The following is a 56779-nucleotide window of genomic DNA, read 5'->3' on the forward strand; positions in this document are numbered from 1 at the left end:
TGGGCACCTCGAAAAACCCGCCCAGTCATGGCATGATATCGCGATGCCAACGTTGACGACTCAGTCATGATGAAACCCAATCTGTTCGCCGCCCAGGAGCGTGAAGCCAAGCTGTCGAAGTTAGGCGACTCGCTTGAGCTCCTGGAGCGGCATGTCGACTTCGCAGTGCTCGCTGGCGCAGTCGATGACGCGGCCCCGCGCCCGAGTCGCGAGCGCGGCGGACGTCCGCCATTTCCAACCGAAGTGATGGTGCGGATTCTGTTGATCCAGCAACTGTTCAACTTGTCGGATGAGCAGATGGAGTTCCAACTGCTGGACCGCCTGAGCTTTCAGCGCTTCGCAGGCCTGCGGCATTCCAGCCAGATTCCGGATCGCACGACCATCTGGACCTTCAAAGAGCGCTTGATCAAGGCCGGCGCCAGCGAAAGCGTGTTCGACGCCGTCAACCGGCAGTTGGCCAAGCATGGTTATATCGCACGCGGCGGCCAGATGATCGACGCCAGTATCGTGCAAGCGCCCAAGCAATCTTTAAGCAAGGACGAAAAAGCCATTGCGGATGAAGGCGCCATGCCGGCGAACTGGAAACCGGCCCATCGTCGCCAGAAGGACCTGGATGCGCGCTGGACCAAAAAACATGGCAAGTCCTACTTTGGCTACAAGGTCTCGGCCAGCGCCGACAAGCGCTACAAGCTGGTACGCAAGATCAAGGTCAGCACGGCCAGCGAACATGATACGCTGCACTTTGAGGCGGTGCTCGATCCCACCAATACCAGCCGCGACGTCCTTGCCGACAAGGGCTATGTCGACGGCGAACGCGAAGCGCGTCTGAGCCAGCAGGGCTGGCGCATCCATATTCAGCGTAAGGGCAGCAAGGACAAGCCCATCTCGGCCACCCAGGAGCGGCGCAACAAACGCATCGCCAAGACTCGCGCCCGCGTCGAGCATGTGTTCGCCGGGCTGGCGCAGTTGGGCGGAAAAACCCTGCGCAGCATCGGCCTGGCGCGCGCTACGCTGCACTTGCATTGGAAGGTCGCCGCCTACAACCTGCGGCGCCTGGTCTACTTGAAGGAGGCCAGGGTCGAGGCGTTTTGACGCCCGCAGTCCGTCCGGACTGCCGAATTTGGCTGGGACAGCCTCGAAAAGGGTTGGGAATCGACGCGAATCGAGCGATTCGACGCGCGTTCGTCATGCATATGCGCCGCCGCTCGGGAAATCAGCGGTAAATCGAGGTGCCCTNGAAAAGGGTTGGGAATCGACGCGAATCGAGCGATTCGACGCGCGTTCGTCATGCATATGCGCCGCCGCTCGGGAAATCAGCGGTAAATCGAGGTGCCCTATTGAACGATCGACTTGCACGTGGTCTGGGCCAGGAATGCTGCTGAAACTTGCAATCCTTGGCCCGAAGTCGGCAAAAAGCCTGCGCCGGCATCAGCATACGCCACGCCGGCTTTCGCAGCATCGAGCCGGAGCAGTGGCGGCGCGTGATCGATACCAACCTGGGTGGCATCTTCTATGTTGCGAGGGAAACGGTACGGCGCATGCAGCAGGGTGTGATCCTGAAGATGTCTTCGGTGAACGGCCTGGCAGCGTTCCCGCACTATGCTGACTACAACGCTTCCAAGGCAGCCGTGCTGGCCTTGACCCGCACGATGGCAGTGGAACTGGCTCCCGGGATCCGGGTCAATGCACTGTGCCCGGGCGCCGTCATGACGCCGATGCAGCAGGCCGGTACACGCAGGAGATGTTCGCCGAGGTCAACGCCAACATCCCCCTTGGCCGCCATGCCGACCCATCGGAAATTGCTGCCTTCTTCGCCTTCCTGGCCTCGGATGAAGCCAAGTTCATCACCGGCCACCACTACGTGATCGACGGTGGGGAGATCGCCAGGGCCTCGGCGTAAGCACTACCAGGCAAAGGAGGTCAGGAGGTCGCCGTTGGGTAATGCCATGTAACCGGCTTGGCCGCGGCGGCCGGGAAACCATTCATCGCTAATGGCCTCCACCGTTTGGAAGTGGATTTGACCGCCAGCGCCGTCGCCAGCGATGGCGGTAAGCTGGATGGCATCAAACTCCAGTACGCGGCCAGCAACTGCGGAAACCGCCTTGTAAAAACTCTCCTTGGCCGAGAATGCCAGGGTCAGTCCCGCGGAAAACGGCAAGCTGCGCCCGGCGTCGAGCTTAAGCAGCAATGCATGCTCGTGCCGGTTTACCACCAGCGAAAGCATGCTTTCGTGCTGGTCGGCGCCGATCACGCGCTCGATGTCGATGCCGAGGCCACGGAGCCCACCTTCAGTTGTGGCGACAGCGGCAACGGCCAGGCGATCGTTGTGCGAAATGCTGCCGATCATTCCGGTGGGCCACAACGGCGCACCATTGCCTGCGCTGCCGACGGCAGCACGCGGCCTGCCGAGAGCAGACATTGCTTCTCGCGCTGCCAGGCGGCCGTGAAAATATTCCGCCTGGCGCTTACGCACGCTGCGCGCAATACGGGGCGGGCATTCAATCCCCGCACGATCGAACATCCCTGCGTTGAACGCAGCTGGATCGAACCCGAGACAGCAGGCCGTCAGCGTGCTGGCGCCAGGTGGCAAGGCCATGACCTCGAGTCCGGTTTGTACATGCATCGCTGTCAGCCTTCGTGGGGGATGCATATTATACCGGCCCCGCTTCCGGGGCCGTAGCACGCACAGTTACCGGAATCGCGTGCTCGCCAAGTCAACCTTGGTAGAGAACGTAGCCGTTTTTCTCGGTACGGAACTTGATCAGTTCGGGCATCTGGGTAGCCAGTTCACCCGTCAGGTCGTAGTGGTTCAGTACGTTCCTGTAGGCATCAATGGCGATCACCGCATAGCTCACCGGGGTGGTTGGGAACATCCAGGTATGGCCGTCAGGGCTGCGCATGATCGTACCGTTGACCAGCGATACGCCAACCTGCCCGGCGTTGACCGTCTTCTCGGTGTACGAGCCATTCTTGAGTTCCTGGGTCAATTCATGGCTGATGGTGCTGGTCGACGTATTGACGTATTCGATTTCGGTGGAGACCGCCACCTTGGCATAGTATTCGGCTTCTGCACTGGCGCTGTATTTCTGGCTCAGCCTCGTTTCGGTAACCTTTTCATAGCTGTCGGCGGTGCGGTAAAAGGTATCCGAATATTCCTTCAGCAAGGTATTCTGCGGCGTGAATGCGATGACGAATTGCGCGCGCTCCTGCAGGACGGTCGACGGCACATAGTCGTCCACATAAGTGATCTGGATCTGGTCCAGGCGCGCATCGCTGCGGCCGCCGATCGCGATAACGCGGATATTGCTCAAATTGTGCGGATCCCCGCCGTCACCGCCGCCGCCGAGCGTGCGTCCCTTGTTGGTTTGGAACTGCAGCTGGTCGACGCGCGCGCCAGCGCGGATCGAGATGGAGCAAATGTATTCGTCATCAGCGAAAACCAGTGTATTGGACGGGTCGCCGCCATCGCCGCCATGCTGGTGTCCATTGATGATAATGGCATCGACTTCCCGGGCAGAGCGGATTGCCAGTGAACGAACGAACTCGGCATTGAATGGGTCTCCGCCTTCGCCTCCGTAATTGCTGATTACGACTCCATTTTCCATCGTCAACGTCTTCATGTTTCCCTCGCTCGAGTATCGTTCAATAAGCCAAGTCTTCCCGGTTTGTGTGCAGACGTGCACCAGTCCGGCCTAGCGGACTCCGTCAATACGGCATCCGTGGCTTGACTATATGGAGGGCGCTTGAACGGGATAAGTATCAGCAGGTATCACGAGGTGTGGGCATGAAGGGGGAGCGCTGGCCATCGCGCCCCCAATGTCCTGAGGTCTTGAAGGACCCGGACCAGGAATGTGAGTCAGGACAAGTTCAACGTCCAGGTGGTAACGCCTTCCCGTGCGTCGGTGCTCATCGCCACGTCGCGACCCCAGCTGGCGATGTAGCTCCAGTCCGGGTCCTCGATCCAGGCCAGCGTGTCGAAACTGGTAGCGCGCTGGCGGATAAATCGTACGTAAAGATCGACGTTGTCCTTGATCCACATATCATCGCCACGAATACGCAATTGAATCTGCAGGTGACGGCTCATTCCGTTCGAGAATTCGAAGCCGTAACCCGGATAGGGCATGGGTATCTGTCCTACGCCCGGCGGAAGTTCGGGTGTCTTGTCGTTCCGGCGGGGCAATTTGGTAGGCCCCATATAGTCATAGTTCCTGATTGCTCCGGCCTCCAGGTCATCTTCGGTCGGATAGTCGAGATTGAGTAAGCGAAGTTCGTGGCCGTCCCGCAAGATCTTGGCTTGAACAAGGCTGTCAGTTCCTGCATTGGGTGCGTTTTTTGTTTGCGCAATGAGCCTGATTGAACTGATCCACATGGCAGTCTCCTATCAAATTACTGCAATTTGTAAAGCGTTCCCCGCAATCGACCTGGGGTAACGGCCTGTTAATAATCGGTCAGGTGGAGGGGGCAGGAATCGGTACTGGCACCTAGATTCGGCGTGGGCGCATACCCAAATTAGTACTTGCCGCCTGAACATGGCGCTATGTCCGTTTCCGCACTGAGCGGCCCCATGCTGAGTCGTATGCTCTGGCTATGAAGATGACAGCCAATACCTCTGCCGCCCGCCGGGCGCCGCCATTGTCGCTCGCTGCGTGGAAACAATTCATCAGCGTCGCCAAGCCCTATTGGCTGGGGAGCGAAAAGAAGTCAGCCTGGGGCTTGCTGCTGCTGCTGATTGTGCTGATGCTCGCCGAAACCCAGCTGGCAGTGATGCTGAACAACCAATCCGGCGAAATGACTTCGGCACTGGCGGGACGGGATGGCGACCGCTTCTGGAAGTCGGTGCGGGCCTGCCTGCTCATCCTGGCGTTCGCAGTGCCGATCTACGCTTTCTACTACTACATGCGGGACATGTTTGCCAATCGGTGGCGGCGCTGGCTGACGGGCCGTTTCCTCGATGGTTACCTGCACGGGCGCAAATATTACGAGCTGACGTCGGAGGGCGAGATCGACAACCCGGACCAGCGGATAAGTGAAGACATCAACACCTTTACCGGCCGCTCGATTCACTTCCTGCTGATCTTCTTGGGCTCGATCATGCAGTTGGTGGCGTTCAGCGCAGTACTGTGGTCGATTTCGCACCTGCTGGTCGGCGTGCTGGCCGTATATGCGCTGACCGGGACCGTTGTTGCGCTCTACGTCTTCGGCAATCCGCTGATCCGCCTCAATTTCTGGCAGCTACGGCGCGAGGCGGATTTCCGCTTCGGGCTGATGCGCCTGCGGGAAAATGCCGAATCGATCGCCTTCTACCGGGGCGAGGCACAGGAGCGCGCCTACATCGACAGCAGGTTCGATAAGGTGTTCCACAATTTCAGCCGCCTCATCAAAAAGCAGCGCACGCTGAATTTGTTCCAGCGTACGTTCAGCCAGCTTACCCTGGTGCTGCCAGGGGTAATCCTCGCAGACGGCGTGCTGTCCGGCGCGCTGGAAGTGGGGCGGGCGATACAGGCGGCAGGGGCATTTACGGCCGTGCTTGGGGCGGTGGGCGTCATCGTCGATAATTTTGAGAGCCTGAGCCGCTTCGTGGCGGGCACCGAGCGCCTGCAGACCTTGTCGAGGCTGGTACTACCACCAGCCGGCGACGAAACAGTTGCCGACAAGCGGACAACGCGAATCCGGAAGCGGGCTGGCAAACAGATCGCGGTCGAATCGCTGACCGTGTGCCCGCCGCAATCGGAGCGGGTGCTGGTCAAGGATCTATCGTTCATCCTCGAACCGGGCGACGCGCTCTTGATCACTGGCGACAGTGGTTGCGGTAAGAGTTCGCTGCTGCGCGCTATTGCCGGCCTGTGGGATACCGGTAGCGGTGTGATCCGCCATCCGCCGCTGGAAGACCTCTTTTTCCTGCCCCAGCAACCTTACCTGCAGCATGGGACATTGCGCAGCCAGCTTATCTACCCAAGTGTACAGACAGCGCTGAGCGACGAGCGGCTGCAGGAGATCCTGGAACAGGTGCACCTGCCGTTTCTCGCCCAGCGGGTGGGCGGGCTGGATGCCGTGCAGGACTGGGAAAAGCTGTTATCCGTCGGCGAACAGCAGCGGCTTGCCTTTGGCCGGGTGCTGGTGCATGAACCGAGCATCGTGATCCTTGACGAAGCGACCAGCGCGCTCGACAGCGGCAACGAGGCTTCGCTTTACAGATGCCTGCGTGAGAGCGGCGCCACGCTGATCAGCATTGCCCACAGGGCAGCCGTCCGGCGCCACCATACGCATGTACTGCGCTTGAACGGCGATGGTGCCTGGGATATACGGAGAGTGGCGGTACCGCTGGACGTGGAATCGCGCCGCGCCGAAGTTACGCACCTTCAATGTCCCCAGGAACTCGATGAATGCGGATAATCTGGAAGTTGTACTGTTCGGCAGCCAGCGGGCCTCCGCCCAGGCTCAATTGTTGCTGCCTCAGGTAGTCACTCACAAGCATGGCGGCGCCTTGCTCCGTCAACACGCCAGCAGAATTTGCCGTTATCTGATGCTCTGACCGGTCGGCACTCCGGTAAGCAATAACCCAAGTAGACACCTGCTTCACTTTCGTACGCTTGTAAGGGAATCACGTATGTTATCAAAGTTGAGTGTGTTCTTGCGTTCGTTTGAGCCGGGTGGCGTTGTAAATTTCCTAATTGCAAATTTAATTGTCGCAAAATTTAACACCTTTCATGCGTGAAGTTGGGGTAACTCAGCGTAATCAGGTACTTAGATGGTAGGCACAGTTGATGCTTGATCCAGCTTGTAGTTTCCTCAACCTAAATATGGAGCGCGATATGAAAGCTAATACGCTGTTCAAGTCTTGCCTGCTGGCCTGCTCCGTTCTGGCGGGTGCTCAAGCGGTTGCCGGTCCCGGCACCGTAAATAGTATTGAATTCAGTTTCATGAATTACGGTAATACCGCAGGACAGTCGTTCAGCAGTTTGCCCTTGACGAGTTTTGACAGCACTCCAGCGCCGGCGGTCTCGCCGATCTCCATACCGACCCCACAGGAAATCCTGCCAGTTGCCGAGGTTTACGTGCCTTCGGCACCTGTGCAACCCGACATACCTCAAATCATTGCGGCGCCGGACGTGCCGCAGGCGGCAGCGGCCATCCCGGAACCAGGGACCGCCGCCTTGCTGGGTTTGGGTTGTGCCTTGCTTTTCCTGCGCCGTCGGGGGGGACTCCATGCTTAATTCCCGTAGTCTTCCAGCGCTTGCGCTGACCTTGCTGGTGGCGGCATGTGGCGGCGGCGGGTCGGGGGGCTCGCCGGCCGTTGCAACCGCTCCGCCGGCAACCACGCCGGCGCCGGAAGGGAATATCGTCACATCGGTGCCACCGCCAACGTACGCGGCGGGCAGCGGCAGCCTGAGTATCTTCAACGCCATCAACGCCTTGCGCAGCAAGATTGGCTCCGGGCTGCTGGCCCAGAGCTTGTTGCTGGACAAGTCGACGGGGGCGCACTGGAGTTACATCAACCAGAACGGCATCAGCGAACTGCATGGCGAAACGGCCGGCAAGCCTGGATACACAGGCGTCCGTGCCGCCGACCGGATTGCGGCGGCAGGCTATGCAGCCTCGGTGTCGGGGGAAGCGATCTACAGCACGGTGGGTACCGACAAGTACGCGACCTGTGTTGCGGAGTGGGCCAATTCGGTGTACCACGCGGCCCTGCTGTTTGCGAGCACGATCGACATCGGTATTGCGGCAAACAACTTCAACCCGGTCGAGGGCGCTTCAACGCTTTGCGCGGTGGATGTCGCCACCAGTACAACGCAGTCGGCGCAGTTGCCAGGTGCGGGCAGTATCCGTGCATATCCTTACGCAAACCAGGCCGACGTGCCCTTTGTGTTCTTCAATCGCACGGAAACGCCGACACCTGTGCCGGACCTGGTCGAAGCGGGAACGCCCGTCACGGTCAGTTTCGAAACCCGGGGCATGGCGTTGACAGCGCCGATCGCGATCAGCCAGTTCAGCCTCACCCCTGCCGGCGGGGCGGCAGTCGACGCGCGAATCCTGGTGAACAAAGGCGGCAAGCTTGGCCCGGTGATCACCACCAACGGTCCCGCGTTGACGGATGACGCCAATATGCAGGGTTTCACCGCAACGCTGGTTCCGGTGCTGAGGCTGAAACCTGGCACCGCGTATACCGTGGCCTTGATTGCCATGGTGGATGGAAAGGCAGTCAACAAGTCCTGGACTTTCACCACCGCTGCACAGTAATGCCGAAGCATGGGGTCGGCAATCAGGCTGTATACGCTGACCCTTTCGCTTTACTTCGGGCGCGGCGACCGCAAGCCCCGGTCCGGGCGGGCGAGGGTACCCGAGCGCAGCATGCACACCGAGCGGGCGACGGCCCGCGCGACATTGCGGACCTCCTCCTGGAAGGCTTCATCCTTGTCCATGGTGTCATGGCTGGTGGCATACGGTTCGTAATAGCCTAAATAGCGGTCAAGCCGGGCTGGGGGCCCTGCATCGACCAGCTCCATCCAGTCAAGCCAATCCGACAGATTGCGCCGCAGGCTCTCGACGCCGGCGACATCGCCGTGCACCACCAGGCCGTAGGCGCGCCCGGCGAGGTGCTTGGGGTAGGGCCAGCCGGCCAGTTCCAGCGCCTTGGCTTCTTCGGCTTTCTTGCCGTGTGTGCTGCTTGGGTCGGGATTGCCGCCATCGGCGCACACCAGGCGGTCGATCATCAGTTTCAGTACGGATGGCGCCTGGTACCAGTACGCCGGGGTGAAGATGATGATGCCGTGAGCGGATACCCACTGCTCGTAGATCTCGTTCATCCAGTCATTGACCTGGCCAAGGCTGTGATTGGGGTAGCAGCTGCAGGGCCAATGGCAGAGCGGCATGGCGGTGGAGACGCAGCCTTTGCATGGGTGGATGCGCAACTCGAATTCGGAAGTAAGGCGGCTCAGGTCAAGGATGTCGCAGCCGATGCCCTCGCTGGCGAGCGTGGCCTCGGCGAGTTTGAGCATGCGCCAGGTCTTGGACATTTCGCCCGGGCAGGTACCGTCATTGCGCGCGGAACCGCATACCAGCAGGACTCGCGAGGGAGCGGCCGGATCTTTCTGGCGTTTTTCGGCCGCCTGCAGGCGGGCGGCGGCGGCCTTCCATTCGACAGAGAGCTCGTAGCCTGGGTCGGCGTAGCCTGGGCCGGCGGCTTCGGTCAAGGGCGCCTTGCGGCTGTCGTCAAAGTTTTGCCAGGAGACTTCCTCGAGTTTTGCCACCTCGTCGCGCAGTTTGTCGAAGCGCGGGTCGGCAAACTTACGCATGAAGCGCAGTTGAAATTCCCGGCGTTCCAGCTTGGCGGGAGCCTGGCCTTTGCGCACTTTTGTCATAGCTGCCTCCTTTGCTGGGGAAAATGTGCCACGGGCGCAGCGGCGGGTCAGTACGACAGCGAACCGACGACAGGGTCTTGCGGAAACTTGACCTGGGTTAAGGATGGAGTGGGGGCGTCAGGTCTACGATTGAACCATGGCAAAGAAGTTTCCAATCATCCCCTTGCATCCGGAGCGTGTCTGCTGGGGTTGCGACAAGTATTGTCCCGCTGACAGCCTGGCCTGCGGCAATGGCTCGGAGCGGACCCAGCACCCATCGGAGCTGTTCGGTCCCGACTGGATGGAGTGGGAATCGCCGCTCCTCGAACCACAGGACGAAAACAATGTGAAGAAGTCCGCCTGAGCGCTATGTGCAGGGTTGGCGCAGCTACTTCTGGCGCAACTTCTCGATTGTGAGCACGGCCTGCTCCGTGTCGTGCGGCGGCTTGAGGAAAAGGCGCAGTCCCTCGAATACCGGCCCGATCAGTCCGGAGTCCGCCTCCCGGTCAAAGAACGACGACCAGCCGGTAGCCTGGTGCAGGACCTGGCGCGCAGCTTCGCCGAGCAGGATGGGCGGGAAGCTGCTATCGGCCTGTGCCGGTAAAGTCTGGTCGGCCTGGGCTATGTGGCGAACGGCACCGCTCTCGGCAAGGAAAGCCAGGAAGCGTTTGCGCAGCTGCGGGTTCGGCGATTTCGCTGGCAGGACCAGGATATCGAGCGGCGCATCTTCATAGGCCGGCATCTCTGGCGAGATAGCGGGAAAGGCGAAGAATCCCATGTCATCGGCTATCGCCTGCGGGAATTTGGCGGCGACAAAGCTCCCCATCAGCATCATGCCAACCCGATTGCGGTAAATGTAGGGCAGCACGCGTTCGTGCTCCAGGTCCATGGTCGCGGGCAGGAAGTAGCCTTTGCGCAGCAAGCCACCCCATATGTCGAATACATGGCGTACGCGGGCGTCCGTAAAAGGCACCTCGCCGCGCATGACCTTGCGGTGAAAATCCAGTCCGTTGAGCCGCAGGTCTAGGTAATCGAACCAGCCTGCCGCCGGCCAGTTTGCCGCGGCGCCCAGGCCGATCGGCGTCACGCCTTCCGCGGACAAGCGCTCGCAGGTGCGGAGGAATGCGTCCCAGGTCGTTGGCGGCGCGATGCCGAGGCGCTTGAACAGGGATTTGCGGTAGACGAAGCCCCAGGGATAGTAGTACAAGGGGAATCCATACACTTCGCCGTCGATGCGGGTGCCGTCAATGGTCGCCGGATGGAAGTTCTTCTTCTTGAGCAGCGCGATGGTTTCGCTATCGAGCGGTGCCAGGAGCTTGTTTGCGGCCGCATCGCGCAAGCGCTCGCCGGCGTACCAGAACGCCACGTCGACTTTGCCGCTTTTCAGGCGCGTCGTAAAGTCGCGTTTGTATTGCTCCTGGAGGTAGCCGTTGTGTGCCACCTGGACATCGGGGTTTGCCGACGAGAACTCATTGATGATACGAATCCATGCGGTGCGCTGTGCGCTGTGGGAAACGATGTAGTCGATTACCAGTTGCTCGCCAGCGGCGCGCGCAGGAAACTGGCATATCAGGCAACAAAGCAGCGCTGTCGCCAGTACGGATCGGCGACAGGGATCGAACCCGAAAATGGTCGTGGTCGGCGCTACCTGCATTTTGCAAGTTTGTGCTCAAAGCCCCTGCCTGTCAAAGGCCTGCTGTTAAACCCGGAGCGGCAAAGTGAGGATGAAGCTGGTGCCCTGGCCGAGTACGCTTTTCACGTCGATGCGCCCACCGAGCAAGCCATACACGATGTTGTAGACAATGTTCAGGCCCAGCCCGGAGCCGCCGCGGCCGAGTTTGGTGGTGAAAAATGGGTCATAGATCTTGCCCATGTATTCGGGCGCGATGCCGATACCGTTGTCGCGCACCGCAATCGACACGGCGTCGTTGCCGATGGTCTCGGCAGTAATCACGATTTCGCCACTCTGCATGCCTTCGAACGCGTGGATCAGGCCATTGTTGACCAGGTTGATGAGGACCTGGCCAAGCGGGCCTGGATAACTGGCCATCGCAATCCCGTCCGGAACGGTATGCGTAACCCGGATGCCGGACTTCCGGAACGTTGGCATCAGCACCAGCAGGATTTCCGATACCAGTTCGTCCAGCTGGAATTCGCGGCTCTGCGACGTTGCGCGGTCGACCGCGACTTGCTTGAAGCTGGCCACCAGGTCGACCGCGCGGTGCAGGTTGCGCAGTACGATCTGGCTGCCGTTGTTGACGTCAGCGAGATAGGCGTTGAGTGCGGAGCGCCTGACGCCCGATTCAACCGCAGTGGCGAAAGCGCTGGTCTGGTCCAGCAAGGTGCTGACGGCCAGCAAACTGTTGCCGATCGGCGTGTTCAATTCGTGCGCCACCCCGGCCACCAGCGAACCCAGGGCTGCCAGCTTTTCGCTGCGCACCAGTTCCTCCTGGGCGCGCTGCAGCGTGCCAAGTGAATCGGCGAGCTCACGGTTGGTGTCGGCAATCTGGCGGGTGCGCACGTTGACCAGGTCTTCAAGTTCGAGTTCGCTGCGTTTGCGGTCCGTGATGTCGGTGGAGACCCCGCCCAAGGCCCAGATATGGCCAAATTCATCGATCAAAGGGAATTTCTCGGAGATGTAGGTGCGCGGGCCGCCAACGGTGCCGCCCGACGTTTCCTCATGGCTGGAGGCACGGCCGCTGGCCAGTACTGCGCGATCGGATTGGCGGATAGCATGGGCCATCTGGTGGCTGAACAACATTTCGTCAACGCTGCCGAGCGGCTCCGGCGAGCCTGGCGGCAGCAGCATGCGGAAACTGTGGTTGACCATCAGGTAGCGGCCGTCGAGGTCCTTCACATAAATCACCGCCGACGACTTCTCGACGATGTTGGTGAGCAGGGCCTGGCTGCGGCGCAGGGCCGCATCGCGCGCGGCGACGGTGCCAAGCATGGTGTTGAAGGCAGCGGCCAGGCGGCCGACTTCATCATGGCTGGTGACCGGCGAGCGCAGGTCAAAACGCTGTTCGCGCGTCACGCGGTCGGCGACCGCGGACAGCGCAAGCAAGGGCTGGGTGACCAGCCGGCGCGAGCCCCAGGCGTACAGGATGGCGCCGAACGACAGCGCGAGAAGGACCACGCCAAGCACCAGGCCGTACTGGCGCAGGCGTTCCAGCATGGAGGGCAGGTGGTAGTCGGTGGCCAGGTAACCGACTAGTTCACGCTCGTAGCGGATGGGGGACAACATCGACAATGCGTAGCCATCGAAACTGTGGCCCTGCTGTTCCAGTTCTTGCGACCATTCGCATACGGCCGACGGATCCCGGTTGAAATGGGCGAATACGCGTTTGTCGGCGGTGAACAGGCAGGCCCGGGTCAGTTCGGGGCTGCTGCGCAGGGCTTCGAGCTTACGGGCGGCACTATTGCTGTCGCCGAAGTTCAGGTCGGCATCAAGGTTCAGCGCAAAGAGTTCGCTGCGTACGGTCAGGTCCTGCACGACACGGGGGCGGGCAACCAGCAGGTCGTAGCTGGCCAGTGCAATCAGCGCAACCAGCACTGCCGCAATGGTCGTCAGGACCGATACCAGCAGGAGCTTGCGCTGCAGTCCTAGATCACGGAAGAAGCCCTGGAAGCTTTTCATCTGCGGTTGGCCCATTTGCACCGGAGTAACTATCTTAGCTCAAGCGGCAAGGCTGCCACAAGCATGCGACATTCCCATGTAATTGTTGCTATGTTTGGCGTATGACAGAAAAGCAAGCTGACAGCGCGAAAGCGCAGCAGGCGCCGCCGCCGGAGCCCGGCGCGCAGCCGCACTCGGGCGGGCAACCGGCGGCGCGCGGACGGCCGCTGGAGTGGCAGGGGCCGGTGTTCTGGATGTCATGCGGCGTCTTGCTGGCAGGGCTGGCCGGAGGTGCCGTCGTGCTCGCGCAGCGCGTTGGCATTGAACGGGACCTGATGGCGGTCGCGACGACGCTGCCGCCCCGTGCGGCGCAGGCAATTCCATCCCCCGCCGCCCCCACGCCCGTAGCCACCGTAGCCAACGTAGCCGCCAGCAGGCCGGGTCCGCCGCCGTTGAGCGATTCATCCACGCGGGACGCTGCGCCGCGCCAGGCGGCGGCTTTGCCGCGCCCCGGCGGGCGGAGCACCGGCATCGCCGCCAAGCATCCGGCGCGCTACGCGGGTGCCAAGCAGCCTGTTCGCAAGAAGGCTGCGGTCCGGCGCAAGGCCGCGCCTGAAACGGAAAGGTACCCGGACGTCTTCAAACGCTGCCCGTGGCCCGGCGAGCCCGGCGCGGTGGAGTGCCGCCGGCACATTTGCAATGGCGCCGAAAGCGAAGGCGCGGCATGCAAGCCTTACCGGCCAAAGCCGCGTTAAACGACAGGAAGCGAGATAAAAGAACGCTGCCGCTCCGCGAGCTCCTGGCAGGCGAGGCAGGTCGCTGCGCCAGGCTGCGCATGCATGCGTCCGGCGGAAATGGCGAGCCCGCAGCGCTGGCATTGGCCAAATGTCCCAGTCGCCAATCGCTCCAGGGCGGCATCGATTGCCGCCGCTTCAGCGGAATCGCGCCCAGCCAGCAGCGCGCGCCGCTGGCGCAGGACGGCGGTCCAACGGTCGATTTCTTCAGGTAGCATGACTGGTCTCCACTTTTGGGGCCACTTTAACGGGCATCCTGCGCTGCGTCACCAGTGCCGCTTGACCTAAGTCAAGTTTGGATTATTTATTCCCCCGCCCTGGCATTTGTCCAGTTGCCACGTTGGACGCTACAATCATAGGATGACAGGATTTGACCACCGACAGGACCCGCTTTGACACATTCAACGATTGCGGAACGCAGCCTGCAGTGGCTGCTGGCATCGGCCACGGACGCGATGCTGATCATCGACAAGGACGGCCAGCTGGTACTGGTCAACCCGGCGCTGGAAACCCTGTTTGGCTACGGTCCCGGCGAGCTGCTGGGCAAAGCGCTGGAAACGCTGATCCCGGAACGCTTCCGCCACGGCCACGTGGGCCTGCGGGGCAACTACTTTGAACGCCCGCATCCGCGCGCGATGGGGGCCGGTTTTGAACTGTTCGCCACGCGCAAGGACGGCACCGAGTTTCCGGTGGAAGTGAGTTTGTCGCCGCTGCAGGACAAAGATACGCAGCCGATGGTGATGGCCACCATCCACGACATCAGCGCCCGCAAAAAGGCCGAACACGCATTGCAGGAAAGCGAAGCGCGCATGCGCGCGATCTTCGAAACAGCGGTGGACGCGATCATTACGATCGACGAGCAGGGCACCATCGAACGCTTGAATCCCGCTGCAGAACGCATGTTCGGGTACCCGGAGCCGGAAGTCCGGGGTCGCAACGTCAAGATCCTGATGCCGGAGCCGCACCGCGAGGCGCACGACGGCTACCTGCACCACTATATGACCACTGGCGAAAAACGCATCATCGGCAAAGGCCGTGAAGTGCAGGGCTTGCGCCGCGACGGCGGCACTTTCCCGATGGACCTGGCCGTCACCGAGATGTGGCTGGGCGGGCGCCGCATGTTCACCGGCCTGGTGCGCGACATCACGGAGCGCAAGCACGCTGAAGAAAAGGCGCAGCAACTGCTGCAGGAGCTGACCAGCGCCAACGAAGAATTGACCAACTTCGCCTACGTCGTCTCGCACGACCTGAAAGCCCCTCTGCGCGGCATCGGCTCGCTGGCCGACTGGCTGGCGCACGACTATGCCGACAAGTTCAACGACGAAGGCAAGGAGCATATGCGGCTCCTGATCAACCGCGTGCACCGCATGGGCGCGCTGATCGACGGCATCCTGCAGTATTCGCGCGTGGGCCGCATCAAAGAGGCGGTGGTGCCGGTGCAGCTCGACCAGCTGGTGGCCGAGGTGATCGATTTGCTGGCCGTGCCGGCGCATATCAAGGTGAGCGTCATGCCGGGCATGCCGACAGTGAGCGGCGAACCGACCCGCATCCAGCAGTTGTTCCACAACCTGGTGTCGAACGCGGTCAAATACATGGACAAGCCGGAAGGCGAGATCGAGGTGGGCTGGGCCGACGAAGGCAGCCAGTGGCGCTTCCAGGTCCGCGATAACGGCCCCGGCATCGCCGAACGGCACTTTGAACGGATTTTCCAGTTATTCCAGACCCTGGCCCCGCGCGACCGTGTTGAAAGCACGGGTGTCGGCCTGGCGCTGGTGAAGAAGATTGTAGAAATGTACCAGGGCAGGGTGTGGCTGGAGTCCGAGCTTGGCAAGGGCACCACCTTCTATTTCACCTTGCCGAAGAAAAGAAAGAATAACGCATGAATAATACGAGCAAGCCAATCCTGCTGGTTGAAGACGACCAGGTCGACGTGATGACCATCCTGCGCGCGCTGAAGGAAGTCCATGTGGGCAACCGTGTCGAGGCGATGGAAAACGGCGAGGCTGCGCTGGAATACCTGCGCGATCCGGCCAGCGAACAGCCCTGCATCATCCTGCTGGACCTGAACATGCCGATCATGAACGGAATCGAGTTCCTGCAGAACGTCAAGCAGGACCCGCTGCTGCGCCGTATCCCGGTGATCGTCCTGACCACGTCGGAAGAGCAGCAGGACAAGATGCGCAGCTTCGACCTGGGCGTGGCGGGCTATATGACCAAGCCGGTTGATTACCGCCAGTTTGTCGAAGTGGTGCGTTCGATTAACCTGTACTGGACCATCAGCGAGCTGCCATGAACATGGTAAGGGTCCTTATCGTCGAAGACGATATCGTCGACCGAATCGCCTGCCGCCGCGCTTTCGCGCAGGCGCCGGGCTTCAATTGCGAACTGCTTGAAGCGGAAAGCGGCCAGGAAGGGCTGGACATCGCCTTGCGCGAAGGGCCCGACTGCATCCTGCTCGATTACCATTTGCCGGACCTGACCGGGCTGGAATTCCTGGCCCGCCTGGCGGCCGACCGCGGCGAGCCCCAGCCGAATATCCCGGTGATGATGCTGACCGGCGCCGACAGCGCCACCGTGGCGGCCGAAGCCATGCGCCGCGGCGCGCGCGACTACCTGGTCAAGGATAGCGACGGCCGTTACCTCGACTTCCTGGCCGGGGCCATCGAGCGCCTGCTGCGCGAACAGCGCCTGATCGACGAAAAGCAGACGGCCGAACAGGTGCTGCGCCAATCGCAGAAGGAGCTGCGCGAACTGGCGGCGTACCAGGAAAAGCTGAAGGAACACGAACGCACGCGAATCGCGCAGGAAATCCACGACGAGCTGGGCGGGCTGCTGACCGGCATCAAGGCGTATATCTCGGTCGCGATAGAACGCGGCGGAGAGCAATCGGACCCTTTGCTGAAGGATGCCGCCAAGCTGGCGCAGGATGCCATTGAAACCGTGCGTCGCGTGATCACCGACCTGCGCCCCAGCGTTCTGGACCAGCTGGGCATCTGGCCGGCGCTGGAATGGTACGCGGAACAGGTGGCGCAGCGCAGCGGCCTGCAATGCAGCTGCAATATCACGCCCGAGGCGCAGGCGCTCGAACTGGATGCGGAGCGCAGCACCATGCTGTTCCGCGTAGCGCAGGAAGCGCTGACCAATGTGGTGCGCCATGCCGAAGCAAGCGTGGCGCGCGTCATCGTCGATACCGACGGCGAGAACGTGGTGCTGCGGGTGGAAGACAACGGCAAAGGCATCGAGAGCGCCGGCTTGTCCGACCGCGAATCCTGGGGCCTGTTCGGCATGCACGAGCGCACGCGCCGCTTCGCCGGCGAATTGACTATCGGCGGCAAGGCCGGGCAGGGTACCACCCTGCAGCTGCGCCTGCCTTTGGAGGACAGGAATGGGTGACAAGATCACCGTTTTGCTGGTTGACGACCATGCGATCGCACGCAATGGCGTGCGCCTGATGCTGGGTACGGCGCCGGACATCAGCGTGGAAGGCGAAGCCGGCAATGCAGTGGAAGCGATGCAGCGCGTGGGTGAACGCAGTTTCGACGTGGCGCTGGTGGACATCAAGATGCCGGGCAAGAATGGCCTGGACCTGCTCAAAACGCTGCGCGGCGAATGCCCGCGCATGGCGGTGCTGGTCCTGAGCACCTATTCGGAGGAGATTTACGCGGTGCGGGCGCTGAAGTCGGGCGCTTCGGGCTACCTGACCAAGGATGCCCCGACCTCGACGCTGATCGAGGCGGTGCGCAAGGCGGCATCCGGCGGCAAACATGTCAGTCCGGCATTGCTTGAGAAATTGGCAACCCTGGTGGGCGGCGGCCCAAGCGGCGACCATGAGGAGCTGTCGAACCGCGAGCTGGAAGTTTTCAAGCTGATTGCCCAGGGCGAGTCGCTGGTGCGCATCGGGGAAAAACTACACCTCAGTCCTAACACCGTGACAACCTATCGCAGCCGCATCCTCGAGAAATTGGGCATGTCCAGCAATGCTGAGCTGACCCGCTATGCCCTCGAGCATGGCTTGATCTGATGCGCTGTAGGGGAAGCACTACGGCAACTACACAGGAAGCTTGATACCGGGAAATGGTGCGGGGCGCGATACTCCTTACATCGAAAACAAGGAGCAGCATCATGAGCCCGGTCATCCCAATCACCCCTGCAAACGCCACTAAAACTTGCGCACCTGCCGCAGCGAAATGCTCGCTGTGCAGCTTCAACCGACTCTGCCTGCCGCAAGGCCTGGCCGACGAAGATGTTGCCCGCCTTGACCAGATCATTTCCCGCCGCCGCCGCGTGAGCCGCGACGAGCCGCTGTACAAGACCGGCGACAGCTTCCACAGCCTGTATGCCGTGCGCTTCGGCCACTTCAAGACTGTGCAGGTGAACCAGCGCGGCGAGCAGACGATTGGCGGCTTCCATATGGCCGGCGACCTGCTGGGCATGGAGGCGATCGGCAATGGCCAGCATTCCTGTAACGCCGTGGCGCTGGAAGACAGCGAAGTCTGCGAGATCCCGTTCAACCGCCTGCAAGAGCTGGTAATGCAGATCCCTGGCCTGCTGCAGCAATTCCACCGCACCATGAGCCGCGAGATCCAGCGCGAACAATCGGTGATGCTGTTCCTGAGCCATATGCGCGCCGAACAGCGCCTTGCCATGTTCCTGTTGAACCTGGCCGGCCGCTACGCCCAGCGCGGCTACTCTTCGACCAGCTTCCAGCTGCGCATGTCGCGTGAAGACATCGGCGGCTACCTAGGCCTGACCGTGGAAAGCGTCAGCCGCCAGCTGGCGCGCCTGCGCCAGGACGGCTCCATTGTCCTGAGCAACCGCGACCTGCGCATTATCGACCGCGCCAAGCTGGAAAACATGTCTTCCGGCGGCATGGCGCAAGAACTCGCAGTCGCCTGATCCACGAACCGGTTGTATCACCTGTAGGGGGTGTATGGGGCAGCTTTCGCTGCCCCTTTTTTATAGTTCTTCCTGGATTTGCGTGACGAGCACCCTCGAGCCAGCGACCGCCGCGGAGCGGGTCTGACCCTTGGGTCAGACCCTGGTTTACCGGCGTGTGCTTTGTGCGTCGGATGGCAGAAGCTTGTCAGCGCCATGCGAGAAAATCCAACCCGGCAAACCAGGGTCAGACCCAAGGGTCTGACCCGCCTGCACCACCCGGACTGGCAAGCTTCAGCTTTGCTGACTACTGTGCGAAGACTTCCTTGGCGGCCATCAAGCCATTGAGGGCGGCCGGGAAACCGGCGTAGACCGCCATCTGCATGATGGTCTCCACGATTTCTTCGCGGCTTACGCCGACGTTCAGCGCGGCGCGGATATGGACCTTGAGCTGGGGCGCGGCGTTGCCCATGGCCGTCAGTGCCGCCAGCACGGCGATTTCGCGCGATTTCAGGTCGAGGCCAGGGCGTGAATAGATGTCTCCAAACGGGAATTCGATCAGGTAGCGCGCGAAGTCCGGGGCAATATCCTGCAGGCTTTGCACCACGCGGTCGCCGGCCTGGCCGTCGACTTCATGCAGTTTTGCGAGCCCGCGCTCGTAGCGGCTTTCGGTGTTCATTGGCATGTCCTCCATCAGTGGTTGGATGCGACGCCAGGGACTGCTCCAGGGTGCGGTAATACGCGATCTTGGCCTGCAATGATGCAGCGGATTGTTGCATCGCCTCGATCTCGGCGAGAACGTCCTGCAGGTGTGCCTCCAGCATCCGGCGCCGTTGCGGCACCGTCGAGTCCCCAGCGCCGCGAAGGGTGGCGAACGACTGCATCTTGCCAATTGGCATATGGGTCGTGCGCAAACGCAGCAGGAATTCGATCCAGGCGAGGTCCGATGCCGCATAGCGACGCTGGCCGCCCGCTGCACGGTGGACCGGGGCAATCAGCCCGATGCGCTCGTAGTAGCGGAGGGTGTAGGCCGTGAGGCCGGTGCGTTTGGCGACTTCATCAATGCTCAGGTGCGATTCCATGGGGTGATCGTAGAAGTTAGAGCGCGCTCCAAGTCAAGCACTTTATTACTCTAAGCGCGATACCGCAACTGCCAGCGCCAGGTCCATGGTGTTGATGTGCGCTTCGATCCAGTCCGGCAAGGTGCGGATGATGTCGCGGGTGCTTGCTTCTTCATTGTCAGTTCACGGCACGCTTGGTCGAAGGCAGGCCGCGGCAGGCCCGCCATTGCATCGAGCATGTCGAAGACAATGCGGTGCGACTGGTCGAGAACCGGGATGCCCAGTGCGAGGTCGGGGCCGAAGACGACGGAATCCATGGGGTTCTCCAGTAGGGTCGAACCGCAATTGTGCCGCCTGGCAACAGGCGGGCACATGATCCAGGTCAACTCTTACAGGAAGCGGTCCAGGATCTTCTTGCTGTGCTTATCCAGGGCGAACTGGTCGCGGATCAGGAAGTGGATGCCATGGCTGTCCGACACCAGGAGCGAAACGCTGCCGATGCGGCGGATGTCTTCCTCGCCGCGCAGCACGAAGCTTGTTGCGCCGCGGTCGGTGTCGACGCTCCAGGTGGAAGGGCAGGCAAAGCTGCCCACGTCCACGATCCGCTTAATCTCCGGCATGAATTCGCGGCCGGCCAGCTCTTCGCGCACGATGTCGGCCACTGCGGGCGACAGGTCGGAAATGCGATCCAGCCAGGCCACTTCCTTGCCGTCGATATTCACCAGCGACAGGCCTTCTTCCGGTGCCTGGATGGGAAACGCACGGACCGGCGACACGCCTTCATGCAATACGCCGTTGGCGTCGATCAGGTTCAGCTTGCCGAAGCTGTCCCGGCTCAAAGTAAAATTAATCATCTTCACGGCTCTTTGCTTTGTCATCCATGTCGGTATCGACGTTACGTGCCTGCGCCTGGTAGAGGCGGTAGTAGGCGCCTTCCCTGGCCATCAGTTCCTCGTGCGGGCCTTCCTCGACGACCTTGCCGCGGTCCATCACCACCAGGCGGTTCGCGCGCTGCAGCGTGGACAGGCGGTGGGCGATCGCAATCGTGGTACGGCCGGCAACCAGGTTGTCCAGCGCCTTCTGGATTTCTTTCTCGGTTTCCGAGTCGACCGAAGCCGTGGCCTCGTCCAGGATCAGGATGCGCGGATCGATCAGCAGGGCGCGCGCAATCGAAATACGCTGGCGCTCGCCGCCCGACAGGCCCTGGCCGCGTTCACCCACCATGGAATCGTAACCCTGCGGCAGGCGCAGGATGAAGTCGTGGGCGTGGGCTGCGCGGGCCGCCTTCATGATGTCTTCGCGGCTCGCTTCCGGTTTGCCGTAGGCGATGTTTTCCGCGATGGTGCCGAAGAACAGGAATGGCTCCTGCAGCACGAGGCCGATATTGCGGCGGTAGTCGGACACGGCGAAGTTGCGGATGTCCTGGCCATCAAGCAGGATCGCGCCTTCAGCCACATCGTAGAAGCGGCAGATCAGGTTGACCAGGGTCGATTTGCCCGAGCCTGAATGGCCCACCAGGCCGATCATTTCTCCGGCCTTGATCTCGAGGTTGACGCCGCGGTTGACGGCGCGGTTGCCATAGCGGAAGCCCACTTCGCGCAGGGTGATGTCGCCGCGCACTTTCTCCACTTTTGCCGGCTGCACCGGATCCGGCACGCTCGAAACGTGGTCCAGGATGTCGAAGATGCGCTTGGCTGCGGAAGCGGATTTCTGCGTCACCGACACGATGCGGCTCATGGAATCGAGCTTGCCGTAGAAGCGGTTGGCGTAGAGGACGAAGGAGCTCAATACACCGACCGTGATGTTGTGCTTGGAGATCATCCAGATGCCGAACACGTAGATCACCAGGATGCCCAGCTCGGTCAGGAACGACACGGTCGGCGAGAACAGCGACCATACCTTGTTCAGCTTATCGTTGACAGCCAGGTTGTGCCTGTTGGCTGTGCGGAAGCGGGTCGCTTCGCGGGTTTCCTGTGCAAAGGCTTTCACCACGCGGATGCCGGGAATGGTATCGGCCAGCACGTTGGTCACTTCACCCCACACGCGGTCGATCTTTTCAAAGCCGGTGCGCAGCCTGTCGCGCACCAGGTGGATCATCCAGGCGATGAATGGCAGCGGCAGCAGGGTGGCAACAGCCAGCCATGGATCGATGGTGAACAGGATCAGGCCGGTCATGATGATCATCAGGACGTCGGAGGCGAAATCCAGCAGGTGCAAGGACAGGAAGACGCAGATGCGGTCCGACTCGGAGCCGATGCGCGACATCAGGTCGCCGGTGCGCTTGCCGCCGAAGTACTCGAGCGACATGCGCAGCAGGTGTTCGTACGTGGTGGTGCGCAGGTCGGCGCCAATGCGCTCGGAAACCAGGGCCAGCACATAGGTCTTGGCCCAGCCGAAGATCCAGGCCAGGACAGCGGCGCCGGTCAGGGCGGCCATGTACTGCACCACCAGCATGTGCTCGACCGGCTTGCCGTTCTGGTAAGGGATCAGCACGTTGTCCGTCAGCGGCATGATGATGTAGGGCGGGATCAGGTGCGCGCCGGTCGACAGCAGCATCATTGCAAAACCCAGCGCCAGCTGCCATTGGTACGGCCGCGCAAAGCGCCACAGGCGGAACAGGGTCCAGGTGGACGGCGGCGTGTGGACCACCTTGGTGCAGACCGGGCATTCTTCCTGGTCGGCTTCCAGCGGCGCCTTGCAGGTGGGGCAGGCGTTTTGTTTGACCTGCTGCAGCGGCTTGCCGTTCAGGTGTGCCTCCAGCAGGCGCGGGAAGTTTTCCGACAGGCGCAGCGCCAGCAGGTTCTGGCCCAGCGTGAAGCGCCACGCAGCCAGGCGCTGTGCGGCATCCACCAGCTCCAGGTGGCCGACGCCGGCGTGATCGTGCAGTTTTAGCGACATGCCGGCGTGATAAGTCCAATCTCGCCATACCGTTTCACCGGGTGCGCGTGCCATAATGCGGCGCTCCGTGAGGAGCACCAGGCCTTTGTTGAAGTGAAGCTTGGAGTCTAGGTCAACCTCCAGCGCGCTGAGTACGTTTTCTTCGGGTGCGAGCGCTGGTAACTCTGTGCGCCACCTGTCGGGAAGTTCTGTCAGGCTGAGCTCAGAGGAAAGTTGGTTTGTTATCATTGTGGATCAGACTCCGGCACTCTTTGCCAAGTGGCAAGAATTGCGAAACAGTGGGAAAATAGAAGGACGGGCGGAGTATACCGCAAGAGGTACAAGAGCTAAAACATGACAAAAAAGAAAGACATAGAGTTTCTCCGTGTAACACACCTGCGCGGACCGAACATCTGGACCTATCGCCCGGTGATCGAGGCCTGGCTGGATATCGGCGAGCTTGAAAACTACCCCTCCAACAAACTCCCCGGTTTTTATGAGCGCTTGACCGCCTTGCTGCCAGGCCTGGTCGAGCATCGCTGCGGCGTCGGTGAGCGTGGCGGCTTCCTCGAGCGGCTGCGCGACGGCACTTACGCCGGCCATATCCTCGAGCACGTGGTGCTGGAATTGCAAAACCTGGCCGGTATGCGTACCGGCTTTGGCAAGACGCGCCAGACCGCCGAAGGCAGCGGTATTTATAAAATGGCATTCCGCACCCGCCAGGAGCAGGTTGGCCGTGCCGCACTGGCTGCCGGCAAGGACTTGCTGATGGCAGCCATCGACGACAAGCCATACGACCTGGCCGCCACCGTTGCAAAATTGACCTCGATGGTCGAATCGCTGTGCCTGGGCCCATCGACCGCCTCCATCGTGGATGCTGCAACCGACCGCAAGATCCCGCACATCCGCCTGACCGACGGCAACCTGGTGCAACTGGGCCACGGCGCGCGCCAGCGCCGCATCTGGACCGCGGAAACCGACAACACCTCCGCCATCGCGGAAGGCATCGCCTCCGACAAGGACATGACCAAGGACTTGCTGAAGTCCGTTGGCGTGCCGGTGCCCGAAGGAACCCTGGTCAAGAGCGCCGACGAAGCGTGGGAAGAAGCGCAGGACATCGGCCTGCCGGTGGCCGTCAAGCCATACGACGGCAACCATGGCCGTGGCGTGTCGCTGAACCTGATGACCGAAACCGACGTGCGCGCTGCCTACGATATCGCGGTTGCGCGCGGCGGCAGCAAGAGCGTGATCGTTGAGAAATTCATCGTCGGTAACGAGCACCGCCTGCTGGTGGTGGGCCGCCGCATGGTCGCTGCTTCCATGGGCGAATCGCTGTGGGTGACCGGCGACGGCAAGTCCTCGGTGCAGGCACTGGTGGACAGCCAGATCAACACCGACCCGCGCCGCGGCACGACCGAGGAATTCCCCCTGAACATCGTGCAGCCGCGCGAATCCGAAGAAGTGCTGCTGGACCTGAAGCGCCAGGGCCTGACGCCGGACAGCGTGGTGGAAACGGGCCGCAAGGTGCTGATCCAGGTGAACGGCAATGTCGCCAACGACGTGACCGACCTGGTGCACCCGGCAGTTGCTGAAATGGCAGCGCTGGCGGCACGCACCATCGGCCTGGACATCGCCGGCATCGACCTGGTTGCCGCCGACATCTCCAGGCCGCTGGAAGAGCAGGGCGGCGCCATCATCGAAGTGAACGCAAGCCCAGGCCTGCTGGCCCACTTGAAGCCAGCTGCCGGCGGTGTGGCGCGCCCGGTTGGCCACGCGATTGCGGACCAGCTGTTCGCCGAAGACGACGATGGCCGCATCCCGATCGTGGGTGTGGCCGGCAGCCGCCAGAACGCGCTGATCGCACGCCTGATCGGCTGGCTGCTGCAAATGAGCGGCCGCTACGTCGGCACCGCGACCGACCAGGGCGTGTATTTGAACGGCCGCAATGTGGCGCGCGGTCCGTTGTCCGAATGGGAGTCCGGCGAACGCCTGCTGCTGAACAAGAACGTGGAAGCGGCAGTCTTCGCCAATTCCGGCCGCATGGTCCTGAGCGAAGGCTTCTCCTACGACAAGTGCATGGTGGGCGTGGTCACCGACGCCGCCGGCCATGAAGAACTGGGCGAGTTCTACATCAACACCCCGGAACAGATGTATGGCGTGCTGCGCACCCAGGTCGATGTGGTGCTGCCTGAGGGCGCAGCCGTCCTGAACGCTTCCGATGCGCAAGTGGTGGAAATGGCCGAGCTGTGCGACGGCGACGTGATCTTCTACGGCACCGATGAACACGTGCCGGCGATCGATTCGCACCGCCAGGATGGCGGCCGCGCCGTGTTCCTGCGCGATGGCGGTTTCGTCATGGCGGCCGGCCGCGACGAGCTGGCGGTGCTGCCGCCGTCCTGCCTGCCGGCCAGCGGGGAAGACCGTAAGGAAGCAGTATTGGCCGCGATTGGCGCCGGCTGGGCCATGGGCCTGTCGCCGGACCTGATCGGCGCTGCGCTGCGCACCTTCGAGTGGAATACCAAGAAAAACTAAGGATTACCAGGAATGGAAGTTATTCGCCTCCGCGCTCTGCGCGGCCCAAATCTGTGGAGCCACCATACGGCTGTTGAGGCCATCGTGTCCTGCACGCCGGAAGAACGCTCCGTCGACAAGATCCCTGGTTTCGAAGTGCGCCTGCGCACCCGCTTCCCACGCCTGGCGCAGCTGCAGCCGGACGGCCACGCCGACACCATCCCGATGGCGCATGTGCTGGAACTGGCCGCCCTGGGCCTGCAAGCCGAAGCCGGCTGCCCGGTGACCTTCAGCCGCACCACCCAGACGCTGGAAGACGGCATCTACCAGACGGTGGTCGAATATACCGAAGAAGCGGTGGGCCGCCTGGCCATGGAATGGGCGGAAAAGCTGATCAAGGCTGCGGTCGACGACACTCCGTTCGACCTGGCCGCGGCACTGCATGAACTGCACGAGCTGGATGAAGACGTGCGCCTGGGACCGTCGACCGGTTCCATTGTGCATGCCGCCGTGGCACGCAAGATCCCGTTCCGCCGCATGACCGAAGGCTCGATGGTGAGCTTTGGCTGGGGTTCGAAACAGCGCCGTATCCAGGCTGCTGAAATGGACAGCACCAGCGCGATTGCCGAAACCATCGCGCAGGACAAGGAACTGACCAAGAAACTGCTGGACGCCGCCGGCGTGCCTGTTCCAACCGGCCGCACCGCCGAAAACGCGGAAGACGCGTGGAAAGCTGCGCTGGAGATCGGCCTGCCGGTCGTGGTCAAGCCGAAGGATGGCAACCAGGGCAAGGGCGTGACGGTCAACATCACCACCCGCGAGCAAACCATCGCCGCTTACAACGCCGCCAAGGAATTCCGCGACGACATCATGGTCGAACGCTTCCTGGCCGGCCACGACTTCCGCCTGCTGGTGATCGGTAACAAACTGGTCGCTGCTGCGCGCCGCGATCCGCCACACGTGGTCGGTGATGGCGTGCATTCGGTGCGCGAACTGGTGGACATCGTCAACGCTGACCCGCGCCGCGGGACCGGCCACGGCACCGCGCTGACCAAGATCCGCTTCGACGATATCGCCCTGGCGCGCCTGGCGCTGCAAGGTCTGGCGGCCGATTCGGTGCCGCCAATCGGCCAGCGCGTCGTGCTGCGCAATAACGCCAACCTGTCGACCGGCGGTTCCGCCACCGACGTGACCGACGACGTGCATCCTGAAGTTGCCGCGCGTGCGGTGGAAGCGGCGCAGATGATCGGCCTCGACATCTGCGGCGTGGACGTGGTGTGCGATTCCGTACTGCGTCCTATCGAAGAACAGAATGGCGGCGTGGTGGAAGTGAATGCCGCGCCCGGCCTGCGCATGCACTTGTCGCCTTCATACGGCAAGGGCCGCCCGATCGGCGAAGCGATTGTCAGCTCGATGTTCCCCGAGGGCGACGATGGCCGCATTCCGGTGATTGCGGTGACCGGCACCAACGGCAAGACCACCACAGTGCGCCTGGCTGCGCACCTGATCGCGTCCTCCGGCCTGCGCGTGGGCATGACCAATACCGACGGCGTGTACGTCAACGGCCGCCAGATCGATTCCGGCGACTGCTCCGGCCCGCGCTCGGCGCGCAATGTGCTGCAGCACCCTGACGTGGATGCGGCAGTATTCGAGACCGCCCGTGGCGGCATCCTGCGCGAAGGCCTGGCGTACGACCGCTGCAAAGTGGCCGTAGTGACCAATATCGGCGCCGGCGACCACCTGGGCCTGAACTACATCACCACCGTGGAAGACCTTGCGGTGCTGAAGCGCGTGATCGTGATGAACGTCGACGAGCATGGCTATGCGGTGCTGAATGCGACCGATCCGATCGTGGCTGCGATGGCGGCCAAGTGCAAAGGCAAGGTGATCTTCTTTGGCGCGGACCGCTACCATCCGGTGGTGGCGACGCACCTGGCGCAGGGCAAGCGCACCGTGTACATCGAGAACGGCCAGATGGTGGCGGTGGAAGGCAAGAACGAACAGCGTATCCCGCTGGCGGACGTGCCGATCACCTTCAACGGTACCATCGGTTTCCAGGTGGAGAACACCATGGCGGCAGTGGCTGCGGCCTGGGCTGCCGGCATCGACTGGGATTCGATCCGCCGCGGCTTGCTGACCTTTACCACCGACAGCCACAATGCGCCGGGCCGCTTTAATATCTTCAAGTATCGCGGTGCGACCGTGATTGCTGACTATGGCCATAATCCGGATGCGATGCTGGCACTGGTGCAGGCTGTGGATGCAATGCCTGCCAAGCGCCGTTCAGTGGTGATCTCGGGCGCCGGCGATCGCCGCGACCAGGATATCCGCGAGCAGACCGAGATCCTCGGCAAAGCGTTTGATGATGTGATTCTGTACCAGGATGCCTGCCAGCGCGGGCGTGCCGACGGCGAGGTAGTTGGCTTGCTGCGGCAGGGCCTCGTTGGCGCCAGCCGCACCAGGCAGATCGACCAGATTACCGGCGAGTTCGTTGCGATTGATACGGCGATGGATCGTTTGCAGGATGGGGATCTGTGCCTGATCCTGGTGGATCAGGTGGAGGAGTCGCTGCGGCATATCGCCAAGCGGATTGCTGCTGGATAAAACCGGTAAACCAGGGTCTGACCCAAGGGTCAGACCCCCAACGGTACTACGGCCGCGGTTTGGGGTGGTACGTCATTGATCTTTTCAGAAAATCAAAGGCGAACAACCTCAATCCGCGGCCGTTGAACAGACTGGGTCTGACCCTTGGGTCAGACCCGGGTTTACCGGTTTTTCAGGCCGCCAGCACAGCCTTCGGCGCCACCAGCCTCGCAGTCTCGCCGTCAACAAACTGCGCAGCAAACACCCGCTTCTCGGCCTCAACGGGCCCGTCGGCCTCAATCAGGCTGCAAATCAAATCCGCCGTTGCCACTGCCATCTTATGCAAGGGCTGCTTCAAGGTGGTGAGCTCGTAGCTGAGCCATTGCGACCCTTCCACCGCATCGCAGCCGACAACCGACATCTGCGACGGCACGTCGATATGCAAATGCTGGCGCGCCGCGTCCATGCAGCCCATGGCCATCGCATCATTCCCGCAAATTACCGCATCCGGCACCACGCCGATGCGCGCAATCAGTTCATGCAGGCCGGCCACGCCGCTCGAGTAATCAAAGCAACCGTGGAACACCGGCGCCTGCGGCAGCTCCAGCTCCGCGATCCGGTCCAGCGCCCCGCGCAAGCGTTCGCGCGCCACCGAGTTCTGGGCCGGGCCGCCAATCAGGGCGAACTGTCGGTGTCCTGCAGCCGACAGGCGGGTCACCAGCGCGCGGCTGGCCTCATACTGGTCGCACAACACGGTGTTGACGTCCAGGTCGCGCAGATGGCGGTTGAATACCACCAGCGGCACCTTGCGCCGTTTGAATTCGTTGACATGTGCTTCCGTCAGCCGGGAGGCCGCCACCACGCCATCAACCTGGAACTGCCAGATTTCGGTCAGGATGTTCTCAATTTCGCCCTCATGCTGCATGGTGAAGAGCAGGGCACGCTTGCCGCGGCGATTCAGCTGCTGGCTCAGCTCCGACAAAGCCGCCGGGTTGTATAGCATGCTGGAATGCGAAACCACGATGGCCACGATATTGGTGCGGCGCGTGATCAGGCTGCGTGCTGCCGCATTCGGGATATACTCCAGCCCCTCGGCCGCCTTCATCACCCGCGCATAGGTCGCTTTCGACACGCTGGCGCCGGGTTTGAAGCAGCGCGAAACCGCCGATTGCGACACGCCAGCCACGAGCGCGACATCATAGGAGGTGACGCGGCGTCCCTCCAGGAGGATGATGGCCTTTTGCTCGGCGAGACTGACTGCTGGTTGTAGCGTAGTTTGGCGCATGAATGCGGGGTTGCGGCAGGAATGCTTGCGATTTTGAAAATAAACACCAATCTTACCACATGGCAATAGTTTCCCCAGGTTTATAAGGTCCTGTCGGGCCAAGGTGTGGCGCACATGCCGCGCCGCTCTCTGTTAAAATACCGCCCCTTTTGGTTTCGGATGATTAAGATGGCACAGGCTTGCGGCATCGACTTTGGCACTTCCAACTCCACCGCAGGATGGGTGCGCCCCGGCCAGCCCATCATGCTGGAGCTTGAAGACGGCAAAATGACGCTGCCGTCCGTCGTATTCTTCAATGCGGAAGACGAGGAAACCAGCTATGGCCGCGCCGCGCTGGCGGAATACCTGGCCGGCTGCGAAGGGCGGCTGATGCGCTCCCTGAAAAGCCTGCTGGGCACCAGCCTGATTGATGGCCAGACCGAAGTTGGCGGCCGTACGCTGCCTTTCCGCCTGTTGCTGTCGCAGTTCATCGGGGAAGTGAAGCGCCGCGCCGAAGCCGCCGCCGGCCGCCATTTCGACCATGTGGTGATGGGGCGCCCGGTGCATTTCATCGACGACGACAAGGTCGCCGACCAGCTGGCTGAAGATACCCTGGCCGAGATCGCGCGCAGCGTCGGCTTCCGCGAGGTGGCGTTCCAGTACGAGCCGATTGCGGCCGCATTCGAATATGAATCCCAGATCGATCGCGAAGAACTGGTCCTGATCGCGGACATCGGCGGCGGTACGTCGGACTTTACACTGGTGCGCCTGGGGCCGGACCGCGTGGCGCGTACCGAGCGGGTCGATGACATCCTCGCCACCGGCGGCGTGCATATCGGCGGTACCGATTTCGATAAATACCTCAGCCTGTCGAGCGTGATGCCGATGCTGGGTTATCGCAGCCAGTTCCGCAGCGGCGCCGAGGTGCCGTCCAGTTACTACTTCAACCTGGCGACCTGGCACACCATCAACCAGGCGTACACCCGCAAGATGCAGGCGCAATTGACGGAAATGATCCGCGATGCGCGCGAGCCGGCCAAGCTGGAGCGCCTGCAGCACTTGATCGAGGAGCGTGCAGGCCACTGGCTGGCGTTGAAAGTCGAAGAGGCCAAGATCGGCCTGTCGACCGCTGACGACGTGCAGCTCAATCTCGAACGTTTCACGCCGCCGGTGCTGCTGGACGTCACGCGCGGCGGTTTCGACAACGCCGTCGACCACCTGGTGCACAGTGTCGGCGCCACCGTGACGCAGTTGCTGGCGGACGCCGGGGTGCAGCCGGGGCAGGTCGACACCATCTTCTTCACCGGCGGTTCCAGCGGCGTGCGCCTGCTGCGTGAACGTATCGCAGCCCTGGTGCCGGGGGCGCGCCGGGTCGAAGGCGATTTGTTTGGCAGTATCGGCGCCGGCCTGGCGCGCGATGCGCTGCGCAAGTTCGGTGGCTAAGTCGCTGGCGCGCCTTTCCCGATAGGATTAGAATTGCCGATTTCCAATTTCTTAATATTACTTCCAATGAAACAGATTGCCTTCGTCGCTCTCCTGGCCTCGCTCCTTGCCGGTTGTGCTGCCAGCGGCCCTTTGTACAATGATTACCGCCAGTCCGTTTCAGATGTTGGAAACAGCAAAGCGCGGCTTGTGCTGTACCGTACAGGCGAGAGCATGATAGGGTCGGCGCGTTCAATCCGCGCCCGCGTGGATGGCGAAGTTGTTGGCTACGTCGATCACAAGGGCTTCAATGTCTTTGATGTCGAACCGGGCGCCCATCTGCTGCAGGCGGACCTCGTTGATAGTGCAGGGGCATGCAACCTGAACCTCGAGGCGGTTGCTGGAAAGACCTATTATTTTGAGGTGACCCCACGGAAAAGCAGCATGGTGGCGGGCATGACGTTTGGCTTTGTCGGCCAAGCCGTTGAATCGGCTGGGAAGACCTGCGGCGGTGCAGTCGAAGTGACTGAAAAGAACGAGGGAACGGCAAAAGGAGCGCTGGTGACGCTGGGTAAATCGAAGAGCTAGCATCAAACGCTTGTTAATTTACACGAAGCCTGCTTAAAATAGCCGCCGTGAAGAAAGCCAATCGTCATTTCCTGCACGTGTTACTCGCGCTGCTGCTGGTACTGTCCCAGCAGCTCGGGATGGCGCATGCGGTTTCGCATTGGGCGGACTTCCGCCACGGCAGTGAACAGCAGCAGGCGACCGATGTCGATGGCAATGGCCTGAGCGCCGGCCTGGCGCTCGACCACAACTGCAGCCAGTGCGCGGCCTTTGCGTCGCTGGCCACGGCGATCCATACGCCGAGCTTCACCTTCCCATCGGTCGACTACAGCGCGCCGCAAGCCGGCGTCGCCTTGCCGCAGCTTGACAGTACGCGCACCGCGCGCGCTTACGATTCGCGCGCACCACCCCTGGCCTGACACAAACAAGGTAATGCATTTGCTGCCGCCGTGGCCCCGTGCCGCGTGCTGGCTATTGTTTGTCGTATCCAGAGGTTTACTATGAATTTCAAATACTCCCTGCTGGCAGGCGCTGTCCTGTCGGCCGTATCCGCCATTGCCTGCGCCGATGACGGCGAAGTGACCAAGGTTGTGGTGACCGCCAACCCGTTCCACAAAGGCGAGACCGAACAAATCCTGTTGCCGGCCAAGGTGCTGTCGGGCGACGAATTGCGTGACAAGATGGCGAATTCGCTGGGCGAAACGCTGTCGTCCGAACTGGGCGTATCCGCGTCGGCGTTTGGCGCCGGCGCTTCGCGCCCGATCATCCGTGGGCTGGAAGGTGCGCGCGTGAAAATGCTGGAAAACGGCATGGCCGTTTCCGACGTATCGGGCCTGTCCAACGACCACGCGGTTTCGGCCGAAGGCACGGTGGCGCACCAGATCGAAATCCTGCGTGGCCCGGCCTCGCTGATGTATGGCTCGGGCGCGATCGGCGGCCTGGTGAACGTGGTCAATGAACGTATCCCGCCGGCGCTGGAGCAGAAACTGACCGGCCAGGCCGAAGCCCGCTACAGCACCGTTGACGACGGCAAGGCCACCTCCGGCACCATCGACGGCGCTATCGGCAAAGTGGCGCTGCACCTGGACGCCAACACCCGCCAAACAGGCGACTACAAGATCCCGGGCAACCGTATCGAAGGCGATCCCGATTCCGGATCCGGCCGCCTGCCGCATTCGGGCACCAAGGAAAAGGGCGCCGGCTTTGGCGGTTCCTACATCGATAGCTGGGGCTATGTGGGCGCATCCGTTTCGGGCCTGGATAACAAGTACGGCATTCCGAGTGCGGAAGGTTCGACGATCGACCAGCACCAGACCCGTTACGATATTGACAGCCTGTTCAAGAATCCACTGCCAGGCATTGAGTCGGCCAAGTTCAAGGCTGGCTACACAGACTACCACCATGCCGAACTGGGTGACGATGGCCAGCCGGAAGTGCTGTTCAAGAACCGTGCAATCGAGACCCGTGCCGAGGCAGTACACAAGGGCATCGCGGGCTGGCACGGCACCTTCGGCATGCAGACGGAATTGACGCACTTCTCGGCCCTCAGCGCGGAAGGCGGCGCCGACACCGTGCCGGTCACGCGCTCGAATTCGACCGCCGGCTTCCTGGTCGAGGAAAAAGAGTGGGGTCCGGTGCGGGTGAATGCCGGCCTGCGCCTGGAACGCATCAAGCGCGAGCCGGTGAGCGGCCTGGACCGCTCCTTCTCGCTGCAAAGCGGCGCGCTTGGCGCCTTATGGTCGTTCACGCCGGGTTATGCGACGGGCCTGACACTGTCGCGCGCGCAGCGCGCCCCGTCGACCGAGGAACTGTATTCCGGCGGCCCGCATGATGCGACCATCACGTTTGACCAGGGCGACCCGAACCTGCGCAAGGAAACGTCGCGCAACATCGAGTTCTCGCTGCAAAAGACCGCGGGACTGATCCGCTGGAAGGGCAACCTGTTCCACAACAGCATTTCAGACTTCATTTACGGCCATGTGACTGGCCGCACGCTCGACGAAGAAGGCAATGATGGCGGCGAATTCCGCGAACGCCTGTTCAGTCAGGGCAATGCCACCGTACGCGGCGCCGAAGCGGAAATCGAATACAACCCGCTGGCAATGGGCCTGAACGGTCGCGTGTTTGCCGATACCTCGCACGGCGACCTGAAAAACAGCGGCAGTCTGCCATTGCAGCCTGCCTCGCGCGTCGGCGCCACCATCGGCTACCGCAGCGCCAACTGGCGCGCCGGCGCGACCTGGATCCACGCCCAGTCGCAAGACCGCCTGGCCTCGTTCGAGTCGACCCAGACCGGGTCTTACAACCAGTTGAACGCGAACCTGTCGTACACGCAGAAGCTGCAAGACATGGACCTGACCTGGTTCGTGCTGGCGAAGAACCTATTGAACGACGAGATCCGCGTATCGACCTCGCTGTTGAAGGATGTCTCGCCGTTGCCGGGCCGCAGCTTTGTATTTGGTGTGCGCGCCAAGTTCTGAGCTTGCGCAAAATCAAACCCGGCACGGAGTCGCTTCTTATACTTTAGATAACAATCCAGGGTATGGGAGGCGAAGATGGGCAAACGTCTGGCAGACCGGGAGCGCATCTTCCGGTGGTTCCTTGGCCCCGCCCAGCGGGGCAATCCCTATGCGCAGTTCAACCTGGCGCTCCTTTACAAAAACGGGCAAGGTGTCGACAGCGACGCGCGCCAGGCATTCAGCTGGATGCGCATGTCGGCCCTGCAAGGGTTGGCCTTCGCCCAGAACCAGCTTGGAGCCATGTACTACAAGGGTGTCGGTATCGGTTTCAGCGATGCCGAAGCAGTCTACTGGTTCCGGCGTGCCGCGCGCCAGGGCGATCCCTCTGCGCAGCAAAACCTTGGGCAGATGTACCGGCGCGGCCGCGGCGTCCCCGTCAACGAAGAGATGGCTGCGCGCTGGTTCAGCCGAGCCGCTGAACAAGGCATTGCCAGCGCACAGGCGCTGCTGGGCGAGGCTTACCTGCATGGCCGCGGCGTCAGTCCTGACTGCAAGCTTGCGCAAGCCTGGCTGCGCAAAGCCGCGGTGCGCGGCGAAGTCCACGCCCAATGCCTGTTGGGCAGCATGTTCGCCCACGGCACCGGAGTCGAACGCGACACGGTGCAAGCGCTGATGTGGTATAGCCTGGCCGCAGAAGGCGGTTCGGTCCAGGCCCAGTTCAGCGTGGCCGTGCTGTACGCCAGCGGCGAAGGTGTACAGCGCGACCTGGGCCGGGCTGTTCACTGGTACCGCAGCGCGGCTGAAAAAGGCGATGCGGCAGCACAGAACAATCTCGGCGTCCTGTACGCGACGGGGCAGGGTGTCACGCAGGACGAAGCCGAAGCGCTGCGCTGGTACAGGCGTGCGGCAGCGCAAGGGCACGTACTGGCGCGGCATAACCTGGCCGGCCTGCATGGCGGCGCAGCCAATGCGGCGCTGCCCGACGAACATGCGCGCGGCAGTATTGATTTCGGTGAAATGTTGAGACCGCGGACCCAGGAGCGGGAAGCACGCAGCGGTCCGCGCTGAAGCGGCCTATCGCTGTGCGGTCAAGGGACGTTCTCGGCTTGGCGCCAGCATCACGGTGGTATTCAAGTGCCCCAGGCCGGCCTGGGCGTCGACATTCTCGACGCGCACGCTATAGGCACCGCGCGCCAACGCGAAATTGCCAAGGCTGCGCGAACGCTGGTTGGCCCATTTGCTGGCCACGCACAAGGTATTGGCAGTGCGCGAATAGACCAGCGCATTGTCTGGCTTATGCCGTACTTCGACTTTGAATGCCATCGGGCGGCCAAAGCTGGCGCGCTCCTGCTTTGGCACTTTGGCGAGGTCGACGCCTTCGCCGCAATCTTCGACGCGGCGATCGCCGATGATCGACACGTCCTGCTTGCTCAGGGAATCGCCGGCAGGATTGCTCAGCTCAAGCATCAGGTCGTATTTCAGGTCTACAGGCACTTCGACATCGGCCGTGACGACCGTGCCTGCCTCGCCAAGCTTCATCTGGACGTCTTTCATGAGCGGCGGGAATTCACACAGCGCGACCGTCGCCATCGCCAAGCCGACAATGGGTTTGTGGCACAGGTTGTAGATGAATGGGCTCATGAATTCAATATAGACTACGCTCCTTGCGTTTGCATCCTGCGATCAAGGAAAAGGCTGTTGCCATGTATCTTTTTGGCCTGCTTCTTCGCATCGGCTGCGCTGGCTGCGATCTGGTGGTGCGAGTAATACTGCTGCGGTTCGACGCGGATCACGCCGAGCGACAGGCTCATCAGCGAGTAGAAGACTTTCTTGCCCTGGCGGTCTTCACTGATATAGCCGCCGCGCTCACGGTCTTCGTTGCTGTAAAAGTCTGCAATGGCGATGGCGAAATCGTCCAGCACGGCGTGGCAGCGCTGCTCCCAGTCTTCGCTCTGGAACAGGATCACGAAGTCGTCGCCGCCGATATGGCCGACGAAATCGCGGTTACGGTCGCCGTGCTTGGCCAGGATATGGCCTGTCAGCTGGATCACGTCGTCGCCGCGGCGATAACCGTAGACATCGTTGAACGGCTTGAAGTGATCGAGGTCCACGTAGCAGACCCAAAACCGCGTTCCGCTCTCCAGCAGGCGGTCGATATGCTCATTGATCGGGACGTTGCCCGGCAGCTGCGTCAGCGGATTGGCGTAGCGCGCGGCGTTGATCTGCATTTGCGTGATCTCGCGCATCAGGTCATGGCCGGTGCCCATGCCGATGTAGCTGCCGTTTTCGGTGATGATGAAGCCATTGAACAAGTGGTGCGCGTCCGATTCGGCCATGCGGCAGGACAGGTCCTGCAGGCTGGTGTCGACGTCTGCAATGATCGGTTTGGCATCCATGAAAAGAGTGCATGGCTTCTTGCCGTACAACTCGCGCTGGTAGGGGCGCGCGAAGTGGTCGATCATCTCAAAGCGCGATACCAGGCCAAGCGGGCGTCCGGCATCGACCACGGGAATGATCATCAGCCTGGGTTCGGCCATGAAGATTTCATAGACGTCGTTGTTGTTCATGGACGGCGGCACTGCGCCCACGTCGTGCAGCAGCTTGCGGATAGACACGGCGTTTCTCTCGGCAGCGCGTTGCGGATAAACCGCCACGCCACGGCGGCCCAGTACCTTGACTACTTCAGCCGGCAGGGCCCGTGCCGGCTGGAGGTGCGGGCGGCCCAGGTGGTAACCCTGCCCATATGCGATGCCCAGGTCGCGCAGCACCAGCAGCTCTGCTGCCTTTTCGATGCCTTCCGCGATGACCAGGGTATTGGACTTGTCGGCGATCTCCTGGATCGAGCGTACGAACTGCAGCTTGACGGGGTCATGGTCTATGCCCTGGATGAAGTGCATGTCGATCTTGACGAACTCCGGCCGCAGTTCGGACCACAGGCGCAGGCTGGAAAAGCCTTCGCCCAGGTCGTCGATCGCGATCTGGAATCCCATGTTCCGATAGTGCAGCACCGCTTCGCGCATCCGCTCGTAGTCGTAAGTCGGCTGGTTTTCGGTCAGTTCGATGATGACGTTGGCGGGATTGAGGCCGAACTCGTGGATGTAGCCGAGGGTTTCGCCCTGGCTGCCATCGTGCTGGCGCACCAGCGATTCCGGGCTGACGTTCAGGAACAGCTTGCCGGGCAGCTGCAGCTCGGCGAAGCGCTCCAGCACAATGCGCCGGCACAGGTATTCCACTTCGCGCGACAGGTTGTTGGCGCGCGCCAGGCGGAACAGGTTGAGCGGCGAATGCAGCGGGCTGTCCGACGGGCCTCGAATCAGGCCTTCGTACGCGATGATTTCGCCGCTTTGCATGTGGACGATGGGCTGGAACAAGGCGTGCAGCTGGCGGCGCAGGATGATGTCCAGCAGGTGCTGGCCGAGCACGTCGTCTGTCGGTGGGCGCAGGTAGCTCACATTGTTGGGGAGGGCGGCGGTTGAAGTGCTCACGATGGCGGTCGCAGAAATGGCAACGTCATGATTCTGTGTCGCAATTGTGACAGCATGATGAACGCCGGAAACACTTTTTGGCGTTACAATAAGCTTTCCACGTCCTTGAACGAGAACGATGCCGAGCCAGTCCCTGATCCGTTGCGCTGCGTTGGCGGCGCTATGCTTTTCCAGTGCCGCCGCTGCTGCCGGCGGGATAAGCGTGCACGTAGCTGACATCAGTGGAAAACCGGTGCCCGACGCCGTGGTTTACCTGGAGGCGGATGGCGGGCAGCCGCTGCCCAAGCCGCAGAAGGCAGGCGAGATCAGCCAGAAGGGATTGAAGTTCATTCCCCTGGTGACGGTGATACAGACCGGCAGCAAGATCTACTTCCCGAATAACGACAAGGTGCGGCACCATATCTATTCGTTTTCCTCGCCGCACAAATTCGACCAGAAGCTGTATTCCGGTACTACGGCCGACCCGCAGACGTTTGACAAGCCGGGCACCGTGGTCCTTGGCTGCAATATCCACGACAAAATGATCGCATATGTGCGTATCGTCGATACGCCATATTTCGGCAAGACCGATGCCGCCGGCGATGTGGTCGTGGAAGCTCCTGCCGGAAAATACACGCTGAAGGCCTGGCATCCCGATATAGTGGGCGGCAACGCGCAGGAGCAGGTGCTGCGCCTGGGCGAGGGCACGGCCAGCGCCAGTTTCAAATTCTCGTTGAAGCCACCATCAACCGAACCGGACGCGCAAGCCTACTGACACCATGCGATTCCGCAGCCTCGAAAGCCGTATCGTCACGTTGTTCCTCGTGCTGCTGATCGTGGTGCAGCTCGTGGGTTTGATCGTGATCCAGCGCGGCATCGATAGCAATGCCCGCGCTGCGATTGCCTCAGAACTGGTCAACGGCAGCAAGGTTTTCGCGCGCCTGATGGACCAGAACGCGCAGAACCTGCGCAATGGAGCGCGTCTGCTGTCGCGCGATGCAGGCTTCCTGTCGGCGATAGGCAATACCGACGACGACGACCGCGCCACCATCGAATCGGCGCTCGCCAACCATGGCCGCCGTATCAAGGCTGCAATGACAATGCTGGTCAGCCCGGAACGCAAGGTTGTCGCATCGACCAGCGATGCACAGGCGGCGGGGCTGGAGCACATGGTGATCGCCATGCTGGACAAGGCGGAACAGGAAGATGGCGCGAATGGGGTAGCCATCGTTGAACGGCTGCCATACCAGGTTGTCGTTGTGCCCGTGAAAGCACCGGTAACCATCGGCTTCGTGGTAATGACATTCCCGCTGGATGAACGCCTGGCGCGGGACATGCAGGAAACCACCGCGCTGCAAACCCTGCTGCTGACGCGCGACGCGAACAGGCGCTGGCTCCCGGTGGCATCCAGCCTGGGGCCTGCCGCGGTCGAACGCATCATGTTGCAATTGCAAGGCATGGGTGCCTTGCCCACCGAAGCCTTCGACGTCGACATTGGCGGCGACAAGCTCAGTGTGCACGTGACGAAGATTGGCGAGGACGACGGCAATGCCGCGGTGGCAATGCTGGGCCGCTCTATCGACGAAGCCACTGCGGAATATTCACGCCTGGAGCGCTGGCTGCTTGGCCTGACCGTGGCCGGCATGATCGTCTGCGTGATTGCCAGCGTGGTCACTGCCAAGCGCATCGCGCAGCCGCTGCGCCAGTTGGCCGATACCGCCAAAAAGCTGGAGCAGGGCGATTACAAGGTGGATATCGGATCGTCGCGCGCCGATGAAATCGGTGAACTGGCGCACGCCTTCGGCAGCATGCGCGACGGTATCGCCAAGCGCGAGCAGGAAATCCGCCGCCTGGCATACTGGGACCCGCTGACCAACCTGCCGAATCGTGCACAGTTCCTGCTGTTGTTGAATGACGCAATCGGTGAGGCGCGCAAGCGCGGCGGTTCGGTCTATGTGCTGATGATGGACCTTGACCGCTTCAAGCACGTGAACGACGTGATGGGCCACAGTTTTGGCGATGCCCTGCTGAAGCAGGTTGCCGGGCGGTTGCTGCAGAAGCTGGCCAACCGCCGCCACCCGGCCCAGGTGGCGCGCCTGGGCGGCGATGAATTTGCAGTCCTGCTGCCGAGCTCGGACCTGGACCAGGCGGTGGTGGTTGCGGCCGAGATCCTGCAGGTGCTGGAATCGCCGCTATCGCTGGACGAGCAGATGGTTGACATCGGCGCCGGCATCGGCATCGCAGGTTTCCCTGACAATGGGCTGGATGGCGAAGAACTGCTGGGCAAGTCGGAGATCGCCATGTACACGGCCAAGCAGCGCAACGAAGGCGCTGTGGTCTATGAAGACGCAATCGATAAGGGCAGTCAGCAAAGCCTGTCGCTGCTGACGGAGTTGCGCCGGGCCGTGGAGAACAATGAACTGCGCCTGTTCGTGCAGCCGAAGATGACGCTGGCCACTGGCCACGTGATCGGCATGGAGGCGCTGGTGCGCTGGCAGCATCCGCTGCGCGGTAATGTCTTCCCCGACCAGTTCATCCCCTTTGCCGAGCAGACTGGTTTTATCCGGGTGATTACCCACTGGGTGCTGGAGCGTTCAGCGGAGCTGTGCCACGAACTGGCGCAGCGCGGCATCCACCTGAAGGTGTCTGTCAACCTTTCCACGCGCGACCTGCTGGACCAGGAATTGCCGTTCAAGTTCGGCGAAATCTTCATGCGCCACCATGTTTCGCCGGGCGCTTTCTGCCTGGAGATCACCGAGAGCGCAATCATGGACGACCCGGTGCGCGCCCAGCAAACCCTGGAACGCTTGCACAGCATGGGATGCGATCTTTCGATTGACGATTTCGGCACAGGATATTCCTCGCTGGCCTACCTGAAGCGCTTGCCGGTCGACGAACTGAAAATTGATAAATCGTTTGTACTGAACATGGTGAATGACGTGGGCGACGCCAAAATCGTGCGCTCCACCATCGACCTTGGCCACAATATGGGCCTGCGCGTTGTCGCCGAGGGCATCGAGAGCGAGGCCGCCTGGAACATCCTGGCGGAGATGGGCTGCGACCAGGGCCAGGGCTACTACATGAGCCGCCCGATGCCGGCCGGCGAACTGGCAAGCTGGGTCGAGAACTGGAAAGCATCCGCATTGGCCGAATAATAGCTGGCGCCGAAGGCTTCGGAGAGTTACTTATTTGCTAAAGTTCAAGTTATGATCGCTGCCGCATCATAACTACTCTACGGACGACACATGCCATTCAAGCGCGCCACACTCGCACTTTCCTTGCTCGCAGCCTTCTCCGCACCAGCCTTTGCCCAGACCTGCCCGGCAGGTGCTGCGGCGGTGACTTATCCAGCTTCCAAAAAGATCGACCAGCAGGACAACTACCACGGCACCATGGTCGCCGACCCATACCGCTGGCTGGAGGACGCCAACAGCGACGAGACCAAGGCCTGGGTGGTGGAGCAGAACAAGGTAACGCAATCGTGGCTGGGCCAGATTCCGGAACGCGAAGCGATCAAGGCGCGCCTGACCAGGCTGTGGAACTACGAACGCTATGGCGTGCCATCGAAGAAGGGCGGCCGCTACTTCTACAGCCGCAACGACGGCCTGCAGAACCAGGCGGTCCTGTACACCGCCAAGACCCTGTCCGAAACCCCGCGCGTGCTGCTCGACCCGAATACCCTGGCTGCTGACGGCACCGTGGCGCTGGCCGGCACCGCCGTGAGCCCGAACGGCAAATTCCTGGCGTACAGCACCGCCGCTTCCGGCTCCGACTGGAACGAGATCAAGGTTCGTGATATCGCGACCGGCAAGGATATGGCCGACCATATCAAGTGGGTCAAGTTCTCCAATACTGCCTGGGCCGCGGACGGTTCCGGCTTCTACTACAGCCGCTACGACGAGCCGACCGAAGAAAGCAAGCTGGCCGGTGTGAACTACTTCCAGAAAGTCTACTTCCACAAACTGGGAACCCAGCAGATCGCCGACGCGCTTGTCTACCATCGTCCGGACCAGAAAGAATGGGGCTTCGGCGCCGAAGTAACCGACGATGGCCGCTATCTGGTGATCAACGGTTCGCACGGCACTGAAGCCAGGAACCGCGTCTTCATCAAGGACCTGAAAGCCAGGGACGCGCAGGTAGTCGGCCTGCTCGAGGCGTTCGATGCCTCGTACAATTTTATCGACAATGAAGGTCCTGTGTTCTACTTCATGACCGACAAGAACGCACCGCGCTCGCGCATCATCGCGATCGATATCCGCAAGCCAGGCATCGAGAACTGGAAGGAAATCGTTCCCGAGACGCAGCAAACGCTGACCGGCGCCAGCATCGTCAACAAGCAGCTGGTGCTTAACTACCTGAGCGATGCGCACAGCGCCGTCAAGGTGGTCGACCTGAAAGGCAAGCCTGTACGCGAGGTTGCGCTGCCGGGCCTGGGCACTGCTTCCGGTTTCGGCGGCAAGGCGACCGATACCGAGACGTTCTACTCCTATACCAGTTTCACTACCCCGGCCACGATCTACCGCCTGGACCTGAAGAGCGGCAAATCCAGCGTTTATCGCCAGCCTAAGGTGGACTTTGACCCGAGCGCCTTTGACACGCGCCAGGAATTCTTCACCAGCAAAGACGGTACCAAGGTCCCGATGTTCATCGTGTTCAAAAAGGGCATGAAACTGGACGGCAGCAATCCGACCTACCTGTACGGCTACGGCGGCTTCAATATTTCGCTGACCCCAAGCTTCTCCGTCTCCAACCTGGCATGGGTTGAAATGGGCGGCGTGTACGTGGTGGCCAACCTGCGTGGCGGCGGCGAGTACGGCGAAGCCTGGCACAAGGCCGGCACCAAGCTGCAGAAACAGAACGTGTTCGATGACTTTATCGGCGCGGCCGAATGGCTGGTCGCAAACAACGTGACATCGCCAGCCAAGCTGTCCATCGGCGGCGGTTCCAACGGCGGCCTGCTGGTTGGCGCAGCGATGACGCAGCGTCCGGACCTGTTCGGCGCGGCGGTGCCGGCGGTCGGGGTGATGGACATGCTGCGCTTCCAGAAGTTCACCATCGGCTGGGCATGGGCATCGGACTACGGTTCGTCCGACAACGCGGAAGAATTCAAGGCCCTGGTCAAGTACTCGCCGCTGCACAACTTGAAGCAGGGCGGCTGTTACCCGGCCATTATGGTCATGACCGCCGACCATGACGACCGCGTAGTGCCAGCCCACAGCTTCAAGTTCGCCGCCGCCGCACAGGCTGCGCAAGCCGGCGCAGCACCGATCCTGATCCGTATCGACTCGAAGGCCGGCCACGGCGCCGGCAAGCCGACGACGAAGCAGATCGAGGAAGTGGCTGACCGTTGGGGTTTCCTGACCCGCGCACTGGACATGCATCCGGCAGCACCGGCAACCGCTGCCGGCGGCCAGTAAGCCATGCGCGCGCTCCTGCTGCTGTGGACAGCCTTGCTTGCGCCGGCCACGGCGGCGGAAGCGCCTAAAACCTTCGCCGAGCAAACCCAGTCGCTCGCCGAGCAGCCGGGCTTCATTGAAGTCTGGCGCGATGCGGCGAAGGGCAGGGTGCTGCTTTCAGTGCGCGACCTGGACCAGCCCTTTTTACTGGTGTCATCGCTGCCTTACGCACTGGGTTCAAACGACATAGGCCTGGACCGCGCGCAGCCGGGCAGCCCGAAGCTGGTACGCTTCCAGAAATTCGGCAACCGCCTGTTCCTGGTTCAGGAGAACACCCGCTTCGTCGCGCGTTCGGCCGATGCCGACGAGCGCAATGCAGTGGCCGAGTCCTTCGCCGGGGCGGTGCTGTGGTCGGGCGACATCCTCGCCAGCGCAGGAGCACGCCACCTGGTCGATTTTTCCAGCTTCCTGCTGGCCGACCAGCATGGCGTGGTGCAGCGGCTGGATGAATCCAGGCAGGGCGCATACCGGGTGGATGAAAGGCGCAGCGCTGTGTTGGCATCCGAAGCCAAAGCCTTTCCCGACAACGTTGAACTGGAATCCTTGCTTACCTTTGCCGGTCCGGGTAATGGCGAGTTTGTGAAACAGGTTGCGGCAGATCCGGCCAGCCTGTCAATGCGCCAGCATATTTCCATGGTGCGGCTGCCGGATAACGGCTACCAGCCGCGCCGCTATCACCCTTTCTCCGGTGGTTTCGATTCCGGCTACTACGACTTTGCCACGCCACTGGCCAGCAGCCTTGACGTGCGCTGGCAAGTTCGCCACCGCCTGGAAAAGGGCGGCAAACCGATTGTCTACTACCTTGACCGCGGCGCCCCGGAACCGGTGCGTTCCGCATTGCTGGAAGGCGCGCGCTGGTGGTCCAGCGCCTTCGAAAAGGCCGGATTCAAGGACGGCTTCCGCGTCGAGTTGATGCCGGAAGGCGCCGACCCGGCTGATGTGCGCTACAACGTGATTACCTGGGTTCACCGCGCCACGCGCGGCTGGTCGTACGGCAATGCGATTGCCGATCCACGCACAGGCCAGATCATTCGCGGTGCCGTGACGCTCGGCTCGCAGCGCGTGCGGCAGGATATCCTGATCGCCGAAGCCCTGCTGGCGCCTTACGGCAAATCCGCTCCCGCCGAGCGCCGCAAACTTGCCGAGCAGATGGCGCTGGCACGCCTGCGCCAGCTCGCAGCCCACGAGGTTGGCCATACCCTCGGCTTCGCCCATAACTTTGCCGCCAGCCGCCGAGGCAATGGCTCGGTAATGGATTACCCTCATCCGGTGCTGAAGCTTGGCGCCGACGGCGCTATCGACCTGCAGGATGCGTACGGCGTTGGTGTCGGTGCATGGGATGACTATGTCGTGAAACACGTTTACGGAGACTTTGGCGGTGGCGAGCTTGAATCAGGCGCGCTGGCCAAGTTGCGCAGTGATGCCCGTGCCGCAGGCCTGCAATATGTCTCCGACGAGGATGCACGCGCACCCGGCGCATCCCATCCGAACGGTCTGTTGTGGGACTTCGGTCCCGATAGCCTGAAAACCTGGGACCAACTAGGCGCCATCCGCCGCCGCGCCCTGGACAACTTCTCCCTTGACGTCCTTCCTGACGAACGCCAGGCGGGCGAACTGGAAGCGCGCCTGGTGCCGGTGTACCTGCTGCAGCGCTACCAAGGTGAAGCCGTAGCGCGACTGCTGGCCGGTGGCGAATATGAATCGGCCACCGGCGCCGATATTCGCGCCGGCCGTGCCGCCGCAGGCATCAAGGTTACGCCTGCAGCCACCCAGCGCGCGGCATTGTCGCGCCTTGCCGATACGCTGCGCGCCGAATACCTCGCTTTGCCGGCCGGAGTGCTCGATCAATTGTCGCCACCGTCGACAGGATTCGAACGCAACAAGGAATACTTCGGCACCCGCATGGCCGCTGTGTTTGACGCGTTGTCCGCCGCCGAAACCGGGGCTGCGCTAACAGCCGGCTTCCTCCTTGACGCCGGCCGCCTGAATCGACTGTACTGGCAGCACGCACGCGACCACGGAATGCCCGGCACCGAGGAAGTGATCGACGCAGCCTTGTTGCGAAGCTGGAAGCGCGCCCCTGTCCCCGCCAATGTAGCGGGCGGCGAGGCCGTCCAACTCGCTGCAAACTGGGTCGTGCTGGATGCTCTGCTGCAGGTGCTGGAAGGAGGCAAACTGCACGCCAACGTCGACGCCGGCCTGCGCCAGCAACTGCGCAGCTTCGCCGCGTGGCTGAAAGCGAATCCTGGCAAAGGCACCACCGCTTCGAGCCGCGCCCAGGCGGCCGACCATGTACTGCGCTACCTGGCCGATCCGCGCAGCGTCAAGCTCCGCACTTTGCCCGCCATCCCGCCGGGCGCACCAATCTGACCACCATTCTCGCAATATGTCCAGGCGCCGCTACTTGTCCCCTCGTCCTATTTGTTTCGGCCTTACGTATGCACTTCTGGCACTTTATGGCCCCATCGCCATGGCTGATGAGCCGATGCCAACCCATTGCGGTAGGGATGAAATCTCCTTCCTCGACGCGTGGTTTGGGGACATTGACCCCGATCAGGAGGGTGACCAGCGCTATTCGCCCAAGGGGAAGTTGCTCTCCCTTTGTGTGAAGCGTAAGGATGAAACGATCGTGAAGGTGAGCTACCGTATAGGCAAATTGGGCCACCCGAATTTAGAATCAGTTGCCAGCCGTGAATCGAAGTTCGGTGTGTACAGCCGCCAGGACACGCCGCATTTCGGAGAAGCTATCGTCTTTTTCACCAGGGGATCGCTCACCCATTATGTAGTGATAGCGACGGGGCAAGGCCATGGCGTTTTCTTACACACATACAAGGACAACAAAAGGATAGCTTCGCAAATGTCGTCTTTCGAAGAAGGTGTAGCCTATCAGGTCGGACCTGAAGAGGTTAACATCGTTGACCGACGCAAGAAGTTGCCGATGACCTTCTGGGCTAAGCCACCTGATAAATTTCGATAGCATTTGCGGCGGCAGGGGCTTTCCTTGACGGCTTTTGGACCATATGGACTCACTGATGTCGATCAATACTCAATTAGGGAAGGCATTGGACCGCTTGTTCCTTTCAGTCCCTCAAACCACTGTATTCGGAAAGCAAAAGGGAGGTGGACATGATCTGCGCAGGTTCTTCCACGCTACCGAACACACGCAGCGTCAGATTGTCTTCTACCGCGATAAATGGTGGACCGTAAACGGCGGCACTTTGTATGCTGAACTGTGCTGTCTTGTTCCTGACGTTCAAGCGGCAGTCTACGGCGTGCCGCAATCGCTTTTAGATCCGGACTGTAACGTCCCCTCAAGCCACTTTCAGTATGTTCTGACGGAGCGAGAGGCGAAGCGCAGCTGGGAACTGCGTTCGCCAGAAAACGTGGCTGCGTTTGAGCACGAAATGAAGAACTGGCTCCCATCGATTGCGTTGCCATGGCTAAGCCAGTTCGAATCCCGCGATGGAGTTATCCGCTTCCTGCAGTCGAAACTCCAATTCATTACGCTTGCGATTTATCTTTCATCTCTCGGCGATAGCGGCGGAGCATCGCAGGCTATCTCGGCATGGCTTGAAGGATTGCCACGTCGGGCAGAGGGCAGTCTGGAACGCCTCGCCGGCAAAGGCCTGATTTCATCAGCTGACGTAGCTTACCTTAGCAATGCATCAATTCAAGGCGAAGAAGATTATAAGTTGCAGGCGGCCGAGTGGGTCCGTGCCAGATTTTGTGAAGAACTATGAGTATTCATCGCTCTTGCCTTTCCTTTGCCATTCTGTTGCTCGCTTTGTCGGCTCCAGCGGGTGCCGATGAACCACTTGACCTGCCGGTGAAAATTGTCACGTGCTCGAAGTCCGGGGCGTTTTGCGCTGAATCTGATCCGAAGACAAACCGGACCAGCGTCCGCCGGCAGGACAGTTCCACCGTACTTTGGACCGTCGATGGCTGGTACCGCTGGATGTTTGTCTCAAATGATGGCAGGTCGTTTGTTGTGGCCCGCGACGGCATGAATCTGGTCCCCGCAGACGCGGATCTGAAATTCGAAGTGCTGCGCATTTATGATCGCGGAAACCTGGTACGTTCCGTCATCCTGGGAGACTTGTATAAACACCGATCGCAACTTCGAACAGCCATATCTCACTTGGCATGGGCAAGGTCAGTAGCCATCAATGCCTCAAACCAGCTTGATGTTGAGCTCATCGATGGCCGCCACCAGAAATTTCCGATGAAATGAACCTCATTCGCTACATGCGCCGGAACGATGGTGCAAAGTTCTGCATCAGCGCAACTGCCTGGGCTGAAACCGGCGGCTCTATCGAAGTGGTTGTCCTGGACGAGGAGCCATTTGGCCAGGTGCGCGGTACGATCCGAACCAGGGATGCAGTACGTATTCCACTTTCACCCCTGCCAAAGGGCTCGCTTCGGATGATCGAGAACCACGCGCTCCAATCGGGTATCCTCCATTTCCCGGAGGACGAGGCGGAAGGGCCGCTCTTGCTGAATGGTCAAGAGTACATGTTCATGGATGGGGCTCATTACGTGCTCGAGGTCTGCCTGCTCGGCCAGCATAAGACTGTGCGCCGACTCCATAGGCAGGAGCCGTCGTTCTGCACCCTGTTCAATGCTGTCATCGCTTATGGAATTCGCGATACGGCATTGCGTGAGGCTGCCATGCGCTTCCGCTGCACCTGCATGCAGTGGGATACTCAACCGTGCTAACATTTTTGGAACGTTTAACTGCATGTCTTATCGGGTATGACTGAATTTCGGATCACCACTGAAGTAAGCGAGTTTGATACCGGGCTCGTACATCGCTTCCTGTCGCTGCAAAGTAGTTGGGCCAAGGGTATTTCGCTCGACCTGGTCGAACGATCGATGGCGAATTCGCTCTGTTTTGGGGGCTTCCTGGGATCAGATCAAATCGCATTTGCGCGCGTGATCTCCGATTACACGACTTTCGCCAACCTGGTCGATGTTTTCGTCCTGCCTGAGCATCGCGGCAAGGGTTATGGCAAAGCGCTGATGGCGGCTGTCTTTGCGCACCCTGAGCTTCAGGGGCTGCGTCGATTCACTTTGGCCACGGGCGATGCGCACGGATTGTATGCGCAGTTCGGATTTACTTCGCCGTTGTATCCGCAATCGCTGATGGAGCGATATTTTCCCGGAATGTACGCGGCAAATTAGATAATGAATCCACCTCCAATACTTTTCGAACCGCAGTTCCTGGCGATGCCAGGGGAGCTGTTCGATCATCTTTTAACGTCGATTGAGTGGGACGAGCGGATGAAGGCTCGGAAGACTGCCAGCTTTGGTGTCTCCTACGACTATTCGCAAATCTCGTACGAGCCGGCTCCAATGCCGGACGAACTAGCTGCACTTGCGGAGTCCATTGGGCGGCTCCTCGGATTTACGCCCAATAACTGCTTGCTCAACTACTACGAGGATGGCAATTCTTCCATGGGATTTCATTCCGACTCGAGCGAAGAGCTTAGCGCGGGGACGGGGGTAGCGATCGTCTCGCTGGGAAGCATGAGATCCCTTGTCTTCAGGAGCAAGGCAGGCAAGTCTGTGGAGTTTGACTTTCCCCTGCCTGCAGGATCGCTGATCTACATGACGAAGGACGTACAGGACCACTGGCTTCATGCCGTACCGAAAATGAGGCACGCCGGCCCGCGTATCAGCCTGACCTTCAGGTCGATCATCAAATAGGAGCTATGTGATGCAGAAACGCCTCGCGTCTTGCAGCTGTGGCCAACTCACTGCCGAAGTGAGTGGCGACCCTGTCCGGATTTCGATTTGCCACTGCCTGGCGTGCCAGCGCAGGACCGGCAGCGTGTTTGGTGAGCAGGCCCGGTTCCCGCGCGAAAACGTGGCGCTAGCGGGCAATGCAACCGCGTACGTTCGCGTTGGCGATGAAGGTGGCCAGGTTACCTTTCATTTCTGCCCGACTTGCGGTTCCACGGTCTATTACGCCCTTGAGAGCCACAAAGGGTTCGTGGGTATACCGGTCGGAGCATTCGCCGACCCCAGCTTCCCGGCGCCGCGGATCTCGGTCTACGAAGAACGGATGCATTGTTGGGTTGTGCCGCCGCCCGATGCGGAACGGATCCCTTAGGAGATCTCATGGGAGCTTGGGGTGCAGGGCTGTATTCAGATGACACGACGTGCGAGGTGCGCGATGCGTACAACGAAAACCTGAAGCATGGGCTGTCAGACATGCAGGCATACGAACGAATCCTGCACGGCTATGGCGACTTGCTTGCCGACCATGAGGTTGCGTGCCTGGTGTATTTCGCACTGGCAGATACGGCATGGAAGGCAGGTCGTCTCCACCACGATGTCAAAGCAAAGGCGCTGGAATTGATTGGACGGGGCGGCGACCTGGCAGTATGGGAGCGTGATGCGCCCGCTGAAGTCGCGGCACGAAAGAAATCCCTACGCTCGCTGGAACAGCGATTGCTATCCGAGCAGCCGGCGCCGATGCTGATCAAGGTTTTGAAGCCACGACCCAAGAAGATTTGAACAAACGCGCCTGTCGGTACGGTGTATTCACTGGACCTGCCGGGCGGGCAAAAGGCATTGCTTGTTCTGGTGGGCTTTATCGATCTCGGTAAGAGCGTTGACCCGGTTTTTTCCGTGTTGAACTGGCGTGGCAGCGGCGCGCTTTCCCAGTCGATCCTTGACGAGCTTGCGACAGTGGACACGATCCCGATTCAATCCGGGCTCGGCAAACAAGCGCACTGGGGCATTTTCGTTACGGATGAACGAAAGAAATTCATGGCCTGTCTTGAGACGACGGGGCAGTCCGTTACAGTTGATATGCCATATATCCCTGACCAGGTGGTGTTCTCGTTTGTGGAGGCGCTTGCGCGTGAACTCGATGCCCACTTCAGCGGCAGTGCATAGCGCTGGGGGGAAACGAATTCCCTGGTCTGCGCCAGACCTTAGCGGTGGATGACCACCAACAAGGCTTTCGCTTCAGTTTTTCCTGGGTTGCGGATCGCGTGGTGCAGGTCCGCAGCGTAGCGCGCAGTGCCACCCAGCTTGATCTTCTTCTTATTGGAACCGACCTCCAGCTCCATCGAGCCGTGCAGGATGGTCAGGTGCTCGGTGGTGCCGGGATCATGCGGTTGCGACACCAGCTCGCCGCCTGGCGATAGCGTCAGCTCATACCACTCGTATTTACCGGCCAGTTCCATCGGGCCGAGGATGCGCAGCACGTAGCCTGCATGGGCGCCGGGCAGGGTAGGGGTTTCGTGCGCATCGACCAGCTTGATCGCTTCGACATCTTTTCCGACGTCGGACAGCAACTCGCCGATCTGCACGCCAAGCGCATTGGCAAGACGCCAGGTAATGGCAATCGTCGGATTGGCCTTTTCGCGCTCAATCTGCGACAGCATGGATTTGGAAACTCCCGCAATACGGGACAGGTCTTCCAGGGTCAGGCCGCGCGCCAGGCGCAGTCGTTGCAGTGCCGCGCCGACTTCCGGCGGGGCGTTGGTGGAAATGTTCGGCTTCACGCTTGCAGAGTTCAATATAGTAAAGTACGATCCCGTATATCGAATTTACGTTCAATATAGTGAATTCGCGTCGAAATAATGAAATAAGAGTAAACTTTACATCAGAGGACGACCATGAGCCAAGCGACGAATGCGTTTTACACCGGCCTGCAACAGAACCTGGAAAAGCTGCGTAACGACGGCCTTTATAAGCCGGAGCGCGTAATTGCTTCCCGCCAGGGCAGCGAGGTGCAATCCGAAGACGGTCGTACCCTGATCAATATGTGCGCCAACAACTACCTCGGCCTGTCGGGCCAGGAGTGGGTGGCGCAGGCCTCCATCGAAGCAACGGAGAAGTACGGCTACGGCCTGTCCTCGGTACGCTTCATTTGCGGCACCCAGACCGTGCACAAGCAACTGGAGAAGGCCATCTCCGAATTCCTCGGCACCGAAGACACCATCCTGTACGCGGCGGCATTTGATGCCAACGGCGGCGTATTCGAGCCTTTGTTCGACGAAAACGATGCCATCATCTCCGATGCGCTGAATCACGCGTCGATCATCGACGGCATCCGCCTGTGCAAGGCTGCGCGCTTCCGCTACGCCCACAACGATATGGCCGACCTGGAGAAGCAACTGCAGGCGGCCGCCGACAAACGTCATAAAGTCGTCGTGACCGACGGCGTGTTCTCGATGGACGGCACCATCGCCCAGTTGGACAAGATCGTCGAACTGGCCGAAAAATACGGCGCCCTGGTCATGATCGACGAATGCCACGCCTCCGGCTTCATGGGCAAGACCGGCCGCGGCACCCACGAGCATCACAATGTACTGGGCAAGATCGACATCATCACCGGCACCCTGGGCAAGGCCCTGGGCGGTGCGATGGGCGGTTTCACTTCCGGCCGCAAGGAAGTAATCGACACCCTGCGCCAGAAATCGCGTCCATACCTGTTCTCGAATACCCTGGCACCGGCCATCGCAGGCGCCTCGCTGGAAGTGCTGAGGCGCCTGTCCGCCTCGACCGAGCTGCGCGACCGCCTGCACGAAAACACCGCTTACTTCCGCAAGGAGATCGAACGTATCGGCTTCACCATCAAGCCAGGCACCCATCCTGTCGTGCCGGTGATGCTGTTTGAAGCCCCGGTGGCGCAGAAGTTCGCGGCCCGCATGTATGAATTGGGCGTGCTGCTGTCCGGCTTCTTCTATCCAGTGGTGCCGATGGGCCAGGCGCGCGTGCGCGTGCAGCTGTCCGCCGCCCACACCCGCGAGCAGCTGGAAAAGGTCCTTGCAGCATTCGAACAAGCCGGCAAAGAGCTGGGCATCATTAAGAACTAATCAGGAAAACAGGTAAGAATCATGGAACGTATCCTCGTCATCGGCGCCAACGGCCAAATCGGCAGTGAACTGGTGGAAGCACTGGCAAAACAGCACGGCGAACAAAACGTCATCGCAACCGACATCAGCCCGGTCAACAAGTACAACGCAGCCCGCTACCAGGTGCTCAACGTGATGGACAAGGCCGCGCTGCAGGCATTGGTGGCTGCGGAAGGCATCACCCAGGTATACCAGCTGGCTGCGATGCTGTCCGCTACCGGCGAGGCAGCGCCGCTGAAGGCGTGGGACCTGAACATGGACGGCCTGCTGAACATCCTGGAAGTGGCGCGCGAGCGCGGCGAGCAGGGCAAGCCGCTGCGCATCTTCTGGCCATCGTCGATCGCTGCGTTCGGCCCGAACACGCCGGCCGAGAACACCCCGCAGTACACCGTGATGGACCCGACCACTATTTATGGCATTTCCAAGCTGGCAGGCGAACGACTGTGCGAATACTACTTCCTGAAATATGGCGTGGATGTGCGTTCGATTCGCTACCCGGGCATCATCAGCTTCAAATCGCCTCCAGGCGGCGGCACCACCGACTATGCGATTGCGATTTTCCACGCGGCGCTGCGCGGTGAACGCTACGATTGCTTCCTCGGGCCGAAGACCACGCTGCCGATGATCTACATGCCGGACGCGATTCGCGCAACCATTGAATTGATGGACGCACCGGCTTCACAAATCAAGATTCGTTCGTCGTACAATGTCGCCGGTGTTTCCTTCAACCCGGAAGAACTGGCTGCCGCGATTACCCGCGCACTGCCCGAATTCAAGATCGCCTACACGCCGGACAGCCGCCAGGCTATCGCCGACAGCTGGCCGCGCAGCCTGGATGATTCCAAGGCGACTGCGGACTGGAACTGGAAAGCGAAGATCGGCGTGGAAGAGATGGTGAAGGACATGCTGGCCAATATTGACGTGAGCCTCAGCGAGGCCGCATAACCAGAGAGAGACAAGCAACAATGGACATGAGTGTTTTCGACTTATTCAAGATTGGCATTGGCCCATCCAGTTCGCATACTGTGGGACCAATGGTGGCGGCGCGCCGCTTCCTGCTCGAAAACGCTCCATTGGATGATGTCACCTCGGTGACGGCTGAGCTCTATGGCTCGCTGGCCTTGACCGGTATCGGCCACGGCACCGACAAGGCCGTGCTGCTTGGCCTGATGGGCGAGACGCCGCAGGGCGTCGACCCTGACGCGGTCGAAGACATGCTGGCTGCAGCCGACGTTGACGGCGAGCTGCGCCTGCTGGGCGAGAAGACCATTGCGTTCACCCGCAAGCAACACCTGGTGTTCCATATGGCAGAGAACCTGCCGGAGCACCCGAACGGCATGCGCTTCACCCTGGCCCGTGCCGACGGCAGCTCGGCTTCCAGGATTTACTACTCAGTCGGCGGCGGCTTCATTCGTGCCGAAGGCGAAGAGGCGGCCACTGATGGCAAGCCGGCCGTGCGCCTGCCGTACCCGTTCAACACCATGGCCGAATTGCTGGGTCATGGCGTCAGCAGCGGCAAGACCATTCCCCAGATGCTGCGCGCCAACGAGCTGACCCGCATCAGCGAGGCAGAGCTCAACCAAGGCATGGACCGCATCTGGCACGTCATGCGCGACTGCATCCAGCATGGCCTGGAGACGAGCGGCCAACTGCCAGGCGGCCTGAATGTAAAGCGCCGCGCAGCCGACCTTTGGCGCCAGGCGCAGGGCGGCGATCGCGCCAACCAGCTGCCGCACGATGCGCTGAACGGCGTGAGTTTGTACGCGATGGCGGTCAATGAAGAGAATGCAGCGGGCGGACGTGTTGTAACGGCGCCTACAAATGGGGCTGCAGGCATCATTCCCGCTGTGCTGAAATACTATGCGGAAGACTGCAAACCGGTCGATCCGATCACCGGCGTGCGCGCATTTTTGCTGACCGCGGCGGCGATTGGCATGCTGTGCAAGCGCAATGCGTCGATTTCCGGTGCCGAAGTAGGGTGCCAGGGTGAGGTTGGCGTGGCGTGTGCGATGGCGGCGGCGGGCCTGGTGGCAGCGCTGGGCGGCAGCAACGCGCAGATCGAGAATGCGGCGGAAATCGGCATCGAGCACCACCTGGGCATGACCTGCGATCCGATTGGCGGGCTGGTGCAGATTCCTTGCATCGAGCGCAATGGCATGGGCGCGGTGAAAGCGATCACCGCAGCATCGCTGTCCCTGAAAGGCGACGGCACCCACTTCGTCACCCTGGATAACGTGATTGAGACCATGCGCCAGACTGGCGCCGACATGCAGGCGAAGTACAAAGAGACTTCGCTGGGCGGCTTGGCGATTCATGTCGTTTCGGTGAATCACGCTGCCTGCTAACGCTAGAAAATTCCGAAATTTAGCTAAATTCACAAAGAAAGTCCGGTGGCACTATAATAAGTGTCCGTTTTCACCGCCACCGGACTTTCTACTTTATGCAATACGTGTCTACCCGGGCCGACGCGTCGGCTGCATCACACTCCCCCCAGCAATTTTCCGACATCCTCCTGGGTGGTCTGGCGCCGGACGGCGGCCTGTACCTGCCGGTCGAGTACCCGCAAGTTACCGGCGAAGAACTGAACAAGTGGCGCCACCTGTCCTACGCTGACCTGGCAGTAGAAATCCTGAAGAAGTTCGCCGGCGATATTCCAGAGGCCGACCTGCGCGCATTGGCCAGGAAGACCTACACCGCCGATGTCTACCGCAACGTGCGCGAAGGCGAGAATGCCGCCGACATCACCCCGCTGCGTGTGCTGGAAGAAGTCGATGGCAAGAAGCTGGTGCTGCAATCGCTGTCGAACGGCCCCACGCTGGCCTTCAAGGACATGGCGATGCAGTTGCTGGGCAACCTGTTCGAATACGCGCTGGCCAAACAAGACGCGCAGCTGAACATCTTCGGCGCGACTTCCGGCGACACCGGCAGCGCCGCTGAATATGCAATGCGTGGCAAGAAAGGCATCAAAGTCTTCATGCTGTCGCCGCACAAGAAGATGAGCGCCTTCCAGACCGCCCAGATGTTCAGCCTGCAGGATCCGAACATTTTCAATATTGCTGTCGAAGGCGTGTTCGACGATTGCCAGGACATGGTCAAGGCCGTGTCGAACGACCTGGAATTCAAGGCGCGCCAGAAGATCGGCACGGTAAATTCGATCAACTGGGCGCGCGTCGTGGCGCAGGTGGTGTATTACTTCCGCGGCTACCTCGCAGCGACCAGGAGCAATGAGCAGAAGGTGTCTTTCACCGTCCCATCGGGCAATTTCGGCAATATCTGCGCCGGCCATATCGCCCGCCAAATGGGCCTGCCGATCGACAAGCTGGTCGTTGCCACCAACGAGAACGACGTGCTGGACGAGTTCTTCCGCACCGGCATTTATCGCGTGCGCAAGTCTGCCGAGACCTATCACACCTCCAGCCCGTCGATGGACATTTCCAAGGCTTCGAACTTCGAACGCTTCGTGTTCGACCTGGTGAAGGGCGACGGCAAGCGTGTGCGCGAGCTGTTCAAGAAAGTGGAAACGGACGGCGGCTTCGACCTGTCCGGCGCACCGGGCAGCGATGGCGATGAGTTCAAACTGGCGGCCAGCTACGGCTTCAAGTCCGGTAAATCGACCCACGACGACCGCGTGCAAACCATCCGCGACGTGGCCGACGATTACGGCATCGTGATCGACACCCACACTGCGGACGGCATCAAGGTCGCCAAGGAATACATGGAGCCAGGCGTGCCGATGATCGTGCTGGAAACCGCACTGGCCGCCAAGTTCAACGAAACCATCCTGGAGGCGTTGGGTGAAGACGCCGAACGTCCAGCCGGTTTCGAAAATATCGAAGCGCTGCCGCAGCGCTTTGAAGTCATGCCGGCCGATGTGAGCAGGATGAAGGCTTACATCGCCGCCAACACAGGACTGTAAAGACATGGCAATGCTCGCCGTACGCGAAGCCCTCGATTTCCTGCTCTCCGCGGCCCGTCCGGTGGCCGCGGTGGAGAAGATCCCAACCCTGGAAGCCAATGGCCGCGTGCTTGCGAGCGCCGTGGTGTCCGGCATGAACGTCCCGGGCCACGACAATACGCAGATGGACGGCTACGCGGTGCGTGCCGCCGATTGCGCTAGCGGCAACGCAACGCTGACGGTCACCCAGCGCATCCCGGCCGGCCATGTCGGCCAGCCGCTGCTGCCTGGCTGCGCCGCGCGCATTTTCACCGGCGCCCTGATTCCTGAAGGCGCCGATGCTGTCGTGATGCAGGAACAATGCGAAGCGAATGACGGCCTGGTTACGATCCGCCACGCGCCGAAAACAGGCGAATGGATCCGCCGCACCGGCGAAGATATCAGCGTTGGCAGCGTGATCCTGGCCGCGGGCACGCGCCTGCGCAGCCAGGAACTTGGACTGGTTGCGTCGATCGGCATGGCGGAGCTGGACGTGCGCCGCAAGCTGCGCGTAGCCGTGTTCTTCACCGGCGATGAACTGGCGATGCCGGGCCAACCGCTGGCGCCGGGCGCCATCTACAATTCCAACCGCTTCACGCTGCGCGCTTTGCTGGAAAACCTGGGCTGCGAGGTACGCGATTTCGGCATCGTGCCGGACTCGCTGGATGCTACGCGCAATGTGCTGCGCCAGGCTTCAGACGGCAATGACCTGATCATCACCTCCGGCGGCGTGTCGGTCGGCGAAGAGGACCATATCAAGCCTGCCGTCGAAGCAGAGGGCAAACTGAATATGTGGCAGATCGCCGTCAAGCCGGGCAAGCCGTTGGCCTTCGGTGAAGTAGGGCAGGCGTTCTTCCTTGGCCTGCCGGGCAACCCGGTGTCGAGCTTCATCACCTTCCTGCTGTTCGTGCGCCCATTCCTGCTGCGACTGCAGGGCGCCGATGTCCCGGCACAAGCGCGCGGCATGATGCTGCGCGCAGATTTCAACTGGCCGAAAGCGGACCGCCGCAACGAATTCCTGCGCGCCAGGCTGAACCAGCAGGGCGGGCTGGACCTGTTCCCGAACCAGGGGTCTGCCGTGTTGACTTCGACGGTTTGGGGCGATGGCCTGGTGGACAACCCGCCGGGCAATCCGATCGCGCCGGGCGACGTTGTGCGTTTTATCCCCTTCAGTGAGCTGATGTATTGATATGCTGATCAACCTTAAGTATTTTGCCAGTGTGCGCGAGGCGCTGGGCAGTGGCGAGCAGGTCGTGCTGCCGGCAAGCGCCGAGACGGTGGGCGATGTGCGGGCATGGCTGCTGGCGCGCGGCGAGCCGTGGGCCAGTACCCTGGCCGAGGGCCGCGCCTTGCGCATGGCCTGCAACCAGCGCATGTGCGACGCGAGTACGCACGTTGCGCCAGGCGACGAAGTTGCCTTTTTCCCACCTGTGACAGGCGGTTAACGCTTATTGCTGTGCCGACGCAACAGTCGAGCTCCGACTGTTGACCGCAGGCATTGTCACGTTATACTTGATTGCATGTGGCCCAAAACCTGCGCCGCGTCCATCACCTCACATATCTCCCGTCGCCTCTTCCCTGCGGCTTATTCCCTTCCCTGCAAGGAGAGTCGCAATGGGTTTTGTCTTTGCCGCCCTTGGCCTGAATGGCCTCACCCGCAACCAGCTTCCAGTCCCGCCGCG

Annotated in this window: 54 protein-coding genes and 1 pseudogene (1 of these 55 cut by a window edge); 39 read left to right on the forward strand and 16 right to left on the reverse strand. The window is 61.2% G+C overall.

Annotated elements, in window-relative coordinates:
* The first annotated feature begins 66 nt into the window (after positions 1-66).
* Positions 67-1092 carry an IS5 family transposase gene (locus tag ASD07_RS08000; protein ID WP_055927745.1) on the forward strand — a complete coding sequence of 342 codons (1026 nt, stop codon included), beginning with the start codon at positions 67-69 and terminating at the stop codon, positions 1090-1092.
* Positions 1093-1394: 302 nt separating this feature from the next.
* Positions 1395-1900 (forward strand): annotated as a pseudogene (locus ASD07_RS30020) (SDR family NAD(P)-dependent oxidoreductase).
* 3 nt (positions 1901-1903) lie between these two features.
* On the opposite strand, the gene ASD07_RS30025 reads toward ASD07_RS30020, so the two are convergent.
* The 3 genes from ASD07_RS30025 to ASD07_RS08015 all read right to left on the reverse strand — a co-directional run bounded on the left by ASD07_RS30025 (position 1904) and on the right by ASD07_RS08015 (position 4369).
* Positions 1904-2623, reverse strand: a complete 720-nt coding sequence (locus tag ASD07_RS30025; protein WP_162246548.1) for a 4'-phosphopantetheinyl transferase — start codon at positions 2621-2623, stop codon at positions 1904-1906.
* 91 nt (positions 2624-2714) lie between these two features.
* Entirely contained in the window at positions 2715-3620 is a 906-nt protein-coding gene (locus ASD07_RS08010) for a jacalin-like lectin (protein ID WP_055927750.1), read from the reverse strand.
* Between the two features lie 236 nt (positions 3621-3856).
* On the reverse strand, positions 3857-4369 hold the full coding sequence (locus tag ASD07_RS08015; protein WP_055927753.1) for a hypothetical protein: 513 nt from the start codon (positions 4367-4369) through the stop codon (positions 3857-3859).
* Between the two features lie 224 nt (positions 4370-4593).
* Between ASD07_RS08015 and ASD07_RS08020 the strand changes: the two genes are divergently transcribed.
* The 3 genes from ASD07_RS08020 (at position 4594) to ASD07_RS08030 (ending at position 8241) form a co-directional block, all read left to right on the forward strand.
* On the forward strand, positions 4594-6393 hold the full coding sequence (locus ASD07_RS08020; RefSeq protein ID WP_082507214.1) for an ABC transporter ATP-binding protein/permease: 1800 nt from the start codon (positions 4594-4596) through the stop codon (positions 6391-6393).
* Positions 6394-6812: 419 nt separating this feature from the next.
* Positions 6813-7214: a PEP-CTERM sorting domain-containing protein gene (locus ASD07_RS08025; RefSeq protein WP_055927756.1), complete on the forward strand. Its 402-nt coding sequence runs from the start codon at positions 6813-6815 to the stop codon at positions 7212-7214.
* A complete protein-coding gene (locus ASD07_RS08030; protein ID WP_156397933.1) occupies positions 7207-8241 on the forward strand; it encodes a hypothetical protein in 1035 nt (344 codons plus the stop codon). Before ASD07_RS08025 ends, ASD07_RS08030 begins: the two co-directional genes overlap by 8 nt.
* 50 nt (positions 8242-8291) lie before the next feature.
* Here ASD07_RS08030 and ASD07_RS08035 read toward each other — a convergent pair whose 3' ends face one another.
* On the reverse strand, positions 8292-9362 hold the full coding sequence (locus ASD07_RS08035) for a flavodoxin family protein (RefSeq protein ID WP_055927762.1): 1071 nt from the start codon (positions 9360-9362) through the stop codon (positions 8292-8294).
* A gap of 136 nt (positions 9363-9498) precedes the next feature.
* Between ASD07_RS08035 and ASD07_RS08040 the strand changes: the two genes are divergently transcribed.
* Positions 9499-9705 carry a DUF3079 domain-containing protein gene (locus tag ASD07_RS08040; RefSeq protein WP_055927765.1) on the forward strand — a complete coding sequence of 69 codons (207 nt, stop codon included), beginning with the start codon at positions 9499-9501 and terminating at the stop codon, positions 9703-9705.
* 24 nt (positions 9706-9729) lie between these two features.
* Here ASD07_RS08040 and ASD07_RS08045 read toward each other — a convergent pair whose 3' ends face one another.
* Entirely contained in the window at positions 9730-10995 is a 1266-nt protein-coding gene (locus ASD07_RS08045) for an ABC transporter substrate-binding protein (protein WP_055927769.1), read from the reverse strand.
* A 45-nt stretch (positions 10996-11040) separates the two neighbouring features.
* A complete protein-coding gene (locus tag ASD07_RS08050; protein WP_055927981.1) occupies positions 11041-12978 on the reverse strand; it encodes an ATP-binding protein in 1938 nt (645 codons plus the stop codon).
* 101 nt (positions 12979-13079) lie between these two features.
* Here ASD07_RS08050 and ASD07_RS08055 point away from each other — a divergent pair, with 101 nt between their 5' ends.
* Complete coding sequence (locus tag ASD07_RS08055) at positions 13080-13712, forward strand: hypothetical protein (RefSeq protein ID WP_055927772.1); 633 nt, start codon at positions 13080-13082, stop codon at positions 13710-13712.
* Here the strand turns inward: ASD07_RS08055 and ASD07_RS30030 are convergent.
* Positions 13709-13969: a TraR/DksA C4-type zinc finger protein gene (locus ASD07_RS30030; RefSeq protein WP_057246479.1), complete on the reverse strand. Its 261-nt coding sequence runs from the start codon at positions 13967-13969 to the stop codon at positions 13709-13711. The genes ASD07_RS08055 and ASD07_RS30030 overlap by 4 nt on opposite strands.
* A 174-nt stretch (positions 13970-14143) precedes the next feature.
* On the opposite strand from ASD07_RS30030, the gene ASD07_RS08060 reads away from it, so the two are divergent.
* The 5 genes from ASD07_RS08060 to fnr all read left to right on the forward strand — a co-directional run bounded on the left by ASD07_RS08060 (position 14144) and on the right by fnr (position 18647).
* The gene (locus tag ASD07_RS08060) at positions 14144-15634 is read left to right on the forward strand and encodes a PAS domain S-box protein (RefSeq protein ID WP_229207096.1); all 1491 of its coding nucleotides are present in this window, start codon (positions 14144-14146) and stop codon (positions 15632-15634) included.
* The gene (locus tag ASD07_RS08065) at positions 15631-16044 is read left to right on the forward strand and encodes a response regulator (protein ID WP_055927775.1); all 414 of its coding nucleotides are present in this window, start codon (positions 15631-15633) and stop codon (positions 16042-16044) included. The genes ASD07_RS08060 and ASD07_RS08065 overlap by 4 nt, the downstream gene beginning before the upstream one ends.
* Positions 16041-17144 carry a response regulator gene (locus ASD07_RS08070; protein ID WP_055927778.1) on the forward strand — a complete coding sequence of 368 codons (1104 nt, stop codon included), beginning with the start codon at positions 16041-16043 and terminating at the stop codon, positions 17142-17144. The genes ASD07_RS08065 and ASD07_RS08070 overlap by 4 nt, the downstream gene beginning before the upstream one ends.
* Positions 17137-17772: a response regulator transcription factor gene (locus ASD07_RS08075; protein WP_055927781.1), complete on the forward strand. Its 636-nt coding sequence runs from the start codon at positions 17137-17139 to the stop codon at positions 17770-17772. Before ASD07_RS08070 ends, ASD07_RS08075 begins: the two co-directional genes overlap by 8 nt.
* Positions 17773-17873: 101 nt before the next feature.
* Positions 17874-18647: a fumarate/nitrate reduction transcriptional regulator Fnr gene (fnr, locus tag ASD07_RS08080; protein ID WP_055927784.1), complete on the forward strand. Its 774-nt coding sequence runs from the start codon at positions 17874-17876 to the stop codon at positions 18645-18647.
* Positions 18648-18933: 286 nt separating this feature from the next.
* Here fnr and ASD07_RS08085 read toward each other — a convergent pair whose 3' ends face one another.
* The 5 genes from ASD07_RS08085 to ASD07_RS08105 form a co-directional block, all read right to left on the reverse strand.
* Positions 18934-19305: a carboxymuconolactone decarboxylase family protein gene (locus ASD07_RS08085; protein ID WP_082507206.1), complete on the reverse strand. Its 372-nt coding sequence runs from the start codon at positions 19303-19305 to the stop codon at positions 18934-18936.
* Positions 19259-19708 carry a MerR family transcriptional regulator gene (locus tag ASD07_RS08090; protein WP_055927790.1) on the reverse strand — a complete coding sequence of 150 codons (450 nt, stop codon included), beginning with the start codon at positions 19706-19708 and terminating at the stop codon, positions 19259-19261. Before ASD07_RS08090 ends, ASD07_RS08085 begins: the two co-directional genes overlap by 47 nt.
* A 50-nt stretch (positions 19709-19758) precedes the next feature.
* Complete coding sequence (locus tag ASD07_RS08095; RefSeq protein ID WP_055927793.1) at positions 19759-20004, reverse strand: hypothetical protein; 246 nt, start codon at positions 20002-20004, stop codon at positions 19759-19761.
* Positions 20005-20076: 72 nt separating this feature from the next.
* Entirely contained in the window at positions 20077-20541 is a 465-nt protein-coding gene (locus ASD07_RS08100) for a DUF1854 domain-containing protein (protein WP_055927797.1), read from the reverse strand.
* Positions 20534-22813 (reverse strand): ABC transporter ATP-binding protein, encoded by a 2280-nt coding sequence (locus ASD07_RS08105; RefSeq protein ID WP_082507208.1) that lies wholly within the window; start codon positions 22811-22813, stop codon positions 20534-20536. The genes ASD07_RS08100 and ASD07_RS08105 overlap by 8 nt, the downstream gene beginning before the upstream one ends.
* 105 nt (positions 22814-22918) lie before the next feature.
* Here ASD07_RS08105 and cphA (ASD07_RS08110) point away from each other — a divergent pair, with 105 nt between their 5' ends.
* Both cphA (ASD07_RS08110) and cphA (ASD07_RS08115) read left to right on the forward strand, forming a co-directional pair.
* Positions 22919-25096 (forward strand): cyanophycin synthetase, encoded by a 2178-nt coding sequence (gene cphA, locus ASD07_RS08110; RefSeq protein ID WP_055927803.1) that lies wholly within the window; start codon positions 22919-22921, stop codon positions 25094-25096.
* A gap of 12 nt (positions 25097-25108) precedes the next feature.
* A complete protein-coding gene (gene cphA / locus ASD07_RS08115; protein WP_055927806.1) occupies positions 25109-27679 on the forward strand; it encodes a cyanophycin synthetase in 2571 nt (856 codons plus the stop codon).
* 172 nt (positions 27680-27851) lie between these two features.
* Here the strand turns inward: cphA (ASD07_RS08115) and ASD07_RS08120 are convergent, their stop codons facing one another.
* A complete protein-coding gene (locus ASD07_RS08120) occupies positions 27852-28943 on the reverse strand; it encodes a LacI family DNA-binding transcriptional regulator (RefSeq protein WP_055927809.1) in 1092 nt (363 codons plus the stop codon).
* Positions 28944-29111: 168 nt separating this feature from the next.
* Here ASD07_RS08120 and ASD07_RS08125 point away from each other — a divergent pair, with 168 nt between their 5' ends.
* The 5 genes from ASD07_RS08125 to ASD07_RS08145 all read left to right on the forward strand — a co-directional run bounded on the left by ASD07_RS08125 (position 29112) and on the right by ASD07_RS08145 (position 34438).
* Entirely contained in the window at positions 29112-30365 is a 1254-nt protein-coding gene (locus ASD07_RS08125; RefSeq protein WP_055927987.1) for an Hsp70 family protein, read from the forward strand.
* 66 nt (positions 30366-30431) lie between these two features.
* Positions 30432-30932 carry a DUF2846 domain-containing protein gene (locus ASD07_RS08130; protein ID WP_055927811.1) on the forward strand — a complete coding sequence of 167 codons (501 nt, stop codon included), beginning with the start codon at positions 30432-30434 and terminating at the stop codon, positions 30930-30932.
* 47 nt (positions 30933-30979) lie between these two features.
* Positions 30980-31330, forward strand: coding sequence for a hypothetical protein (locus ASD07_RS08135; RefSeq protein WP_055927814.1), 351 nt, complete (start codon positions 30980-30982; stop codon positions 31328-31330).
* 81 nt (positions 31331-31411) lie between these two features.
* Positions 31412-33391 (forward strand): TonB-dependent receptor, encoded by a 1980-nt coding sequence (locus ASD07_RS08140; RefSeq protein WP_055927817.1) that lies wholly within the window; start codon positions 31412-31414, stop codon positions 33389-33391.
* Positions 33392-33466: 75 nt separating this feature from the next.
* The gene (locus ASD07_RS08145; protein ID WP_055927820.1) at positions 33467-34438 is read left to right on the forward strand and encodes a tetratricopeptide repeat protein; all 972 of its coding nucleotides are present in this window, start codon (positions 33467-33469) and stop codon (positions 34436-34438) included.
* A 6-nt stretch (positions 34439-34444) separates the two neighbouring features.
* Here the strand turns inward: ASD07_RS08145 and ASD07_RS08150 are convergent, their stop codons facing one another.
* A complete protein-coding gene (locus ASD07_RS08150; protein ID WP_055927822.1) occupies positions 34445-35011 on the reverse strand; it encodes a DUF5625 family protein in 567 nt (188 codons plus the stop codon).
* Positions 35012-35025: 14 nt separating this feature from the next.
* Positions 35026-36855: a GGDEF domain-containing protein gene (locus ASD07_RS08155; protein ID WP_156397934.1), complete on the reverse strand. Its 1830-nt coding sequence runs from the start codon at positions 36853-36855 to the stop codon at positions 35026-35028.
* Positions 36856-36973: 118 nt separating this feature from the next.
* Here ASD07_RS08155 and ASD07_RS08160 point away from each other — a divergent pair, with 118 nt between their 5' ends.
* The 13 genes from ASD07_RS08160 to ASD07_RS08220 all read left to right on the forward strand — a co-directional run bounded on the left by ASD07_RS08160 (position 36974) and on the right by ASD07_RS08220 (position 49193).
* A complete protein-coding gene (locus ASD07_RS08160; protein ID WP_055927826.1) occupies positions 36974-37609 on the forward strand; it encodes a methylamine utilization protein in 636 nt (211 codons plus the stop codon).
* Between the two features lie 4 nt (positions 37610-37613).
* On the forward strand, positions 37614-39989 hold the full coding sequence (locus tag ASD07_RS08165) for an EAL domain-containing protein (protein ID WP_055927829.1): 2376 nt from the start codon (positions 37614-37616) through the stop codon (positions 39987-39989).
* Between the two features lie 90 nt (positions 39990-40079).
* Positions 40080-42251, forward strand: coding sequence for a prolyl oligopeptidase family protein (locus ASD07_RS08170; protein ID WP_082507209.1), 2172 nt, complete (start codon positions 40080-40082; stop codon positions 42249-42251).
* Between the two features lie 3 nt (positions 42252-42254).
* Complete coding sequence (locus tag ASD07_RS08175) at positions 42255-44660, forward strand: zinc-dependent metalloprotease (protein ID WP_055927832.1); 2406 nt, start codon at positions 42255-42257, stop codon at positions 44658-44660.
* Positions 44661-44694: 34 nt separating this feature from the next.
* Positions 44695-45267, forward strand: coding sequence for a hypothetical protein (locus ASD07_RS08180; RefSeq protein WP_156397935.1), 573 nt, complete (start codon positions 44695-44697; stop codon positions 45265-45267).
* Between the two features lie 55 nt (positions 45268-45322).
* Positions 45323-46030, forward strand: coding sequence for a hypothetical protein (locus ASD07_RS08185; protein ID WP_156397936.1), 708 nt, complete (start codon positions 45323-45325; stop codon positions 46028-46030).
* Positions 46027-46521, forward strand: a complete 495-nt coding sequence (locus ASD07_RS08190) for a hypothetical protein (protein WP_055927840.1) — start codon at positions 46027-46029, stop codon at positions 46519-46521. Before ASD07_RS08185 ends, ASD07_RS08190 begins: the two co-directional genes overlap by 4 nt.
* On the forward strand, positions 46518-47006 hold the full coding sequence (locus tag ASD07_RS08195; RefSeq protein WP_055927843.1) for a hypothetical protein: 489 nt from the start codon (positions 46518-46520) through the stop codon (positions 47004-47006). The genes ASD07_RS08190 and ASD07_RS08195 overlap by 4 nt, the downstream gene beginning before the upstream one ends.
* 36 nt (positions 47007-47042) lie before the next feature.
* The gene (locus tag ASD07_RS08200) at positions 47043-47471 is read left to right on the forward strand and encodes a GNAT family N-acetyltransferase (protein WP_055927845.1); all 429 of its coding nucleotides are present in this window, start codon (positions 47043-47045) and stop codon (positions 47469-47471) included.
* Between the two features lie 3 nt (positions 47472-47474).
* The gene (locus ASD07_RS08205) at positions 47475-47996 is read left to right on the forward strand and encodes an alpha-ketoglutarate-dependent dioxygenase AlkB (RefSeq protein WP_055927848.1); all 522 of its coding nucleotides are present in this window, start codon (positions 47475-47477) and stop codon (positions 47994-47996) included.
* 10 nt (positions 47997-48006) lie between these two features.
* Positions 48007-48402, forward strand: a complete 396-nt coding sequence (locus ASD07_RS08210) for a GFA family protein (protein WP_055927851.1) — start codon at positions 48007-48009, stop codon at positions 48400-48402.
* Between the two features lie 8 nt (positions 48403-48410).
* Positions 48411-48809, forward strand: a complete 399-nt coding sequence (locus tag ASD07_RS08215) for a hypothetical protein (RefSeq protein WP_055927855.1) — start codon at positions 48411-48413, stop codon at positions 48807-48809.
* A 21-nt stretch (positions 48810-48830) separates the two neighbouring features.
* Positions 48831-49193, forward strand: a complete 363-nt coding sequence (locus ASD07_RS08220; protein ID WP_055927861.1) for a hypothetical protein — start codon at positions 48831-48833, stop codon at positions 49191-49193.
* A gap of 38 nt (positions 49194-49231) precedes the next feature.
* Here the strand turns inward: ASD07_RS08220 and ASD07_RS08225 are convergent, their stop codons facing one another.
* Positions 49232-49807: a helix-turn-helix domain-containing protein gene (locus tag ASD07_RS08225; RefSeq protein WP_055927869.1), complete on the reverse strand. Its 576-nt coding sequence runs from the start codon at positions 49805-49807 to the stop codon at positions 49232-49234.
* A 114-nt stretch (positions 49808-49921) separates the two neighbouring features.
* Between ASD07_RS08225 and kbl the strand changes: the two genes are divergently transcribed.
* The 7 genes from kbl to ASD07_RS08260 all read left to right on the forward strand — a co-directional run.
* The gene (gene kbl / locus ASD07_RS08230) at positions 49922-51124 is read left to right on the forward strand and encodes a glycine C-acetyltransferase (protein WP_055927871.1); all 1203 of its coding nucleotides are present in this window, start codon (positions 49922-49924) and stop codon (positions 51122-51124) included.
* A gap of 21 nt (positions 51125-51145) precedes the next feature.
* Positions 51146-52108, forward strand: coding sequence for an NAD-dependent epimerase/dehydratase family protein (locus ASD07_RS08235; RefSeq protein WP_055927876.1), 963 nt, complete (start codon positions 51146-51148; stop codon positions 52106-52108).
* Positions 52109-52128: 20 nt separating this feature from the next.
* Complete coding sequence (locus ASD07_RS08240) at positions 52129-53508, forward strand: L-serine ammonia-lyase (protein WP_055927879.1); 1380 nt, start codon at positions 52129-52131, stop codon at positions 53506-53508.
* A gap of 95 nt (positions 53509-53603) precedes the next feature.
* A complete protein-coding gene (gene thrC, locus ASD07_RS08245) occupies positions 53604-55079 on the forward strand; it encodes a threonine synthase (RefSeq protein WP_055927882.1) in 1476 nt (491 codons plus the stop codon).
* A 10-nt stretch (positions 55080-55089) separates the two neighbouring features.
* The gene (gene glp, locus ASD07_RS08250) at positions 55090-56286 is read left to right on the forward strand and encodes a gephyrin-like molybdotransferase Glp (RefSeq protein WP_055927993.1); all 1197 of its coding nucleotides are present in this window, start codon (positions 55090-55092) and stop codon (positions 56284-56286) included.
* Between the two features lies 1 nt (position 56287).
* Positions 56288-56542: a molybdopterin converting factor subunit 1 gene (moaD, locus tag ASD07_RS08255; RefSeq protein WP_055927885.1), complete on the forward strand. Its 255-nt coding sequence runs from the start codon at positions 56288-56290 to the stop codon at positions 56540-56542.
* Between the two features lie 169 nt (positions 56543-56711).
* Positions 56712-56779: the beginning of a phosphate ABC transporter substrate-binding protein gene (locus tag ASD07_RS08260; protein WP_055927888.1), read on the forward strand. 751 nt of this gene lie beyond the right edge of the window; only the first 68 of its 819 coding nucleotides appear in the window; it begins with the start codon at positions 56712-56714; its stop codon lies off the right edge, out of view.

This window comes from Duganella sp. Root336D2, from assembly GCF_001425005.1.
Classification (GTDB): Bacteria; Pseudomonadota; Gammaproteobacteria; order Burkholderiales; family Burkholderiaceae_D; genus Rugamonas.

Bases quoted from the DNA above. Each gene is read 5' to 3' on its own strand.
- ASD07_RS08000 (WP_055927745.1), top strand. From the start codon at position 67: ATGATGAAACCCAATCTGTTCGCCGCCCAGGAGCGTGAAGCCAAGCTG.
- ASD07_RS30025 (WP_162246548.1), bottom strand. From the start codon at position 2,623: ATGCATGTACAAACCGGACTCGAGGTCATGGCCTTGCCACCTGGCGCC.
- ASD07_RS08010 (WP_055927750.1), bottom strand. From the start codon at position 3,620: ATGAAGACGTTGACGATGGAAAATGGAGTCGTAATCAGCAATTACGGA.
- ASD07_RS08015 (WP_055927753.1), bottom strand. From the start codon at position 4,369: ATGTGGATCAGTTCAATCAGGCTCATTGCGCAAACAAAAAACGCACCC.
- ASD07_RS08020 (WP_082507214.1), top strand. From the start codon at position 4,594: ATGACAGCCAATACCTCTGCCGCCCGCCGGGCGCCGCCATTGTCGCTC.
- ASD07_RS08025 (WP_055927756.1), top strand. From the start codon at position 6,813: ATGAAAGCTAATACGCTGTTCAAGTCTTGCCTGCTGGCCTGCTCCGTT.
- ASD07_RS08030 (WP_156397933.1), top strand. From the start codon at position 7,207: ATGCTTAATTCCCGTAGTCTTCCAGCGCTTGCGCTGACCTTGCTGGTG.
- ASD07_RS08035 (WP_055927762.1), bottom strand. From the start codon at position 9,362: ATGACAAAAGTGCGCAAAGGCCAGGCTCCCGCCAAGCTGGAACGCCGG.
- ASD07_RS08040 (WP_055927765.1), top strand. From the start codon at position 9,499: ATGGCAAAGAAGTTTCCAATCATCCCCTTGCATCCGGAGCGTGTCTGC.
- ASD07_RS08045 (WP_055927769.1), bottom strand. From the start codon at position 10,995: ATGCAGGTAGCGCCGACCACGACCATTTTCGGGTTCGATCCCTGTCGC.
- ASD07_RS08050 (WP_055927981.1), bottom strand. From the start codon at position 12,978: ATGAAAAGCTTCCAGGGCTTCTTCCGTGATCTAGGACTGCAGCGCAAG.
- ASD07_RS08055 (WP_055927772.1), top strand. From the start codon at position 13,080: ATGACAGAAAAGCAAGCTGACAGCGCGAAAGCGCAGCAGGCGCCGCCG.
- ASD07_RS30030 (WP_057246479.1), bottom strand. From the start codon at position 13,969: ATGCTACCTGAAGAAATCGACCGTTGGACCGCCGTCCTGCGCCAGCGG.
- ASD07_RS08065 (WP_055927775.1), top strand. From the start codon at position 15,631: ATGAATAATACGAGCAAGCCAATCCTGCTGGTTGAAGACGACCAGGTC.
- ASD07_RS08070 (WP_055927778.1), top strand. From the start codon at position 16,041: ATGAACATGGTAAGGGTCCTTATCGTCGAAGACGATATCGTCGACCGA.
- ASD07_RS08075 (WP_055927781.1), top strand. From the start codon at position 17,137: ATGGGTGACAAGATCACCGTTTTGCTGGTTGACGACCATGCGATCGCA.
- fnr (WP_055927784.1), top strand. From the start codon at position 17,874: ATGAGCCCGGTCATCCCAATCACCCCTGCAAACGCCACTAAAACTTGC.
- ASD07_RS08085 (WP_082507206.1), bottom strand. From the start codon at position 19,305: ATGAACACCGAAAGCCGCTACGAGCGCGGGCTCGCAAAACTGCATGAA.
- ASD07_RS08090 (WP_055927790.1), bottom strand. From the start codon at position 19,708: ATGGAATCGCACCTGAGCATTGATGAAGTCGCCAAACGCACCGGCCTC.
- ASD07_RS08095 (WP_055927793.1), bottom strand. From the start codon at position 20,004: ATGGATTCCGTCGTCTTCGGCCCCGACCTCGCACTGGGCATCCCGGTT.
- ASD07_RS08100 (WP_055927797.1), bottom strand. From the start codon at position 20,541: ATGATTAATTTTACTTTGAGCCGGGACAGCTTCGGCAAGCTGAACCTG.
- ASD07_RS08105 (WP_082507208.1), bottom strand. From the start codon at position 22,813: ATGATAACAAACCAACTTTCCTCTGAGCTCAGCCTGACAGAACTTCCC.
- cphA (WP_055927803.1), top strand. From the start codon at position 22,919: ATGACAAAAAAGAAAGACATAGAGTTTCTCCGTGTAACACACCTGCGC.
- cphA (WP_055927806.1), top strand. From the start codon at position 25,109: ATGGAAGTTATTCGCCTCCGCGCTCTGCGCGGCCCAAATCTGTGGAGC.
- ASD07_RS08120 (WP_055927809.1), bottom strand. From the start codon at position 28,943: ATGCGCCAAACTACGCTACAACCAGCAGTCAGTCTCGCCGAGCAAAAG.
- ASD07_RS08125 (WP_055927987.1), top strand. From the start codon at position 29,112: ATGGCACAGGCTTGCGGCATCGACTTTGGCACTTCCAACTCCACCGCA.
- ASD07_RS08130 (WP_055927811.1), top strand. From the start codon at position 30,432: ATGAAACAGATTGCCTTCGTCGCTCTCCTGGCCTCGCTCCTTGCCGGT.
- ASD07_RS08140 (WP_055927817.1), top strand. From the start codon at position 31,412: ATGAATTTCAAATACTCCCTGCTGGCAGGCGCTGTCCTGTCGGCCGTA.
- ASD07_RS08145 (WP_055927820.1), top strand. From the start codon at position 33,467: ATGGGCAAACGTCTGGCAGACCGGGAGCGCATCTTCCGGTGGTTCCTT.
- ASD07_RS08150 (WP_055927822.1), bottom strand. From the start codon at position 35,011: ATGAGCCCATTCATCTACAACCTGTGCCACAAACCCATTGTCGGCTTG.
- ASD07_RS08160 (WP_055927826.1), top strand. From the start codon at position 36,974: ATGCCGAGCCAGTCCCTGATCCGTTGCGCTGCGTTGGCGGCGCTATGC.
- ASD07_RS08165 (WP_055927829.1), top strand. From the start codon at position 37,614: ATGCGATTCCGCAGCCTCGAAAGCCGTATCGTCACGTTGTTCCTCGTG.
- ASD07_RS08170 (WP_082507209.1), top strand. From the start codon at position 40,080: ATGCCATTCAAGCGCGCCACACTCGCACTTTCCTTGCTCGCAGCCTTC.
- ASD07_RS08175 (WP_055927832.1), top strand. From the start codon at position 42,255: ATGCGCGCGCTCCTGCTGCTGTGGACAGCCTTGCTTGCGCCGGCCACG.
- ASD07_RS08185 (WP_156397936.1), top strand. From the start codon at position 45,323: ATGTCGATCAATACTCAATTAGGGAAGGCATTGGACCGCTTGTTCCTT.
- ASD07_RS08190 (WP_055927840.1), top strand. From the start codon at position 46,027: ATGAGTATTCATCGCTCTTGCCTTTCCTTTGCCATTCTGTTGCTCGCT.
- ASD07_RS08195 (WP_055927843.1), top strand. From the start codon at position 46,518: ATGAACCTCATTCGCTACATGCGCCGGAACGATGGTGCAAAGTTCTGC.
- ASD07_RS08200 (WP_055927845.1), top strand. From the start codon at position 47,043: ATGACTGAATTTCGGATCACCACTGAAGTAAGCGAGTTTGATACCGGG.
- ASD07_RS08205 (WP_055927848.1), top strand. From the start codon at position 47,475: ATGAATCCACCTCCAATACTTTTCGAACCGCAGTTCCTGGCGATGCCA.
- ASD07_RS08210 (WP_055927851.1), top strand. From the start codon at position 48,007: ATGCAGAAACGCCTCGCGTCTTGCAGCTGTGGCCAACTCACTGCCGAA.
- ASD07_RS08215 (WP_055927855.1), top strand. From the start codon at position 48,411: ATGGGAGCTTGGGGTGCAGGGCTGTATTCAGATGACACGACGTGCGAG.
- kbl (WP_055927871.1), top strand. From the start codon at position 49,922: ATGAGCCAAGCGACGAATGCGTTTTACACCGGCCTGCAACAGAACCTG.
- ASD07_RS08235 (WP_055927876.1), top strand. From the start codon at position 51,146: ATGGAACGTATCCTCGTCATCGGCGCCAACGGCCAAATCGGCAGTGAA.
- ASD07_RS08240 (WP_055927879.1), top strand. From the start codon at position 52,129: ATGGACATGAGTGTTTTCGACTTATTCAAGATTGGCATTGGCCCATCC.
- thrC (WP_055927882.1), top strand. From the start codon at position 53,604: ATGCAATACGTGTCTACCCGGGCCGACGCGTCGGCTGCATCACACTCC.
- glp (WP_055927993.1), top strand. From the start codon at position 55,090: ATGCTCGCCGTACGCGAAGCCCTCGATTTCCTGCTCTCCGCGGCCCGT.
- moaD (WP_055927885.1), top strand. From the start codon at position 56,288: ATGCTGATCAACCTTAAGTATTTTGCCAGTGTGCGCGAGGCGCTGGGC.